The organism is Paenibacillus eucommiae, from assembly GCF_017874215.1.
Lineage (GTDB): Bacteria > Bacillota > Bacilli > Paenibacillales > NBRC-103111 > Paenibacillus_AI > Paenibacillus_AI eucommiae.
On sequence record NZ_JAGGLB010000041.1, the window covers coordinates 1 to 57,671 of the forward strand.

Consider the following 57,671-nt stretch of genomic DNA (forward strand, 5'->3'; position numbering starts at 1 on the left):
TCCTTTGTTTATAGCTCTGCAATGTGTTAGTCCTAACAACATTGTAACCTATGTGTGAACAAATTGGAGCTGTCTTACGTTCATCATAACTCTCTCAGCTTCAATCGCACGAACATCAAGCTCAAACGGACAATCAACAAGGGTTTTCTCATGATTGGAGGAGATTATCTAGCGGGCAAAAGCGCTATGGATGAAGAGCAGTTATACTTTACCGATGTTTACACGAAAATAGGATTAATTTTCTGGCTAATATGCAAAAAAAGCTGCACAGGGAACAAACTCCTGCAACAGCTTTTTCAGATAAATGACTATTTGATTTCAAAAGGATCGGCATCCTGGTGCAGCTTCACGCTCATTACTGTACCCAAAGATATCATGTTGATTAACAGTGAAGTTCCTCCATAGCTTATGAAAGGCAGTGTAATGCCCGTAAGCGGCATGAGACCGATAAGCATCCCGACATTTTCAAAAACCTGAAATACGAACATAGAAACGACTCCGACCACAATGTAGGATCCACTGATATGAACACTTTGAATCGAAATCTGAATCATGCGGTAGATCAGAATAAAATAAATCAGCAGCAGCACTGCTGCGCCGCGGAATCCAAACTCTTCACCAACAACAACGAATATCGAGTCTGAGTAAGCAAAAGGAATAAAGTTTCTGTGAACAAGGCTCCCTTTTAAAAAGCCCTCCCCGGCTAGACCTCCGGAACCGATAGCCCGCATGGAATTTTCCACCTGAAACTTATGATCCTTGGAGGCTTCATCAGGAAATAAAAAAGTATCCAGCCTATTTGCCCAGTGACCTACGCCAAGGTCCTTGAGAAAAGCATAAATAGGTTCATGGTTGTGCAGATAAAGCTGTAGAAGCAAATATCCTCCGCCTACAACAAGCACAAGACCTAATAGGAAATGACTGTACTTGATGTTGCCGATCCAGATCATACCCACAAGAATACCCAAGAAGATAACGGCATTCCCCAAATCGGGTTGGATGACCACTAGAACAAAAGGAATGAGTACGATGAAAACAGCCGGAATTAAATCTGTACCGAGCTGCAGGGTATCTCCCCTTCGTCTGATGAACCATGCCGTCAAGGCAATAATAAGAATATATTTAACCAATTCGGCCGGTTGGAAGCTGAACCCTGCTGGCAGCGGAAACCAGCCTTTGGCACCATTTGTAGCTTCTGCGAACAAATAGACAGCCACTAATAACACAATTCCCAGTCCATACAAATAAATAGCTATCTTGATCCAGACCCGGAAGTCAATCATACTAATTACAATAAAAGCCACAAACCCTACTAAGTAGGTGAGTAAGTTTTTGGAGATACTTATCGAGATTTTCGGGTGATCGATGGAAGCACTATGCACCAGCATAGTACTCATGCCCATAAACAAAACCAAAATGACAACAATGGGGATGTCAATCTTTTTCAGTTTAGTAAACAAGGCCTATCATCCTATTCCGATAAACTTTTTAATCTTTTTCAGAAATCCAGGCTTGCTCTCCAGCGGCATCAGCGGTACCGTCTCCCCCAAAACACGTCTAGCAATGTTCCGGTACGCTATGGCTGCCCGTGAGGTTGGGTTCATAACCGTTGGTTCTCCCGAGTTAGCCGCCTTGATTACATACTCGTCATCAGGCACTATACCCAGCAGATCGATAGCCAGAACAGAGCAGATTTCATCGATATCGAGCATCTCGCCCTTCTTCATCATGTTGGCACGGATCCGGTTAATGATCAGCTTGGGCGAAGAAATCTTTTCATTCTCCAATAGTCCGATAATCCGGTCAGCATCACGAACTGCTGCATTCTCAGGTGTGGTCACGACAATTGCTTTATCCGCCCCCGCTACTGCATTTTTGAAGCCTTGCTCGATACCCGCCGGACAATCAATAATGACAAACTCGAATTCTTTTTTTAGCTCCAGAATAATCGTCCTGACGCTCTCCGGGGAAACTGCATGCTTGTCCTTAGTCTGGGCGGCCGGCAGTAAATAAAGCTCTTCAAAGCGCTTGTCTTTAATAAGTGCTTGTGCCAATCGGCAGCGGCCCTCAACTACGTCGACGAGATCATAGATGATCCGATTCTCCAGCCCCATAACAACATCAAGGTTGCGAAGCCCGATATCTGTATCTACCATACAGACCTTCTTGCCCTGCAGTGCCAGAGCCGTGCCCAAATTGGCCGAGGTTGTTGTCTTACCGACTCCGCCTTTGCCCGAAGTAACTACGATTGCCTCACCCATTGCCCTTCAACTCCCACAATCTATTTTAGCTATATTCAAATCGAGCCCGTGTCAAGCTTGAGGCGGGTCCGGCCATAGTCGATGCAATTGATTCAGCTTATCAATCTCCATCTTGCCATCTTTTACGTAAGCATACTCCATGAATGCCTCTTCAATGCCCCATTCGTCAGGCGAACGGCTGATTAAGCTTGCTATCCGCAGCTGTGTAGGGCGCATATGAGAGGCTGCGATAACAGCGGATTCATCTCCGTCCATTCCAGCATGAGCCATTCCGCGCAGAGATCCCATTATGTAGACATTCCCTGTACAAGTAATCGTGCCTCCCGGATTGACATCTCCGATAAATAGCAGGTTACCGTCATGGTGAAGCGTCTGTCCGGAACGTACCATCCCTTTTACTAGCTTAATAGCCCGGTCTGCCTGTGCAGACGGTTTTTCAATCGGATCGCATTCAATGGATTGAATCAATAAATTTCCCTTATGGCGAATTATGGAGCGGACTTCTTCTTTTTGCTCCTCCGTAACCTCACGCTTCCCCAGCTTAACGTATACATGAATGATCGGTCCGGTCAAAATTTGCTCGTGCGTCTTTTCCAGCTTGTGCTGCAGTTCCTGAAGCAATGCGTTCCATTCGCACACATCATCAAGGAGGAAGACGAGACCGTCCTTGACACCTTTTATTGTCACATGATGCTTCGTAGTAGCCGACATATTCACTTTTCGACCTCCCAACCTATACATTTCGGTCCGTATCGCGCCTTTTCCTGCTTGCATTCGCGAATATTAATCCTCCGAACCGGCCTGCATAGGGTCTATTCTTTCCAGAAGCTTACGCAGAGGAACGTAGACCAGAAGAGCAAAGAGCAGATTAAGCAAGACGCTGGGCAGCATGTAATAAAAGAAAGCGAATTGCAGGTCGGTCTCCATAATGCTGAATAGCCGGTTCAGCCCATAATTAATGAATTCGAAGAGCAACTGCCCCAAACCGATAATCAACAAATTATAAAAAACAAGATTCGGCTGTCTGCGCTGGACAAGGCCCGCCAAGTAACCGACAAGCCCCATTGCAAATGAGTAAATACCGAGCATGTTTCCGTAATAGATGAAATCGTGAAGAAGACCGAATATAAGACCGTATATTAAAGCCGTATGACGATGAACAAAAAGTCCGATAAATATAATTAATACCAGTGTAAAATGAGGAGCAATAAATAGATGTGTGGTTTGCCAGCTTGCAGGCAAAATCCAGCTAATAATCGTTCCTTCCAATATGAAGACGAAAAACAACATCACCCATAGCAAGTGTCTTATCAAGTGGATCACCCCACCTCTGGAACTTCAACAACAAACACTTCACGAATATGGCGAAACGAAGCACGCGGCTCTACCAGAACCTTATGCGTGATACCAAACTCACCCGGGCCTATAGAAACGATTTTTCCAACTTCGATACCATCAGGAAAAACGAGCCCAAGCCCCGAGGTAATCACCATATCTCCAACCTGCATAGGGTCAGCTTGATCCACTCTATTCATTACCAAATAACCGGTATTCGTGTCAAAGCTTTCGATCATGCCAAAGGACTGGCTTTCTCTCCCTTTAACGGTGACGGCGATAGCCTTGGAATTACTGTCTGTGTCATTAATATTGTTGAGCAGTTGTACATTGGAATAAAACTCGTATACCGCATTCACTCTGCCTACAAGACCGTCGATCGTCATGACTGCCATATCCTGTTTGATTCCATCCCGCGCTCCCAAATTGATCGAGAGTGTATTATTATACGGATCGGGACTTACCGTTACAACTTCAGCTATATGATACGTATATTTGTTAGCCTGCTTCTGCCGCTCCGTGAAATTCAGCGCATCTTTGAGGTATTTATTTTGTGCCTCCAGCTTATTAAGCATCTGGGTATCACGCGCATATAAAGATACCGTCAGCTTAAGCGTCTTATTCTCCTCATAAATGACACTAAGCTGGCGAATGTCGTCAAAGAAACCCGCTATTGAAGCGGCGGGCTTGTAAAACAGTCCTTGCACCCAGGAAACAGTGTCTTTGACGAACTTTTCGGGCAAGGTCATTTGACCTCTATTGCCTAACGTTAGTCCCATCAGAATAAAAAAGCAAACTAGCCCTGACAGTAAAATAATCAGCCTTTTATTTCCCATGAATTTGAACACATTGAACACCTTCTACTTTTCACTTATCGCTTATATTTCGAGGTTGGTCCAGATCTGGTCTTAAATAAATGAATATTCTCGAGGGCCCGTCCAGTTCCAATCGCTACGCAGTCTAGCGGATTCTCTGCCACCATAACCGGCATGCCCGTCTCACTCATCAGCAGACGGTCCAGATTACGCAGTAAGCCGCCTCCGCCTGTCAATACGATACCACGATCCATAATGTCCGCCGCAAGCTCTGGAGGGCATTTCTCCAACGTTACCTTCACTGCATCCACAATAGCATTTACCGTATCCGTCAAGGCGTCGGTAATTTCGTCCGAGCTGACGCTTAACGTTTTGGGTAGGCCGGTCACAAGATCCCTCCCGCGGATTTCAAGCTTCTCAGGTTGTTCTAAAGAAAGAGCCGAGCCAATTTCCATCTTCAGTGCCTCGGAAGTCCGTTCACCGATCATCAAATTATAGGTTCGTTTGATATACTGCATAATGGCCTCGTCCATTTCGTCTCCGGCAATCCGGATAGAACGGCTGGTCACGATGCCTCCGAGTGAAATAACGGCTACCTCGGTTGTACCTCCCCCAATATCAACTACCATACTGCCTGTTGGCTCCCATACAGGAAGATCCGCGCCGATTGCCGCCGCAAAGGGCTCCTCAATCGTGTAAGCCTCTCTTGCGCCAGCTTGTTTGGTGGCATCCTCGACAGCACGCTTCTCAACAGCAGTAATACCGGAAGGAACGCATACCATCACATTGGGATGACGTGGAAGCATCCAGCGGTCCTTTTGCGCTTGTTTCAGAAAGTATCGAATCATAATAGAGGTTGTCTCAAAGTCGGCAATAACACCATCCTTCATCGGACGGATAGCCCGAATGTTCCCCGGGGTCCGGCCGATCATTCTTTTGGCTGCTTCGCCCACGGCTTCTATCGTTTTTGTATCGGTACGCAAGGCTACCACGGAAGGCTCCCTGACGATAATTCCTCTGCCCTTTAAATAAACAAGCGTATTCGCTGTACCCAAATCAATTCCCAAATCTTTTGTAAAGCCTCCGAACATAGCTGTGTTACTCCTTTCCCGCTGTTTCTAGTCTCATTATTGTGTACGCACAGATGTACATCTGCTTATTATATTACATATAGCCTTGTTCCTTCAAACTAACGAATAACTGGTCACCAATAATGATGTGATCAAGCACCTCAATTCCGATGATAGAACCAGCTTCAACAAGCCTTTGGGTCAGTTGGATATCCTCCGGACTCGGAGTGGGATCTCCGCTTGGGTGATTGTGTACGCACACAATGGAGGCGCTGCTTCGTTTAATTGCCGCCCGGAAAACTTCCCTCGGATGCACGATCGATGCGTTCAGACTGCCCATGGACAGTGTCTCCTGTCCTACCACATGATTTTTCGTATTCAAGAACAAACAGACGAAGTGCTCCTTCTGCAAATAGCGAAGCTCCTCACGCATCAAATCCGCAACGTTCTCAGGAGAACGAATCGTGACGGTCTCTTCAAGCTTGGTACGGGAAAGCCTTCTGCCCAGCTCAATGCCCGCTTGAATTTGCAAAGCTTTAGCATTCCCAATTCCCTTAATCTGGGTCAGTTGATCCTTGCTCATATCAACCAGACTCCGTAAGCCTCCACACTCGCTAAGCATTCTTTGCGCCAATCGCACAGCAGATTCCGAATAAGTTCCTGTTCTTAACAGAATAGCCAGCAGCTCTGCATTGTTCAATGCTTGTGCACCGTGCTCCATCATTCTTTCTCTAGGCTTGTCCTCATTCGGAATCTCGCGCAAGGTTAAACCGGTTGAATCCATGAATTCCCCTCTTCCAATTAGTAGATTTTGATCCTTTTTCTTCCGAGGTTTATTATAACATTTATTTGGACAAAAGGAGACTATTGAGATTACTCAATAGTCCCCTGCTTGGTGCCCTATTCTTTTGCGGGAATCGCTGGCGTGTTCATAATCCATTGATCCACCCTTATATGATCAAAAGATTCTCCCAGTTCTGAAATCCTTCTTAGCACACTGCTAATCGTATGCTGTTCAAAATAAGCTTCCATCTGCCGCTCAGCATCACCGAAAAAACTATCCATTACTTTCTCCATGTTCGAAGCAACCACGCACGGTTTGGAGATATCTCCCGAACACCAGTTAGGCTTTAATGATCCCTGCGAGGTAAGACGATAAATTTCGGCTAATGTCACCTTATCCGGATCACAATCCAGAATAAAGCCGCCTCCAATACCTTCCTTCGTTCGAACATATCCTCCTTTACGTAAAAAACCCATCACTTTGCGAATTCGTGCAGAGTGAGTGGATACGTTGCAAGCAATTTGCTCGCTGGTTGCCATATGATCGGATAGATGAGCCAGCAGCACCAAGCTGTGGACGGCTATGGTAAATTCACTGTTCATGGCTTCGCCTCCCGGCTTAAATTGTGATGAGCTTTAACGACTCTCTATTATAGTTAATTGTAACCGTTCCATGCAAGTACGTCAAACAAGCAGAATCCTGTACTCAGCTGCAAAAAGCATGCTCAGAGAACATGAATGTTAAAGGATTTAAGCTGATCACTAAGCAGTGAAAGCGGCAGTCCTACCACATTAAAATAGTCCCCTTCGATGCCCTCTACAATCGTCGCGCCTAGTCCCTGAATAGCATAGGAGCCAGCTTTGTCACTGGGCTCACCCGTAGCTATGTACCTGGCGATTTGCTCGCTTGACAATGGCTTCATTTTAACCCGGGTAACCCGATGTGATACTATGTGCTCCCCCGTTGCCGAATCCACACAAGCAACTCCGCTAAACACTTCATGGGTATTTCCCTGGAGTGCTGACAGCATGCGGAAGGAATCCTCTTCATCCACTGGCTTGCCTAGCACTTGTCCATCGAAAACAACAATCGTATCCGAGCCAATCACTACAGCAGACGGTTCCGAATGACTTCTTTGGGCATACACAGCGTTTGCTTTACGCAGAGAAAGCATCTCCACAATTTGTGCAGGTGACAATAGATCTTCAACGGTTTCATCCGCTTCGCTTACTCTAATTTCGAATGGCCAGCCAAGCGAGCGGATCAGCTCCTGTCTGCGCGGCGAAGAAGACGCCAGAATCAATAATTTGTGACTTGCTTGTGCCATATGTATCTGCTCCTTAGTTTTACAGCCTGCGGTAAATGAGAAAAGCACCTACCAGGCCTAAAATGCTGCATAAATTTAATTTAACCAGTAAATGAAACTCATATTTCACTACTTCCAAATCGGCCTTGGGCTCCCAGCTGATCTGCGCCGACTTGGTTAAAAAAGATAAGGCCGACACCGGCTCCAGCAGTTGACCAACAATAATCCCCGCAATAAGCCCGATCACTAAACAGACAATAAGTGTGAGATTGTTTTTACCCATTTTCGCCCTTCTCTCCTTCCGTCCTACCTGCTATTATACGTGCTTACCCTGTTTTTTTTCAATCCAGGACATATAATTTTTGGGTGATTGTTCCTACTTACAAACACAGCCTGTCCCTGTAGAATAAGATTGGGAGGGACTACACTTATGATAAAGCACAGCAAAACCCTTATCCTTGTCTTGGCTTTTCTGCTCTTGTTTCCTTATCAAGCCTTCGCTTACAAGATCGTTATTGACCCGGGACATGGAGGTAAAGACCCTGGAGCCATTGGTGTGAATGGCTTGCAGGAGAAGGTTGTCAATCTAGACATCGCACTAAAACTGCGTGAATTGCTGCAGCAAAAAGGCTACGAGGTTGTTATGACAAGGGAGAATGACCGCTACCTGACCCTTGCAGAGAGAGTCGTACTGTCTGATGCCGCCAATGCTGATCTGTTCGTTTCGGTTCATGCTAACTCATTCAAATCGTATAATAGAGGTACTATGGTCCTGTATTATGATAACGATTATCCGCAAGCCGATTATCCGGCCAGTGATAGGATGAAAGAACTAAGCGCATACAGCAAAAAGCTTGCACAGCAAGTACAAAGTTCGTTCGTGAATACTGTAGGTACAATTGACCTTGGACTTACAAAGAGCGCAGTATACGTAACAAGAATGGGAAGTGTACCAAGTATCTTGATAGAAACAGCTTTTCTCAGTAATAAAGAGGACGCTGCCATGCTCGCCGATGATGCTGTAAGAAAGAAAATGGCTGTCGGTATTGCGGAAGGGATCGCAGCATTTCAACCGCCTGTTTTTGTAGATACTGTTGGTCACTGGGCAAGGGATTCAATCCTTAAGGTAAAGGATAAAGGTCTGGTAGAAGGCGTTAACAATCGTTATGAGCCTGATCGGTCACTAACCCGGGCAGAATTTCTGACACTGATGGACCGCATGTTCAATTTCACTACATTATCTCATGCATGCTCATCCAAAACAGTAACAGAAGATACTTATGGCTGTAAATCTTCCCCTACAAGTGGGTTAAATACAGGTTTTACTGATTTGCCGACAACTCATTGGGCATATCCGACTTTCGCTAAAGCCCTCGAGCTCACACTCATCGAAGGTTATGAAGATGGCACCATTCATCCAGATGCCCCCATTACACGAGCTGAGGTTGCCGTATTGTTTCAAAGACTGCTCCAAGCAGAGAGCGCTGTTGCAAATGTAAATGTTCCAGCAGGTGAAACGCAAGCAAGCATGCAAAATCAAGCCTCACCGAGCTTTTTTAAAGACGTCCCTGCCGATCTATGGTCTGCCAAAGCTATTTATGAGTTAGCTGGCAAAGGGATTATAAACGGAATGACCGCTGCTGAATTCATGCCGCACCGTTCGATCTCAAGAGCGGAAATGGCTGCGATGATGGACCGGTATATATCAAAACCTTAAACAATAACGAAGAAACTATCCGATCTTTTTGCGGGTAGTTTCTTTCGTTTTTCAGATGCTTCGCTTATGTAATACTAATTTCTGAAAGCAATTCCTTTTGAGTAAGAATGTAACGCATCATGGACGATTGCGCCTGCCAGAGCATTGCCGCTGATGGATTCTTCTTATACTCCTCCATTGATTGAACCGCACTATTAAGTGCAGTATTCATTTGCTCGATCAAAGGCTTCACCTCTGCCACCACGGTTTCTTTCAAAGCTGCAGCCATTGTGGTCAATGCTTGATGAGTGGACCTTACACCTTGTATTGAAGAATCGCTTAATGGTGTTTGCGCCGTCTCTGACAAATGAACAACCGTCAATCCGCTCAGTATTTGAACCAGTTTATCTCCTTGAGCTAAATAAGCGCTCAGCTCCTCAGGCTTGGAGCCATTCCACCGTACATTCGAGACAGCTCCGATATCCACACTCTTGACGTATACCTCCACTTGCTGCTTCAGCGGAACGCTCAAGGACAGCGCGTCCTCTTTGTTCAGCGCAAACCCTACAAAAACAGTAATTTTATCGTTTTGCTGGGACGCTGAGGCGTATCCCTTTTTCTTCAGCTCTTCCTGTGCTGCATGTGCACTTTCCGTTGTACTGAAGATGCCATTTTGCAGGAAAAAATAGCTTTTTGCCGGTATACTAAGCGGCGTCGACTGCGTTGTATCAGCAGGCACAGCAGGGGGTTTGTCTGTTTCAGCAGTGCCTGAAGCTCCTTGCGCAGGCGTGACAGCAGTGGAAGGAACAGGGGCAGCCGTCTGTACGACTGCAACGATCGGATCCGTTGGCAAGTTGCCTCCATTTCCTGAAAACATGGAAAGCACAAAGTAGCCAAAAGCCAGTCCTGTAAATACAGCAGCTGCAATGGAGGTTGAGAGCTTAATCCAAGGGGTAGCGGTTGTCTTCACATATTTGGGACCCGGCTGCGTCTCCTGGTGATTGCCTGTCCAAGCTGACCACAGCTCAGGATTAAGCTCTGAGTTGTGTCCGTGATCAAGCGGATGAAGCCTGGGATCAACTCTAGGGTCTACTCTAGGGTCAATTCTATGATCGTGATCAAGACCAGGTGCGGGTGTGGTAGCGGGATCAAGCCTGGGATCTATCTCTGGCCCTTCTCTGAATAGCTCCCTTTTTTGGGGCCCTACAGGGGCGCTTCTTTCCCCCTCAATGACAGAGTTCCGGATGATTCGCTCTACCCGTTCGCTTTCGGTTTCAGTTGGCATGCTCCAGCTGCTGAAATTCGTAGAAAAAGCATTCAGCGGCTGATTGGGCGGTTTAACCTGGGTCGACTGGGTTTGCTGGGTCGCCTCAGTCGCCTGAGTTGCTTGAGTTGCTTGAGTTGCTTGAGTTCCAGGTGTTCTATGCGTCCCATTTGTCCCAGTCATCACATGAATCCTAGGTGTCGCTTGCGTCGCCTGAATGGGCCTACTAGCCTCCGCCGGCAATGTTTCTTCTATAACTTCAAATTCACTCTGAAATAAAGAAATAACCTTATCGTTATCCTTGTCCTTGATCGGAACGTCTGACGTACGACTGTCGTCTTTATTGCGATTGTGGTCAAACCGATAGGTGATTCTCGCTTTGTTCATATCATAGTCTCCTTGTCCGAATCTTATATTACTAGACTATGACCCAGCAGCAGAAAGTATGAGCAAATTTATCGTAAAGGAAAGTTCTCTTCAGACCTGACTCTATTGGAGTTTTAAAAAAATGACTGCTAGTATACTGTCGTTCTGCAGCTGACCAGCCCAATTAAGAAAAACGACTTGCAGCGTCCCTGGAGGAAGTTCGATCAAATCTTCACATGCGGACACTGTCACTTTTTCCTCCCCTACTCTCTGCTCTCAGCTACAATCGCCCACGAACACACAGTTCAAACCGATTGCTAGCAAGGTTTTTTCTTGTGAGTGGAGGAGATTTCCTTGCGGGCAAAGATGCTGGGGGGGTGAAAAGCAGAGCGCCTGGGTATCTGCTACTTTAGCGATGTTTTTCATCATTAAAAGCACCAGGTTGCCTCACAATCTTACTTTAACAATGAAAAACATCGTTAAAATCCCTTTTTGCCACCCTGAGAGGCCATCTGTCCAATTTTAGCGATGAAAAACATCATTAACGTGACGATTGACCCTGGAAACCCTTCATTTAACGATGAAAAACATCGTTAAGTCAAGCACACGCTCAATTTCCGGGTTGGCAACTGCTACGTGGCTGCGTCCTTCAACACTTAAATCACTTAAATCACTTAAATCACTTAAATCACTTAAGTCACTCAAATCACTCAAACTTTCACATCCGTAAATAAAAAAACAATAACCCTCAGAATAAACTGAAGGTTATTGTTTCTATGTGTTCACATCTGGCTCTCTGCTCCGCAGTGCTTTGGCCAGGCCATCTGCAGCTTTCCAGATATCGCCTGCCCCCATGGTTAGAACCAAATCGCCCCGCTGTACATGCTCGATTAAATATTGGAGCACCGCTTCTCTGCTCGGAATATGCATAGCGCTCGCATTGCTGTTCTTCTTGATCAGCTCCACGAGTTTATCCGAATCAACGCCTTCGATTTTCTTCTCCCCTGCAGGAGAATAAATGTCAGTGATGATGACTTGATCTGCTTCCTCAAAGCAGCGGCTGAACTGCTCGAACAAGTAGTAGGTTCGGGTATAGCGCTGCGGCTGAAACACAGCCACGATCCGCTTACCTGTTGCTTTGGCCGCGCTGATGGTGGCGCTGATTTCAGTAGGATGGTGGGCATAGTCGTCAATCACAAGAATATCGTCTACCTCGCCAAGCACTTGGAACCTTCTTTTAGCTCCTCTGAACTCTTGAATGGCTGCAGCAATCTTCTCAAAGCTGAGACCCGCTTCCAAGCAAGTAATCACTGTAGCCAAAGCATTGTATACATTATGCTTGCCTGGAACCGACAATTGAATCACACCTAGATCAGCACCCTGATATCGCACAGAGAAAGCAGCCTTGCGATCTCCCAAATGAATGTTGAAAGCCGTATAATCAGCATCGTTTTCGATTCCGTACGTAATGACCTCGCTCTTGATTTGCGGGATCAACACGCCAAGATCGGCATCATCCAGGCAGACAATGGCTTTGCCGCCCTCCCTCACTTGACTGAGAAACTGTGCATACGCGAGCTTGAGGTTCTCAAAATCACCGTTGTAGTTTTCCAAATGATCGGCTTCGATATTGGTCACTAGAGCCAAGGTCGGGTGATATTGAAGGAACGTACCGTCACTCTCATCCGCCTCGGCAACAACAAACTCCCCTTTGCCCGCTTTGGCATTACTGCCAACATTCATAATTTCCCCACCGATGATAAAGGTAGGATCCAGCCCGGTTAGCTCCATTACCGTGGCTATCATGGATGAGGTAGTCGTTTTGCCATGCGCTCCGGCAATCGCAATTCCTTTTCGCTCGTTCATAAGCCGGGCAAGCATCTGCGAACGATGTATGATCGGGATTTGAAGCTCTTCTGCTCTTTGAATTTCCACATTGTCCTTGGCCAAAGCAGTCGAATAAACGACTAAATCGGCTCCGCTCACATTTTCAGCCTGGTGGCCAAGAAATACTTTAGCACCTTTGGCCTGCAGCTTCTCGGTCAGCTCCTGCTGAGCCAAATCGGAACCAGAGATCCGGTATCCCATCTCCAGCATAACTTTGGCAATGGCACTCATGCCGTATCCGCCAATGCCGATAAAATGCACATGTTGCGTTCTATTCACGCCGTTCTCACCATCCTTTTTCAGAATCGGTTTGATAGTAAATCCAAGAACGAACATCGGAGATTAAATATAGCGTGCCGGATACGACCGCCAGATCATCCTGCTCGGTTCTGCTTTTCAAGGCTTCGAGCGCTAATTTCCAGTTTGGCTCGAGGATGATTTCAATTTGCAGGTTCAACTCGCTCATCAGCTCTTGAGCAAGCTCGGCTAACCGGGAAGCGTCCCCTTTTTTATGAAAATCCGGCTCCGTAAGTATAAGAGTATCCACCAATGGTAGTATATGCCTGAGATAGCCTGTATGATTCTTGGTTGAGAGCATTCCTACCATGAAATGGAGCCTATTATAGCTATAAATATCCGTCAAAGCGGCAGCAAGCGTCTCAGCCCCTTCCGGATTATGGGCACCATCGAGCAGAATGCGCGGATTTTGGGAAACCATCTCCAGCCTTCCGGGCCAGCGGGTCTCACTTAATCCCTTATAGAGATGATCATCATCCAGAATCAAAGCATAATATTGGCGAAGTACTTCCAGTGTCATGACAGCTACAGCAGCATTTTTCACTTGATGCTGGCCGTTCAAAGAAACAGGGACCTCCTTGAGCTGGCGGAACGGTCCATCAAAATGAAATGTTTGACGATCCATCTCACTAGAAACGGTCTCCAGACGGAACTGCTTGCCAAGCGTATAAAGCGTAGCTTTCTTAGCCTGGGCGGCCTGCTCCAGAACAGCGAGCAACTCAGGCTGTTCAACTGCCGTTACGACAGGAACGCCCGATTTGATAATGCCCGCTTTCTCGGCAGCAACCTGCTCCAACGTATTTCCCAGAATATCCATATGGTCGTGTCCGACATTCGTAATCACGGAAATAATCGGCGTGACAATATTGGTTGAGTCCAGCCTTCCGCCAAGACCTGTTTCCCACACAACAAAATCAGGGAATGCAACTCTGGCGAAATAAAGGATCGCGAGTGCCGTGGACACCTCAAACATGGTCGGAGAACCAAGCTCTGACTCTGCGATCTCATCAACAATCGGCTTGAGCTGATTCGTCAGTTTGACTAATGCTTCCTCTTCAATATCTTCGCCATTCAAAGAAATCCGGTTCGTGTACCGTTCCAGAAAAGGCGATGTGAAGGTGCCAACATCATAACCGCACTGATGAATAACACGGCTTAAATAAGCGCATGTAGAACCCTTGCCATTTGTACCTGCAACATGAATAAACTTTAATCTGCGTTCCGGATGCTCAAGCTTTTCCATCAATAGCTCCATCCGTTTAAGCCCCGGCTTAATGCCAACGGGTACCAGCTTCACGATCCAATCGACCGCTTCCCTTCCCGTCTGGAAAGGGTATGTTTGAGCAGTTGCTTCATTCATAGTCTCATCCTCTTCTGCCACATAAATACTATCCCTTTAATTCCACCAGCCGTGCGTTGACTTTGTCCCGCTTATCGATATAGTCGGCTAGCTTAAGCTTTTCCTCTTCTATCACTTTCACAGGCGCTTTGGCAACGAAGCCTTCATTAGCGAGTTTACGCTCAATCCGCTCGACCTCAGCATGCAGTGAAAGCAGTTCTTTATCCAGACGTCCTAATTCCTGTGCAATATCTATAAGACCAGCCAATGGCAAAAATAGCTCAGCACCAGTAACTAATGCCGTCATCGCCTTCTCAGGCGCAGCCAGGCTTGCGTCAATTTCAAGCTGCGAGGCATTGCAGAAGCGGCGGAGATATTCCTGGTTCCTGGTTAGTATCTCCAGCGCATCATCACTTGACGGTTTTACCAGAAGCTCAATCTTCTTGCTCATCGGTACATTGACTTCAGAGCGAATATTACGGACAGCACGGATGATGTCCATCAGCAGCTCCATTTCACGAACAGCTTGCGGCGCTTCGAAAGAAGCATTCTCCTTCGGCCATGCAGCAAGTGTGATGGTCTCGCCCTCATGAGGCAGATGCTGCCAGATTTCTTCACTAATAAACGGCATAAACGGATGAATCAGACGCTGTGTTTGATCCAGGACATAAGCCAGTACCCCTTGCGTTTTCTTTTTGGCCGCGGCATCTGTGCCATTAAGACTCAGCTTACTGAACTCGATGTACCAGTCGCAAAGATCGTCCCAGATGAAATTGTAGAGCAGCCGCCCTGTTTCACCAAACTCATACTGATCAATCAGGCGGGTAACTTCATGTACTGTTTCGTTCAGACGGTGCAGAATCCAATGGTTTGCCGTTCCCAGATCACCGGTCAGATCAATATCAGCAGTCGTAACCCCTTCTAAATTCATCAACGCAAAGCGTGAAGCATTCCATATTTTATTGGCAAAATTACGCGCCTGCTCTACCCGCTCCCAGCGAAAGCGCAGATCCTGCCCGGGAGTACTGCTAGTAGACAGCATGTAACGCATAGCATCCGCACCATATTTCTCGATGACTTCAAAAGGATCTACGCCATTGCCGAGTGATTTAGACATTTTGCGCCCTTCGGAATCGCGTACCAGCCCATGAATAAGAGCATCCTGAAAAGGAACCTGCTGCGTAAATTCAAGCCCGCTGAAAATCATCCGGGAAACCCAGAAAGGAATAATATCATAACCTGTGACCAGCACATTCGTTGGATAAAAACGCTGCAAATCTTCCGTCTGCTCCGGCCAGCCAAGTGTTGAGAAAGGCCAAAGGGCCGAGCTGAACCAGGTGTCGAGTACATCCTCATCCTGACGAATGTCGGCGCTGCCGCAATGCTTGCAGACAGCCGTGTCCTCGCGGGCAACCGTTATTCCATCGCAATCTGCGCAATACCAGGCCGGAATCCGGTGTCCCCACCACAGCTGGCGGGATATACACCAATCCCTAATATTTTCCATCCAATGCAAATAAATTTTCTCGAAACGATCCGGAATAAAACGGACCCCTTCTTCCGACTTCTGGGCGGCTACTGCTTTCTCGGCCAAAGGCTGCATGCTGACAAACCATTGTGTTGACAAATAAGGTTCAATTACAGCACCACTGCGTTCACTGTGACCGACCTGATGCAAATGGTCCTCAATTTTCTCCAGCACGCCTTGTTCTTTAAGATCAGCTACAATTTGCTTGCGGCAAGCGAAACGATCCATGCCCTGATAAGGACCCGCATTGGCATTCATTGTGCCTGATTCGTCCATCACCAGCACCTGCGGCAGATCATGGCGTTTGCCTACTTCAAAGTCATTCGGATCATGCGCCGGCGTTATTTTGACCGCTCCGCTTCCAAACTCTTTTTCCACATATTCATCGGCAATAATAGGAATTTCCCGGCCGATAATAGGCAGCACCAGCATTTGCCCAATAAGATGCTTATACCGCTCATCCTCTGGATGTACAGCTACCGCAGTATCTCCAAGCATCGTCTCAGGGCGCGTTGTAGCTACTACGATGGAGCTTGATCCATCCTTGGTTGTATATTTCAAATGATATAAATGCCCTTGTACTTCTTTATGCTCAACTTCGATATCCGACAGCGCTGTACGGGCCGCAGGATCCCAGTTAATAATGTAATTGCCGCGGTAAATAAGCCCCTTCTCATACAGACTGACGAATACCTCTCTAACTGCTTGGGACAGTCCTTCATCCAGTGTAAAACGTTCGCGCGAATAGTCGAGTGAAAAGCCCATTTTAGCCCACTGCGCATGAATCGAATCCGCGTAATGCTCCTTCCATTCCCAAACCTTCTCCAGAAAAAGCTCTCTTCCCAGATCGTAGCGGCTGACTCCATCCTCGCGCAGCTTCTGCTCAACCTTGGTTTGTGTCGCGATTCCGGCATGGTCAGAGCCTGGCAGCCAGAGCGTATCAAAGCCCTGCATCCGTTTGGTACGGATCAGAATATCCTGCAGGGTGCAATCGAGCGCGTGGCCAATATGCAGCAGTCCTGTCACGTTAGGAGGGGGGATCATAATCGTATAAGTTTCCGCCTCCGGGCGCGAGCCTGCTTTGAAAAATTCATTTTTGATCCAAAAATCATACCATTTCTGTTCCGCTTCCTTTGGATCGTAGGTTGTCGGCATTTGACTTTGTAGTGAGGTTTCATTAGCTTCGGTCATATGGCTTGCCTCCTTGATTAAAAAAACATAAAAAGCCCATCGCCCGCAAAGGACGAAAGGCTCGGCTTCCGTGGTACCACCTTCATTTCATGCTCACGCCAGATGACATATGCATGACTCTCAAACAGATAACGGCTGCTACCGGCAAACGCTAAAGAAACGCTTCTAATAAAAGCAAGCCTTACTATCACGTTCACAACTCCAGGGCGACTTGGATCGGTTGCTACCTATGAAACCTTTCAGCGAAGCAGTTCCACTCTCTGAAGGGCTAACCGTCTACTACTCCCTATCAACGTTTCCAATTATGATACATATGGATTTACATCATATAATAACGAACATTTGAGGTAGAGTCAATATTTTAGAAGCCAATTAGGAATCCTTTCTACTATTATGGGCAAAATCCACGAGAAGTATACATAAAAAAGATAGAAATGATGGGGCCAATAACATGAGAAAAACTGACTTGTGGGGTCCTTTGAGATGCGTGTTAGTGACGTTGGTGCATGTATGAGGGAATGGCTGTGGGATCCAGCCGCTGTTAAAGATTTGTTCCCTTGAATATGGTATAGATGAGTGGTAGGAACAAATCTTTAAAGGCGGATGCTACCGCTTTTCCTCCCACAGCCATTCCTATCTTTAGCTATAATCGCATGAATCAAACGAAACAAACGAACACGAAGCTCAAACGGGCAGCCATCAAGAGTTTTTCTCTTGATTAAGGAAATTGTCTAGCGGGCGCAGGCGCAGCCCAAGTGCAGTCGCTGCTCTGGAAATGAAGAGCGCGCGTTGCCGAGTAGGAATTGCTACAATAGATGTTGCTTCCTGAGGAAAGGGGATAGTAGCGATAGGGAATCCTGCACTCCCTTTTCTGATCCCCTAGATGAATGAACAGACATATACTCCATCACTGTAAGTCTGCACCATGTGACTGATTTCTTTGCCTTGCAGCGTCCTTTGAGGTGCGTATTCAACACTTGTATGCGTTACGGAGGGAATGGGTGTGGGCTGCAGCGCTCTTAAAGATTTGTTTCCTTGAATTGATATGTTTCCTTGAATGAAATGGATCAGGGAGTGGAACAACTCTTTACATGCAGACGCTACGCTCTTCCACCGATACCACTCTTCTCTCAGCTACAGAGTACCGAACAGGCTGCGCTCAAACGAACTGCCAGCATAGATCCCCCTCTTGCTAGAGAAAACTTCCTTGAGGTAGCCATGCTTGGGATGAAGAACTTCTACTTTAACGATGTTTTTCATCGCTAAAAGCCCTGGGCGCGGCAGTCCTCTCAACCTTACTTTAACGATGAAAAACATCGTTAAAATCCCTTATCACCACCCGGAGAGGGCGTCGGTCCTCTTTTAACGATGATAATCATCATTAACTTGACGGATTGGCCAGGAACATTTACTTTAACGATGAAAAACATCGTTAAGTGTTGCACACGGCTCAATTCGAGGGAGGCGGGCTGCTACTTGTCTGCTGCTACCGCTCCTCCTCAGACCCTGACGGAGCCATCCAAGCAGCTTACGGACATGAGATGCGCTATTTGTGACAATTAATGTCCTTTGGGGATCGCTACGGACATCAGATCCCTTATTCGACATAGATGGGCGCTTTTGGGCTCCTTTTGATTCAAATAGTATACCTGAGGTCCGTAAGCTTCCCTAAATAGGGGGATTTGCCACAAATAACGTCTCTCAGGTCCGTAACGATTAGCCTTCCCACTTTCCCACTACTTTGTCCCATACCCATACTACTGGCTCTTCCAAAACTTTTATAAAGGTACCCCTGTTTCATCCTTCAGTGCTGTAAGCACTTAAACTTTCTTGTCAGTCAATAAAAGCCCAGGGCCGATAGTTAATCAGCCCTGAGCCCCAACCCCTGCAGCTTGCATCCAAATTACTTGGAAAGATAAATAATTTGTCCAGCGGTAATCTCTTGATCACTGAGCCGGTTAATAAGCTGCAGCTCCCGCGTATTGACTTGATAGCGTTTGGCGATAGTCTCCAGCGTCTCTTCCTTTTGTACAATGCACATCCGGACCTTACGGAATTCCTGGGTTTCCCCTTCTGATTGGAGAAACAACTTCTTCCACTCCACAGCGTCGGACTTGGACTCTTCGGCGGCAGAAGCCGCAGATGCCGCTTCATCCTTGCGCTTGTCGGCATGCAGGACTGAATTTGCTTTGGATAGCAGCGTTTTAAGGCCATAGCTTTTCATTTCTACAGCTTCATCCGCTTTTTTGCCAAAAGCCAGCTTCATTTCCTTCTTTTCATCTTGCACCAACGGGGCTGCTTCTTCGTCAGCAAAGACTGCCAGGGCTTGATTCTCAGAGAACTCAGAAGAAGGTTCAGTGCCAGGATCATTCACCGCCTTGGTCAGCAGCACCGTCGGAAGCTCAACTACCTCCACCAGCTTTTCATTCTCCGCGGCAGCGGGAATTTCTGCTGAAGGCTCCGCCCGCGTGTTTTCCGCTTCATGCACGAAAAGCATCTCTTCTTCGTTCCAATCATCATTGTCCGAAGAAATCATTTCGACACCTTGCAAAGATAGCACGCCTGTGACATTGAGACTCCTTGGTGTGAGCAGGTCGATATCGAAATTCTCAATCTCCACTGCCACCTCCTCCAACCTCCCAATGCGATTTAGAGGAAGTGTAATCTCTACAGGGATCAAATGCTCCAAGGTGCGAATATCCTCACCCGAATCTGTCGTATAACTGCCGGTCAGGAGCAAATTTCCTTTGAGAATAGCTTGTTCATTTTCTGTCAGCACTTGAATGTGAGGAATCAGCTCTACCTCATTAAGCTCTTGTATTGCGGAAACCTCTTCTTGCACATGTACACGTTCATAAATATCGAATCTTAAACCGGATTGCTGATCGGCCACTGATGAAGTCCTCCCTTCAGTAAGTTCCTGGCGTATGATTGGACGCCTGAAATCTCCCATTTACTTGTTTGTCTCTAAAGTATATGGGTGAAGAGGGCCTGGCATGACTAGATTTTCAGTAAATCCGCAGCTTGGATAAAAGCAAAACAAAATCCTCCGGTAAGGGAGCGCTTACGGAAATAGATTCTTGTGAAACAGGATGATGAAAAAGCAGAGTTTTTCCATGCAGCGCTTGGCGCCCTGTCCATGTATTCGCAGCACCATAAAGGGAATCTCCCCACAATGGATGCCCTAAATGACTCAGGTGAACACGTATCTGATGAGTCCGCCCTGTTTCCAGCCGCAGCTCCAACAAAGAAGCTTCCCTGCTTTTATCCAGAACCGTATAGTGAGTCACAGCGGCATCTCCTCCGGGAGTTACCCGCCGTTTGCCTGAATGGTGACGATCCCGTCCGATTGGCTCTCGAATGACCCCGGCTGCCGATGCAAGCATCCCCTCTGCGACCCCTGTGTATATGCGTTCAATTCTTTTTTCACGCATAGCTTCATCGAGCAGCAGATGTGCCCATTCATTTTTGGCATAGAGTACCGCACCCGTTGTGTCCCGGTCAAGCCTGTGGATATGCCTTACAGAGCATGCCTGCCCCGTAGATTCGTAGTAAAAGGCAACCGCTGCTGCAAGAGTTCCCTGCTGACCAGCCTCAGATGGATGAACAGACATACCGGCAGGCTTGTTGATGACCAAGCAAAAATCATCCTCAAAAAGCACATCCAGCTCAGCATACTCAGGTACATAAGGACTCTTTTCGCTTTGAAAGAGGCGAAGCATCGGCCTGCCTCCCTGCAGCTTCACGCCTCCGCCTCTAGCCAATTTATGATAAAGCTTCTGCGGGACTGGCACATGCAGTGCAAGCTTCTCGCAGCTATCTGCATCCGCAGGACTCCAGCCTGGAATAGGACTACTCAGCTCCATCCACTCGCCCTTTCGCTTCCAGCTGATCATCTTGCTTCACTCTTTCGAAAAAGGATCAGTAATACAGCAAGCACAACAAGAAAGCCAAATATAACGGCAAGCAAATCCAAAGGAAAGCCGAACAAATAATAGGACTGCAGCTTAGCTATCATAACGATTTCAAAGCTTCGCGGTGAGCCTCAACGGTTGCAGCTATATCTTCATCAGAGTGGGCTGTGGAAATAAACATGCCCTCAAATTGGGAAGGAGCAACGGAGACACCAAGATCGAGCATACGTCCAAAGTAGTGGTTGAATTTAGCCATGTCCGCTGTTTTGGCAGTTTCATAGTTGATAACCTGCTGGTCTGTAAAAAATGGGCACAGCATGGAGCCAACTCGATTGATGGTGCTTGCGATTCCAGCTTCAGCGGCATTTTGCTTCAGACCCTGTTCCAGCTTTGCAGCTTTACGCTCCAGCTCTTCATATACACCTGGTTTGCCCAGAAGCTTGAGCGTTGTAAGCCCTGCTGCCATAGCCAAAGGATTGCCTGACAACGTACCCGCTTGATAAATCGGTCCCGCTGGAGCCATTTGCAGCATAATCTCTCTGCGGCCGCCGTAAGCCCCAACAGGCAAACCTCCGCCAATAACCTTACCTAAACAGGTCAGATCGGGTGTGATTCCATAAAGTCCTTGAGCGCAATGCTTGTGAACACGGAATCCGGTCATAACTTCGTCAAAAATCAGCAGGCTTCCATATTGCGCAGTCACATCACGAAGCCCTTGGAGAAATCCTGGCAAAGGCGGAACAACGCCCATATTACCGCAGACCGGTTCGACAATAATCGCTGCAATATCCTCACCAAATTTTTCGAATACAAGCTGGACTGCTTCTAAATCATTGTAAGGCACCGTAATTGTATTAGCCGCTACTCCTTCAGGGACTCCCGGACTATCCGGTAAGCCTAGTGTAGCTACACCAGAGCCTGCTTTAATGAGCAGCGCATCGGCATGTCCGTGATAGCTGCCCTCAAACTTGAGGATTTTGTTGCGTTTGGTAAATCCACGTGCCAGACGAAGCGCACTCATCGTAGCCTCTGTTCCTGAATTGACCATACGGACCATCTCCAGAGAAGGAACTCTCTCTACAACTAATTTGGCCATCTCAGTCTCCACTTCGGTAGGTGCACCAAAACTGGTTCCTTTAACAGCCGTGTCCATGATCGCTTGCAGCACTTCAGGATGTGTATGCCCCAAGATTAACGGTCCCCATGAGCCTACGTAATCGATGAAGGAATTCCCGTCAATATCCCAGACACGGGAACCACTGCCCCGCTCCATAAATAAAGGAGTAATGCCTACAGATTTAAATGCTCTTACCGGGCTGTTAACTCCACCAGGGATATACACTTTCGCTTCGCCGAAGGCTGAAGCCGACTTTGTGTCGATTCTTATCGGATTTTTCATGAAAAAGTACACCTGCCTCATCAAAGATATGTTAAAATAAGTGGGAAATCCAACCTGAACAAAGAGGGATGTTATGATAGAGTTCATCAAAAAGGTACCCTTGTTCGCCCAATTAAGCGAATTGCAGCTTCAGGCTATAGCGCAAATTTGCTCCAGAAAGCCATTTAAAAGCAGCACATTGCTGTTCTCGGAAAAAGAGCTCGGCTCTGATTTTTATATGGTTTCAAGCGGCTCTGTGAAAATCTATACAACAAGCGGAAATGGCGAGGAGAAAATACTTTCTATTTTCAAGCCGGGCGAAAGCTTCGGTGAATTGTCGCTGATAGACGGCAAGCCCCGCTCCGCATCCGCCAAAACCTTGGAGGACAGCACGCTCGTCATGATTTCAGGAACAGCATTTCTCGAGCTGCTGCGCAATCACTTTGACATTACACTTGGCATTATGCAGGAGCTGAGCCATCGTCTGCGTGATACGAATCAGCATGTGCATGATTTGACCTTTCTCGATGCCCGGACCCGTGTCATCAAAAGCCTGATTAAGCTAGCTAATAAGCAAGGCGTAAGAAACGGAAATACGATAACCATCAAGCTGATGCTCAATTTTGATGAAATTTCACAAATGGCCGGCGTGCAGAAAGCAACCTTGATGCAGGTGATCCGCGATTTGGAGGAGAAACAGATTTTGGCCATTTCGCCTTCCGAATTCAAGCTCGATTTAGCTAAGCTCCGTTAGATTAGCTTTGTTTGATTAGCCCGCTAGATAAGATCTGTTAGATAAGTTCCACTAGCTTCAGTTTGCAGTCTTGTCAGAGGAAGGCTCCGCAGCACGTTCCTGCACATATTTGAACATGTGCTGCGCCGCTTCATTCCCTTGACGAATACAGTCAGGAAGTCCTACGCCATGAAAGCCCGAGCCCGTTACGAATAACCCGGGAATTTCCTCATCCAGTTTTTTGCGAAACTCAGCAACGAGCTCCAGATGTCCTACAGGGTACTGTGGCATTGAATTAGGCATCCGCGTGATTTCATGAAATAGAGGCTCGGCATGAATCCCCAGCAATTCGCTGATATCCCCACGAACCTTGCTCAACAGCGTTTCATCGTCCCAGCCCATCCACGCTTCCTCACCCGATCGGCCCACATAGCAGCGCAGGAGCACCTTGCCCTCAGGCGCCGTATGCAGCCACTTGGCCGAAGTCCATGTGCAAGCTGTTATCGTCCTGCCTTCACTGCGCGGCACAACGAAGCCGGATGCATCCAAAGGAAAAGGGATATCTTTCCGGTCAAAAGCCATAATCACGTTTGCAACCGATACATAGCGGATCTTGCTAAGCTCATTGGCGGCAGGAAAGCGGCTAAGCAGCGCAGGCACCTGGTAAGCTGGTGAAGTTAATATAACCCCATCCACAAGCTCTCTTCTTCCGTTATCAAAAAGTACCTCGACCTGGTCGTTCTTTCGTTCAATCGAGACCACACTTTCCCCTGTCCGCATATCAACCTCCTGCAAAGCAAGCAAAAGTGCCTTGACAAGTGTTTGCAAACCTTTGCGATAGGTCAAAAACACCGAATTTCTAGCAATCGGCGGTAAATCTGCCGCTTCTGCCTGTGTGGCCTTGCGGTTCGCCATCATGCCCAGAATAAGGCTGCGCTTCTTGCGTTCCATTTCCCGAAATTGCGGAAAGGTTGCGCGAACACTCAGCGCATAAGTATCACCGGCATAAATACCGGCCAATAAAGGCTCAGCAATTCGCTCCAGCACTTCCTTACCCAGACGGCGCTCAAGGAAATGACCCAATGATTCATCTGCCGTATTGGCTCCCTTGGGGAGCAGCATATCCATAGCAGCGCGAACCTTGCCAAGCGGTGAAATTAGGCCAGTCCTCATAAAGGGAGTCATCTCAGTCGGAATTCCGAGCACGAGTCCAGGCGGCATGCGGTGCAGCTTGCCCTGACGGAGAATGTACGTCTTCTTCGCCTGCGGATTCGTGCCTGTGAGCTCCGGCCCCAGCCCAAGCTCAAGCGAAAGGTCGATTATCGGGCGCTTTCTCGATAGGAAGGAATCGGGCCCTCTCTCAATCACAAAGCCATCCCGTTCAAGCGTGTTAATTTTACCTCCGAATGAAGTGCCCTTCTCTACCAGAGTCAGCTGAGCTTCCACTCCCTCTGCCTTTAAACGCTTCTGTAAATAATAAGCAGAGCTAAGTCCTGTGATGCCTCCGCCGATCACCATGATACTTAGCTTAGAGGCCATAGGACCGCTTCCCCTCGCCCTGCGCTTTCTCAAAAACGACATCGCTGAGAGTTTCCAAGTAAAGAGGGTCCGTATTAAGTGATTCTGTTCGTTCAAGGTGGATGCCAAGTTCCTTGGCCAGAGATTGACATTCTATGTCAATGTCATATAAGACTTCCAGATGATCAGAAACGAAGCCTATCGGACATAAAAGAACTTTAACTACCTTTTCTTCGATGCTAATCGTGCGTAAGACATCAAGGATGTCAGGTCCAAGCCAAGGCGTAGCAGTCTGTCCCGCACTTTGCCATCCGAACTGCCAATTCGTAATGCCGACACTCTCAGCAATTGCTGCAGCCGTCGCAAGCAGCTGGTCAGGGTAAGGATCTTTCATTTCGAGAATTTTCTCAGGTAAGCTGTGTGCAGTAAAAATAACCCGAACTTCATCTGCTTTCGCTCCTTCGAACAAGCGAAGTGCAGACTCCACACGTGAGGATAATGCCTGAAGCAGCTTAGGATGGAGATGATAACTCATCACAAATTGAATGTTCAACCCAAGCTCTTCCGCTTTCTCCTTCGCTCGCTTTACATAACCGCCGACGCTCATGGTGGAGAAATGCGGTGCCAGAACGACCCCAACAGCTTCAGTAATTCCATCCTCAACCATTTGGGCAACCCCATCCTCAACGAAGGGCTTGGCATGCTTAAGTCCGTGATAGCAGACAAACTCAATTTCCGGATGCTCCCGGTTTAACGTTTCCTGTAAGCCCTGAAGCTGCTTGTTCGTGTTTTCACGAAGAGGAAAAAAACCGCCTACGATGGCTTCGTAACGGCTTTTCAATGCTTCGAGCTGCTCAGCCGATGGCGGATTGCCACGGCGAATATGCGTGTAGTAGGCTTCAATCTGATCGAGACTTTCCGGTGTGCCATAAGACATAACCAGAACGCCAATGCGGGCTTTTGTCATCTCAAACACCACTCTTCCTTGATTGTTCGGACAATACGGAGCGCGAGTACTCATGAATGTAGGCTGTGAGATCCTTCAGCTTCTCCAAGGAGGCCTCTGGGAACAGTCCATGTCCAAGATTGAAAATATATCCGGAATGCTGGATTCCCTGATCAATAACCTCTTTGGCTTGACGCTCGATAACACTTTGAGGAGCCATCAGAACGTAGGGGTCCAGGTTACCTTGAACGGCGAACCGGTCACCGAGCCTCCTTCTCCCTTCCTGAATCGGGATTCTCCAATCCAGACCTATAACATCGGCCTGCAAACCTTTCAAATAAGGAAGGAGTTCGCCGGAGCTGACTCCAGGGAAGTATATTTTAGGCTCCTTAAGCTCCGTCAGCTCTTCGAAAATCCGGGTAATCGTCGGGAGCACGTAGGTTTCAAAATCTCTTGGAGAAAGGGCGCCAACCCAGCTGTCGAACAATTGTACAGCTTTTGCCCCGGCAGCAATATGCGATTTCAAATAAGTGATAACCATATCTCCCAGCTTATCCATAAGAGCAAACCATACCTTGGGCTCGCTATACATCATCTGTTTCGTAAGAATATAGCTCTTGGAAGGCTTGCCTTCTATTAAATAGCTGGCAATTGTAAACGGTGCTCCCGCAAAAGAAATTAAAGGAACCTTCAATTGTTTATGTAAAATCTGAATCGTTTGGATAATATGCGAAAGATCTTTGTCCACATCTATTGGACGAAGCCGCTGAACATCCTGCTCGCTGCGGATCGGTGTGTGGATTACAGGACCAATATTTTTGACAATATCAAAATCGATTCCGAGCGATGCTACAGGATTCATAATATCCGAGTACAAAATCGCCGCGTCAACACCCAGCTTATTAACAGGCATCATCGTGATTTCAGCAGCAAGCTCCGGCTGCTTGCAGATCTCGAGAAGCGAGTATTTCTCTTTGATTTTACGGTAATCCGGATCATAGCGTCCTGCTTGCCGCATATACCATACCGGTAAACAATCGACTTGTTCCCGGCGGCAAGCTTTAATAAAAGTATCGTTGTATGTCATGAGGCACCTTCCTTATCGTTCCATTCCTGTCGGCAGGTCTTTTTTTCATTATGCCCTAATTATACCCTGCTCACAACAGATGGGAGCTTGGGGATTACGACAAAAGTATGACAAAGAACCATCCGCGCCTACTTTATAGGATGAATGGTTCTGGCAGCCTGTTTATTCAGCTCGCAGCCAGCCTGCAATATCTTTGGCAAAGTAGGTCAGAATAATGTCTGCTCCCGCCCTTTTAAAACCAAGCATCGTTTCCATCACTATAGCCTGCTCATTGACCCAGCCCTGAATAGCCGCTGCTTTTACCATGGAATATTCAGCACTCACATTATAGGCTACAACCGGCAGGTCAAAATTTTCCTTCAGCATTCGAATGATATCCATATAGGCGAGTGCGGGCTTGACCATTAGGAAATCCGCTCCCTCGAGAACATCATTCTCGGCTTCACGCATTGCTTCCCGGGCATTAGCAGGATCCATTTGATAGGTTTTGCGGTCTCCGAACTGTGGGGAGGAATGAACCGCATCGCGGAAAGGTCCATAATAAGCCGACGAATATTTGACCGAATACGCCATAACCGGCACTTGCTCATACCCTGCTTCGTCCAAACCCGAACGGATCGCGTGTACATAGCCGTCCATCATATTAGAAGGGGCAATAATATCAGCACCTGCTTTGGCTTGAGAGATCGCTGTTTGAACCAAAAGCTCAAGGGAAGCATCATTGGCAACGTCTGCTTGTCCGGTTACAGGATGGTGGTGGATGACACCGCAGTGTCCTGTATCGGTAAATTGGCACAGACAGGTATCGGCAATGACAAGCAGGTTCGGATTCCACTGCTTAATAAGCCGGGTGGCTTGCTGCACAATTCCATCTTCAGCAAAGGCTGAAGTGCCTTCCGCATCCTTATGCTCAGGCACGCCGAACAGCAAAATAGCCTGTAGGCCTAGTCCTGTAATTTCTTTTATCTCTTCTTCAAGCCGGTCAAGAGAAAAATGGTAGACTCCTGGCATCGATTCAATTTCATGCTTAATATTGTGACCGAACGTAACAAAAATCGGCTGTACCAAATCATGAACGGACAAGCTGTTTTCCCTCACTAAATTGCGGATAGCTGCAGTTCCGCGCAAGCGGCGGTTGCGTACGACAGGAAAACTCATACAAATCCCCTCCTTAGATTTTCTGTAGTAAAGCGATTAAGAGCATTAAGAGCGATTAGGAATGTTTAAAAACGATTAAGAACAATTAAGATCTTGGTCAGGAAACCGGAAAACTCCCATCTCCCGCATTTCCCGACAAGCTTTCAGCTAAAGAAGCAATAGTCGCTTCCTTGGCCATATAAGTAATAGGCAAACCTAATGATTGCAGGGTGTGTGCGGTTCTGGGACCGATGCAGGCTATTTCCACGCCTTTCAGCAGACTGACCGGATCTTCGACCCCAAGACGGGTAAGCGCATCGATCAGGTTGGTGACGGTCGAGGAGCTGGTAAAAGTTACGATATGAATCCCCCCGCTAAGCAGCAGTTCTACGACTTCCGTCCCGTCCTCAATTTCCAGCACATTTTCATATACATCCACTTTCGTTACGATAAGACCAAGCTCAGTAAGTCTTCTAGGCAAGTAATCACGGGCGATATCAGCAGTTGGCAGTAGAACCCGCTCCCCCAGCTTAAGCTCTGGCTCAATAGCGTCCAGCAAATCTTCAGCCTGAAATTTAGCTGGAATTATGTCTGAAATCAAGCCACGATCAAGAAGCGCCTCAGCGGTTTTGGGGCCAACAGCGACAATACGTGCTTTCATCAATCTGCGAATATCCAGCCCGAGCTCTCTTAATCTGCGAAAGAAAAACTCCACACCATTTACACTGGTGAAAATAACCCAATCATAACCCTCAAGCTCCCCCATTGCCTTATCCAAGGAACGGAGTGTTTCAGCCTCACTTGGAGTTTGCAGCCGGATGACCGGGAATTCCACGGGCTCTCCACCCATCTCGTCGATCAACTCCACGAGCTCACTAGCTTGGCTTCTAGCCCTAGTAACAAGCACCCTTCGTCCGAAAAGCGGCTTCTTCTCGATCCAGGCGAGCTTCTCCCGAAGCTTTACCACCTCACCGACGATGATCACGGCAGGTGATTGAAAGTTCGCTTGCTTCACCTTCTCTGAAATATTCTCCAGCGTTCCGGTGATCGTAGCCTGCTCCGTCCATGTCCCCCAGCGCACTAACGCTACAGGCATCTGCGGAGATTTGCCGCAGCGGATCAGTTCCCGGCTAATTTGCTCCAGATTGGCTACGCCCATCAGAAACACCATCGTACCGATGGCTTTCGCCAAATGTTCCCAATCCAGCTTGGAATACGTTTTATTCGGATACTCATGACCGGTCACAATAGCTACCGATGATGTAAAATCGCGGTGTGTAACCGGGATACCTGCATAGGCAGGTACGGCGATGGCGGATGTGATCCCAGGAATAATCTCATAGGTAACGCCATGCTCGGCAAGCAGCTCGGCTTCCTCGCCAACCCGGCCGAATATGCTCGGGTCGCCTCCCTTGAGCCGCGTTACAATCTTGCCCTGAATCGCCAAATCAACCAGCAACTGGTTGATTTCTTCTTGCCTCAGCATATGTTTATCCGGCAGCTTGCCTACAAAAACAAGCTCAGCTCCCGGTTGTCGATATTTTAAAAGCCGCGGACTCGCTAAGCGGTCATAGACGATAACATCGGCTTTGCCGATAGCTTCCATTCCACGTATCGTTATAAGCTTTGGATCCCCCGGGCCAGCTCCAACGAGGAATACCTTCCCTTGCTTCGCTTGGTTTTCCTGTTTCACTTGTTTCTCTTGTTTTTCTTGATCCACTTAAAAGCTCACTCCCTAACCGCAGCCAATATTCGATCTGCGCCACGGGCGATCAATTGGTCTGCTACGAGCAATCCCAGCGCCTCTGGATCCGTACCGGACGCTGACTCCTTGAGTACCTCTTGGCCGTCCGGCGAGCCAACCATGCCGGTCAAGGTCAGCAGCGGCCGTCCGCCGCTGCTCTCGGCGCTTACGCTTGCGAATGCGCCGAGAGGCACCTGGCAGCCCCCCTGGAGCCTGCCAAGAAAGCTTCGCTCCGCTCGTACCGCGAGCGCAGTAGATGCATCCTGGAACCTGCTCAGCAGGTCCAGCATAAAGGCGTCGCCGCCCCGGCACTCGATGCACAGCGCTCCCTGGCCTACGGCCGGGAGGCAGATCTCGGGCGGCAAGTACGCACTGATGCGATCCTGCCAGCCCAGCCGGTGGAGACCGGCAGCGGCCAGCAGAATCGCATCGAAGTCTTCCGCTTCAAGCTTGCGCAGCCTTGAATCGATGTTGCCCCGGATCGACTCGATGCGCAGATCCGGGCGGTAGTGCTGCATCTGGCTGGCGCGGCGCAGCGAGCTGGTGCCTACGAGAGCGCCCTGCGGCAGCTCGTCCAGAGAGCGGTGCCCGCGCGTAATGATGCAGTCGCGCGCATCCTCGCGGATCGGCACCGCTCCAACAACAAGCCCTTCAGGTAGCTCGAAGGGCATGTCCTTCATACTATGGACGGCCATATCGATTTCCCCGTCCAGCAGACCCTGTTCGAGCTCTTTCACGAACAGTCCCTTGCCTCCGACCTTGGACAGCGTTACGTCAAGAATCCGATCGCCTTTGGTTATGATCTTCTTAATCTCGAAATTGCATCCAAGTCCATGTTCATCGCTAATGCGCTGCAACTGCTCGACTACTTGCTCCGTCTGGCCTAATGCGAGCGTACTTTGTCTCGTTCCAACTATGATCGTTTTCATTCTTTAGTTCCCCCTACCTGAACGTTCATAACTCAGCTGGCAAAAGCAGCAGCAATCCACCGCTCACCGCTTCTCACCCGCAAAGCCATCTAAGCAAACTATGTCGAATCCTGCTCGAAAGAATCGAGCTTCTCTTGCCTCCAAGCAGTAAAGGTTCCGTTGCGGATTTTTTCAAGCACGTCCCAGTCCAGCATTTGCTTAAATATCGTTTGCCTGCTCTGTCTATCCTTGACCGTATCTTGCACCTTCAAACGCATTTCACTCAAGAAATCCAAATATATCTCGTACTCCTGACCATAAGCAGACTCCAGCTCCGCAGCTATACGACGCGCAGTACCAGGACTGGCTCCTCCTGTAGACACCGAGAGAGTTAACTTTCCCCGACGGACTACAGAGGGAACAATAAAACTGCTTAACTCAGGCTGATCTACCACATTAACCCATATGCCTTCCTTACTGGCATCCTGAGCAATTTGCTTATTCACATGGGCAAGATCTGTCGCAGCGATAACAAGTGAAAACCCTTGTATATCCTCAGAATCATAAATTCTCCTATGCAAAACTAGCTCCCCGCTGCTTCCTTTTGCCTCTATTGCTGCAGTAAAGTCAGGACTGACAACGGTTATAGCTGCACCAGCAACCAACAGTGAACCTATCTTACGTTCAGCTACCAGGCCGCCGCCCACTATTAGACATTTCCTAGCTTTGAGATCAAGCATAAGTGGATAATAGAGCTTCATCAAAATCACATCCAAATCCATTGGTGAAAGCCTGAAACCAGATTGGAAACGACAAAATTGATCACTACAATTACAAAAGCCGCCAAATTCCACGCTGCCAGCTTTTTCCCCGCCACACGCTGAGAGTGATACTGTAATAAATAGAAAGCATAAGCAGCTAGCACAAAAAAAGAATTTACAACTTTAGGATCAAATAATAAATTAATATTTCCTTCCAGGGTTATCCAAACGATGCCGAGCGTCAAAGCCAGCAGCAGTAAGGGCGCTCCAATAATAACAGCCATATATGTATAACGCTCTATCTTCTCTAGTGATGGTAGACGCATCATAGTTTGGGAAAACTGTTTTTCCTTCAGCTTACGATGAAGAAATAAATACATCAAGGAGAAAATGGCCGCCACCGTAAATGCTGCATAGCTTCCTATTGCAAGTGTAATATGAATAAATAAAAGCTCATCGTTGATATCCCAGCCTTGTATAGTGGGCGCCACATTCGGATTGCCAAAAACGTTCAAAGCAAATACAGCAAAACCAATTAAATTGACAAGAAACAAAAATAGCTCAATCCGAAAAAAACGATGTACGACTAGCGAGATGCCAATGAGCAGCCACGTAAATAAAAATAGTACCTCGAATCTGGAAAAAGCCCAATCTGTTAAATGTCCATACATATTCATAGCTACATATACGGTTTGTAAAACCCATACAAATGAAAGCAGCCCCGTCCCCATCCGTTTCGCGCTCCGATTCGCTCTAGCAAAATCAGAGAAATAAAACAGTAGGCTCAGGGCATAAATATAAATCATTGCATCATATAACCAACCTTGAGTTACCATGGCACCTCTCCTAAACGGATTTCGGAGACTACGGACGCGCTAAAGCGTCTACTCGTTTCAGTGCGAACACAGGCAGCAGCTCATCGAGATTACGCGCCTGTTCCGAAGGCTGCTCCGAGGTCTTAGCTTCAGCTGCGAGCAGCTCGGCAGCATTTAGCTGCTGCTCAAGCACATCTTCAAGCGCAAACACTTTGGTAAAATGCTTCAAGGCTTCATCTCCGTGACGCTCTCCTGCCATTTCCTTAATGCGCAGAATCGGATCACGAAGCATTTGATTCACCATACTTTTTGTTAATTTACGAATGAGCACAATCTCCCGATCTTCTAATTCAGGAAGCTTCTTGAGCAAGCTTTCCATCGTTTCCTCGTGCATTTGATTCGCCTTGGTTTGAAGAGCCTGTATAACAGGACTTACCCCCAATGTCTTCGTCCATTGCTCAAACAGAGTCATTTCCACTTGGATCATCTCTTCTATTTTAGCTGCCTCTTTCCGTCTTTCCTGCAAATGATTAGCAACAATAGCTTCCAGATCATCAATATCATATAAAAAAACATTGGATAAATCACTAATTTGCGGATCCAAATCACGAGGCACCGCAATATCCATCATAAATAATGGACGTGATTTCCGTTTTTGCAAAATCGGCTGCAGCTGATCACGTGTCAGCACATACCCTGGTGCGCCTGTGGAGCTGATGACAATATCAGCCTCTTCTAGTCTTTCCAGCATCTGCTCCGAAGAACAGGGAATTCCGTTAAATTTCTTGGCCAGCTCAACAGCCCGCTCATACGTACGATTTACTACAATGACTTTACTTGCTCCATTTGCATACAGGTGCTTGACGGTTAGCTCGCTCATCTTGCCAGCGCCAATAATCATAACCGTTTTTCCGACATAAACCCCGAAAATCCGCTTGCCCAGCTCCACTGCAGCGTAGCTTACAGATACCGGATTTTCTCCAATACCCGTTTCCGAATGAGCTTTCTTAGCCAGCGTAATGGCTTGTTTGAACAAGGTATTGAAAAAAGTACCGGTTGCTTTCAAAGATTGTGACAATAAAAAAGCGTCCCTTATTTGCCCCAAAATTTGTGTTTCACCGATTACCATTGAATCCAATCCACTTGTCACACGGAATAAATGCTCGATTGCCTTCTCATGCTCATACATATATAAATGCTTCGAAAATTCTTCCTTCGGTATGCCAAACCAGCTTTGAATAAAGCCTGGAATATAGTGCTTGCATAAATTTTCACGATCTACTACAGCATATATTTCTGTCCGATTGCAGGTGCCGACAATGACACATTCCAATATGCTCTTCGTTTCCTTTAGCTTCGATAAAGCTAGCGGAAGGTCCTGTTCGGAGAATGTGAACCGCTCTCTGATTTCAACGGGAGCCGTGCGATAATTCAACCCAACAACTACTATGTGCATGAAGTACACCTGCCTTTCTGTAATTTCTTTTTTCATTATAGCACAGCAAAACAAGCAATCCGACATAATATTTGAATAATTTATGAATTGCTGTTTCAACCTTATGACTTAGTTTTCTCCTGCTTCTCCATGAATATACTTCTAACCACAAGCTTATTGCAGCAGTTTTTTGCGAATCATTTCATCAATTGCCTCGTCCTGTTTAATTAGCTTGTTATTCTGGGAAGAAATGATGCTGCTCCCTGAGGACATCAACGCTTCATAAACATCGTACAGATCCTGGAACTGTGCTGAGGCTTCCTGAAGTGCTTGCTTCTCTTCCGCACGCAGCGGCCGGTTGCCTCCAACCTGCAGCCTGAGCACATACTGCATCAGCTGATTCACGCTCAAGAGCGGCGCTAAGCGCTCTGTCCCTACTGCAAGCTGAAGCCTTTCATGCGTATACCCGGCAGAATAAAGAGACTGCTTGAGGCCATCCAGTCCTGCCGTATCCGCAGACTCACTGCTCTGATACAAATAACCGCCCAGCAGTTCCATCTGAAAAAGCGAAACCTGATATAAAAGATGGGTAGCATCGCCACTTCCAGTTTTCGTATGAAATAGCTCCAGCAATTGAGACAGCGGCCAAAACAATAATACAAGCACCAGCGCATATACAGCCAATTTCCCAGCCTGTCTTCTCTTCATCATCCAGCCCCCAGCCAATCAACTTGTCTAGCTGTATCATTGTATGGGGTCTGAAACAAACAAATAACCACGGATTTCTCCGTGGCTACTTCTAATATCCGGTTTACTCTTTATTTCACAAGCTCTGCTTGCTTAATTTCAGGAGTTTCCACTTGCATTTCACCAACACCACGAACTAACTTCTTAGCATATACTTTCTCCGGCTTCAGTACGGACACCATAAAATCGATGGCGAGTTGAGGATCTACCGTCTCACCGCAGGTATAACAATCAAGTGCGGCAAAACCTCTCTCAGGGTAAGTATGAATGGAGAGATGACTCTCTGACAAAAGCACTAAAACTGTTGCTCCTTGTGGATCGAATTGTTTCGCTTGAACTGATAACACGGTTGCTCCGCAAACTTCAGCAGCCTCTACCATTTGTGCCTGCAGCCATTCTGCGCTGTTCAGACGTTCAAAGTCTACACCCCAAGTATCTACAGCAACATGTCTTCCGAAAGTTGAGTATTCCATCTTTCGGTTCCCCCTTCCTAGGAATAAAATGTTTGAAAAAAAATTTCATCCGCTAGGACCTACGTCATTCACTTCCCGAGGGAATAATCTCTCGCAACATTAATGTCCTGAGTGAATCCTGGTTCCTATATTATTTGTCAACGACAATAAAAATAACATCTATTGACCAGAAAAGCAATACTTTTTTTTCAATTGGATAAATTTTTCTTCTAAACTGGGCATTTGCCTATGATAGAAGTCATATACATAGAGGCCTTACAGCTGCCTCGGGTTCAAAAGCCTGTTTGCGAGATATTTATTGAGATAAATATAACGAACAAAGGACAGGACAGGCAGTGTGATGTTCTAGGGCAAAAAAAAGAGCCTTAAAAAAAGACTCTAAATCATTCCATTTTGCAAGATTGCGATATCCAATTTATGCTTCAAGCGCGAATAGCCGCTGAGTAAGCTGCCCCAGACGTTCGTCAATTTGCTTAAGAATACCTTGGTCTTTCAGCAAATTACGCAGGTCCAAAAGACGGTTAATATGATGGTGAATACCCTCAATTTCCCGTTCTACTTCCTTGCGCTTGAACATTTGCTCCATTTGACCTAGCGTATCTTTATATTCATAGATGATGTTCTCATTTTGGCCTTTGGCTTCGACAATTTTAACTACCGCGCCGTGCTCATAGTAATAAACCATCGTGTAGGTGGTATAAATTCGATTGACGATTGCGCTTCCTTTGAATTCGGACACCGCTTTGCGCATAAGGTTTGCCAAACGGGTATTGCTTAATCGACAGGATCCCTTGCATTCGTATTTGCCTGATTTCTGCTCAAATGAAAGAACAATCTCCTGACCCTCATCTTGAAAAACAACCTCTTGATTCCCATTTTCAAGAACTTTAATTTGTAAGGTCACTTGTTGATCAACGAACATTTGAATAAATCTGAACATTTCGGCTTCCGTTAACTGCAGGCAGGTTTTGACATATTCAGTCGCTAACCTATGTGCCATAAAAATCCCTCGATTCTTTGTTTTCAAGCCATTGATACTACTCTGTTATTATTATACTACATCAAAGCTTAATATTCCTGCACACTTTTCATTGAAAATCAGGCAAAATTCAGAAAAATCCGCCGATAAGCCTTAATGCTTTAGCATTTCCCTATAAAAACTCCGTATCCCTGCTATTCATTCGAAATTATCGCTATCTTCAGCGCCAGCATCATCTGCAGCCGTATAGGAGATAGCCTCCTCCAGTATTTCCCAAAGCTCGTCCTTGCCCAATCCAATTTCGGAAGAAAACACTTGGAGGACATCGTCTTTTTTCATCCCCAGTGTCTCCCTGACGATCTTGGCATGCTTCGCCCATTTACTCTTCGGAATTTTATCTGCCTTCGTCGCTACCACGCAAAGAGGCACATCATGATGTTTAAGCCATTCATACATAGCTTGATCATCCTTACTTGGCGGATGTCTTAGATCCACGAGAAGCATAACGAGTTTGAGCACATCGCGTTCAAGCAAATAGCTTTCGACAAATTTGCCCCACTGCTCGCGTTTAGTTTTGGACACTTTGGCGTAGCCATATCCGGGAAGATCAACAAAGTATAAGTCCTCATTAATGCGATAGTAGTTCAGGGTTTGAGTTTTACCAGGCTGAGAGCTGGTTCTAGCCAAGTTCTTACGCGCAATCAAACGATTGATAAGCGACGATTTCCCCACATTAGAACGCCCTGCCAAAGCAATCTCTGGCAAGGCATCCTCTGGATACTGGCTAGGTCCAACAGCGCTGATAATAAATTCAGCTTGATTGACCTTCATAAGTTTAACACACTCTTTCTGCTTGTTTTATCCTACTTCTACCGGCTTTACAAGCGCATGCTGCAGCACTTCATCCATATGACTGACCGGAATAAAGGTCATTTCGTTACGAACACTTTCCGGAATTTCTTGAATATCCTTTTCGTTATCCTTGGGCAAAATAATGACCCGAATACCGGCACGGTGAGCAGCCAAGGCTTTCTCTTTTAGACCGCCGATAGGGAGCACTCTGCCGCGCAGTGTAATTTCTCCAGTCATAGCCACTCGCCTGGAAACAGGTATGTTCGTCAGTGCTGAAATTAAAGCCGTTCCCATTGTGATCCCTGCAGAAGGGCCATCTTTCGGAATAGCACCTTCCGGAATATGAATATGAATATCACATCTTTCATGGAAATCTGGAGCAATCCGCAGCTGATCGGCACGTGAGCGGGTATAGCTGAAAGCGGCTTGTGCCGATTCTTTCATGACATCGCCAAGCTTCCCTGTCAATGTAAGCTTGCCGGTTCCCGCCATAACGGTCACTTCTATAACAAGTGTATCCCCACCGACCTCCGTCCAGGCTAAACCTGTAACAGCCCCGATCTGATCCTTCTCCTCGGCCATGCTGTAGCGGAATTTCGATGGCCCCAGAAAGTCCTTTAAATTGTCAGGCCTAACGTGGACAGGCTGGCTCGGATCTGAGACGATTTGTTTGGCAGCTTTGCGGCACAAGCCGGCAATTTGCTGCTCCAAATTTCTAACTCCGGATTCCCGAGTATATTCGCGGATAATTTTCATCAGCGCTTCTTCCTCGACTATGAGCTGCTCTTCCTGCAAGCCATGATCCCGTCTTTGCTTGGACAGCAAATATTTAAGGGCGATCTGCAGCTTCTCAATTTCCGTGTAACCCGGAATATAGAGAACCTCCATGCGGTCTAATAATGGGCGCGGAATGTTATGCACCGCATTGGCTGTTGTGACAAACATGACACTTGATAAATCGTAAGGTACTTCAATAAAATGATCGCTAAAAGTGCTGTTTTGCTCCGGATCGAGAACCTCAAGCAAGGCGGAAGCCGGATCACCACGAAAATCCATAGCCATCTTGTCAATTTCATCCAGCAGGAACACCGGATTACTCGTACCTGCGTTCTTCATCCCCTGCATAATCCGCCCTGGCATCGCCCCCACATAAGTGCGCCGATGTCCTCGAATTTCTGCTTCATCACGAACCCCACCTAGGGAAATACGGATAAACTGCCGGTTCAGAGATCTCGCTATAGAGCGGGCAATAGAGGTTTTCCCTACCCCTGGTGGCCCTACCAGACAAAGAATAGGCCCTTTCAGCTTCTGTACCAGCTTCTGAACGGCTAAATATTCAAGCACACGCTCTTTAGGCTTCTCAAGACCATAATGATCCTCATTCAATATTTCTTCTGCTTTGTCTATATCAAGGTGATCCTCTGTTTTCTTCAACCAAGGCAGCCCGAGCAGCCAATCAATATAATTGCGGATCACCCCGCCCTCTGCAGATGTAGGAGGCATTTTTTCCAAGCGGTCGATCTCTTTCTCGATCTTCTCTCTAACCTTTTCCGGAACCTCGGCCTCCGTGAGCTGGCTGCGTAAATCATCCACCTCACCGGCACGGCCTTCCTTATCTCCCAGTTCTTTTTGGATCGCTTTCATCTGCTCGCGGAGGTAGTATTCTTTTTGTGTTTTCTCCATCTGCTTCTTGACCCGCTGACTAATCTTGCGCTCCAGCTCCAGCACTTCGCGCTCATTGTTAAGAATACTTAGCATTTTTTCCAGACGCTCACGGACATCCACAGTCTCAAGAATATCCTGTTTATCCTTTATTTTCAGGGGCAGGTGGCTGCAAATGACATCAGCCAGCCGCCCTGGCTCATCGATGTCGGATACAGCCGCGAGAGTTTCTGGCGTGACCTTCTTGGATAAATTAATGTAGTTCTCGAATTGGCTCAGCACTGTCCGCATTAAGGCGTCAATCTCGGAATCTGTAACCTCCTGTTCGGGGAGCTCCTTGACATTGACTTCATAATATTCTTCATTGTTCACGAATTCTATGATTTCGGCCCGGAGTACTCCTTCTACGAGAACCCGGATTGTGCCATTAGGCAGCTTAAGCATTTGCCTTACCTTTGCTATCGTCCCTATAAGGTAAATATCCTCTTTGGAGGGTTCTTCTATGTTCATTTCGGATTGGGAGCAGAGTAGAATCATACTATCATCGACCATGGCTCTTTCCAGAGCTTTGACCGATTTCTCCCGCCCCACATCCAAATGCAGCACCATACTTGGATAAACTAACAATCCCCTTAAAGGCAATAACGGCAGCCTGCGAATCTTCAGCTTATTTGGCCCCATCCTCCACACCTCCTAATTCAATCATGCTGATCTTTACATTTTAACAAAAGCGGAATCAAAACACCAATCGCCGCTCAAGTGAGCTGTCCCTAATTGGCATAATGAATCAAAATGATTCATTATGAATCCAAAGTGCTGGGAGATTTCGCGTGCAGGACCGGCATGGATGGGGATAACGTCCGTTCTTGATAAACCGGCAGCTGGATCACATTATCCTCAAGATCAATGTCTAGCGCAAATTTAAATACTTCTTCGATTGAATCCGCGGCAAAGACGGTCAAGTTTGGCAAATCAGCGAATATTTCCTGCCAGTTTTCCTTAGGAATGATCACTTTCGTAGCCCCAGCCTGGAAAGCAGCCTCCACCTTAGCGACCACACCACCAACAGGCTTCACTTTTCCGTGGATGCTCATCTCTCCTGTCATTGCGATATGGTTATCCACAGGAATTTTATGAATCGCCGAAGCAATCGCTGTTGCCATCGATATCCCTGCTGAAGGACCATCGATTGGAACGCCGCCTGGAAAGTTGATGTGCAAATCATAGTTTGAAGTTTGAATGCCAAGCTTGCGAAGCACAGTCAGCACATTTTCCACTGAGCTGCGAGCCATGCTTTTTCTACGCAATGTGCGTGAGCTGCCGCCCGTCTCTTCCTCATCAATTACGCCTGTTATGTTGAATGTTCCCTTGTCCTGCACCGATGAAGGAATCGCGATTACCTCAATTTCGAGCAGAGTCCCCTGGTTTGGCCCATAGACAGCCAGCCCATTGACGAAACCAATTTGCGGCTCGCGCGGAATTTTTTTCTCTGGCCGGGGTGGGATTTGCGAGCTGTTCACTACCCACTCGATATCCGCCGCGCTCACTTCCTGACGCTTATCCGTCATGGCCAATCCTGCTGCAAGCTGGATCACATTTACCGCTTCACGGCCATTAGTTGCATATTTTTTGATCACTTCAATCGCTTCCGGATTTTCCTTGAAACCAATTTTCCGCAACGCATTTTCAGCAACTAAACCAATTTCCTCAGGAAGCAGCGGCCGGAAGAATATCTCCAGACAGCGGGAACGGATCGCAGGAGGAAGCTCACTGGGCAGCCGGGTAGTCGCACCGACAAGACGGAAATCCGCTGGCAAGCCATTTTGAAAAATATCATGAATATAGCTGGGAATGTTCAAATCCTCCGAGCTGTAATAGGCACTTTCGAGAAACACCTTGCGATCCTCCAGAACCTTTAATAATTTATTCAATTGAATCGAATGCAGTTCACCAATTTCGTCAATAAACAAAATACCGCCATGAGCCTTAGTCACAGCACCTGCTTTGGGTTGGGGGATGCCTGCCACTCCCATTGCTCCTGCCCCTTGATAGATAGGGTCATGCACAGAGCCAATCAGAGGGTCTGCAATCCCTCTTTCATCAAAGCGGGCGGTATTCGCATCAATCTCAGTAAATTTCGCCTCTGAGCGAAAAGGTGATCCCGGATTCTTCTTCGCTTCCTCCAATACGACACGTGCTGCCGCGGTCTTCCCTACTCCTGGAGGACCGTAAATAATGACATGCTGCGGGTTGGAACCGCAAATAGCCGCCTTCAGCGCCTTTATCCCTTCTTTTTGCCCGACAATATCCTCAATGGAGGATGGTCTGGTTTTTTCGGATAATGGCTTAGTTAGCGAAATCGAGCGCAGTTTGCGCAGCTTTTCCAGTTCTTTTTTGGATTCTCTATCTACGGCCGAACGGTTTGTTTGTTGGTTACGCAGCAAATTCCAGAAATACAGGCCAATCACCACAGCAAAAAAAACTTGAATCAGCATCAAAATAATACTTAAGCTCATCTTCATACCTCCCGGTTTTGTATGTAAGGGAAAACAGTTACGCCGCGCCCTGCGGACGGACGCGTTTGCCCGGAAATATCAGAGTCAGACAATCCATGTTTACGTTCTGATAGTTCGGAAAAAAACACCATACTAGCCAGTATTCCCGCGTAAAAGAAGGTTAATCCTAATTTCACGAACTTTTACTGTAGTCCCCTCATTAGCTTCGATACTGGCACGAAACTAGCCCCTTTTTGAACGGTAGAAATAGAGGCCTTCAATACACTGGCCGTTATTTTCCCAGGAGGTCCGACATGCCCGATAGCAATGCACTGATCCTGCTTTTCGATAAGCTTGAGGAGCTTCGACATTTGCTTGCTAATATGCTCGGAAGTATAAATATCGTCGAAAAACAGCTCATTTTCAGCGTAAGGTACGCCCATTTCCTTGGCCAACTTGACGATAACGCTTTTGGGGGTAGTCCGGCTATCAAGGAACATCATTCCCCGCTCTTTGCACACCTTCATAACGATTCTCATCACCCGCTCATCGGCTGTCGCTTTAGAGCCCATATGGTTATTGATGCCAATAGCAAAGGGAACGTCATCCAGCGCAGCCTCAACTCTACTGCGTATCTCTTCATCCGAGAGGTCTGTAGTAATTGCCCCTGGGCCTAGCCAGCTCTTCTTTCCCTTCACAGGCTCCATGGGCATATGAACCAGTACTTCATGCCCTTTCTCGTGGGCCAATTGAGCATCTCTTTTGCTAGTAGGCATAAATGGCATTACAGCAATCGTAAGCGGAATGGCAAGGTCCAGCATTTCTGTTGTACCGTTCATGTTATTACCAAAGTCATCAATCACAACTGCTACCTGTTTTTTGGGTGCCGCAAAAGGCTCATTGGCTTTCACTACATGTCGAGGCAAGCTCTCTCCCATTCCCAAACTTGCAACTACCATAACAAGCGTCATAACCATTACTTTGCGAACATGCGTAAATATCATCATGGCAGTACCTTCTCTCGCTTTTCATTTAGTTATGCTTCCAATGTTTCACGTTTATGCAATTAGATAGAAAAAAGCCGTAAGAGTAGGCGAAAGGCTCTCAAACGGCTTTTTTATGAAACTTATTATTGAAATTTAGTGAAAGGTACAAGACCTAATGCTTGCGCCCGGGTATGAGACCGGTTTTTTCGTAAGCATCTACAATAATATCAATTTCTTTCTTCAATTCGTTCAACAGCTCCGCTTCAGGAACTTTACGAATCATTTCCCCATAACGGAAAAGCATACCTTCACCGCGGGCTCCCGCAATGCCGATATCTGCCTCTCTCGCTTCACCAGGTCCATTGACCGCACAACCAAGAACCGAAACTTTAATTGGTACTTTAATTTTGGAAATATACTCCTCAACCTCATTAGCGATTGAAAATAAATCAATATCCAGCCGGCCACAGGTTGGACAAGAAATGAGCGTGGCTGCGTTCGTAATCAGACCAAACGTTTTTAACAGCTCACGGGCAACCTTGATCTCCTCAACCGGATCGGTGCTAAGTGAAATTCGTACCGTCGAGCCGATCCCCATATTAAGCAAGGTCCCGATACCGGCTGCACTTTTTACTGAACCCGAGAACAATGTACCAGCTTCTGTAATACCCAGATGCAGCGGGTACCGGAAGGCTTGGGCAGCTTTGGAGTACGCGGCAATAGCCATTGGCACATCCGATGCTTTCAAAGAAACGATAATATCCCGAAAATCTAACTCTTCTAATATATTAATATGAAAAAGCGCACTCTCTACCATTGCTTCTGGTGTAGGATAACCATACTTCTCGAGCAAATGATTCTCCAGAGATCCTGCATTCACGCCGATTCGAATGGGAATTCCACGTTCCTTACAGGCCTTGACAACCGCTTCTACTTTCTCTCGCCTGCCAATATTCCCTGGATTAATCCGAACCTTATCAATTCCATTCTCAATAGCGGCCAACGCCAGCCTATGATCAAAATGAATATCGGCTACCAATGGGATATGAATCTGCTTCTTAATCTCTTTAATAGCTTCGGCAGCCTCTCGGTTGTTAACGGTGACGCGTACAATCTGGCAGCCAGCCTCCTCCAAACGCAGGATCTCAGCTACCGTTGCAGCCACATCAGCTGTTTTCGTAGTGCACATGCTTTGTATAATAACTTCATCGCTTCCGCCTATAGTCAGGTTACCAACTCTAACCGGTATTGTATCTTTTCTATGGTGCATCATTGCTTCTCTCCCCATCATACCAAACATCCTCCGCTCCGATTTCCTAAACGGAACGGCGGATTGGAGGCTGTATGAACAAATTAGATTTATGGGTTACGCACTTTCTTCTTTCTTCTTACTGTTTGGTTTATCATCACTGGTAACCAGAACAGGAGCTAGCTTATTCATGACAGCATCCTTATTCACCTTACAGGTCGTAACATCTGTACGGGAAGGAATTTCAAACATCACGTCAAGCATGATCGTTTCAATAATCGCCCTCAAGCCCCGTGCTCCAGTATTTCGCTTGATAGCTTCCTTCGCTATTGCATCCAGGGACTCCTGATCAAATTCAAGTGCTACATTATCCATTTCCAAGAGCTTCTGGTACTGTTTCACCAAAGCATTCTTAGGTTCTGTCAGGATACGTACCAACGCAGGCTCGTCAAGCGGCTCCAGAGTTGAGATCACAGGGAGACGACCAACAAATTCAGGAATCAAGCCGAATTTCAATAAATCCTCTGGCAGTACCATGGATAAATATTCACCTGGCTTCAAATCCGCTTTAAGACCGTCTGTACTGAAACCAATCACCTTTTTACCAATTCTGCGCTTAATAATTTGCTCAAGTCCGTCAAATGCCCCGCCGCACACGAATAAAATGTTAGTCGTGTCGATTTGGATAAACTCTTGATGCGGATGCTTGCGCCCTCCTTGCGGAGGTACCGATGCCACAGTTCCTTCGAGAATCTTCAGCAATGCCTGCTGTACACCCTCACCGGATACGTCACGAGTAATAGAAGGATTCTCTGATTTACGGGCCACTTTATCGATCTCATCGATATAAATAATACCGCGCTCAGCTTTCTCTACATCGTAATCGGCTGCTTGAATCAGCTTCAACAAAATATTTTCAACATCCTCACCTACGTAGCCTGCTTCCGTTAGGGAAGTAGCGTCGGCGATGGCAAAAGGTACATTAAGAATTTTGGCAAGTGTTTGAGCAAGAAGGGTCTTCCCGCTTCCTGTAGGTCCCAGAAGCACAATGTTGCTCTTCTGTAGTTCTACATCTTCAAGCTTGCTTTGTGAATTAATCCGCTTGTAGTGATTGTATACAGCTACAGCAAGGGATTTCTTCGCTTGATCCTGGCCAATGACATATTGATCCAAAATGGAGCGAATTTCCATTGGCTTCGGAACATCCTTCAGATCCAGGTCCTCTTCATGGCCCAGCTCTTCTTCAACGATCTCCGTACAAAGCTCTATACATTCATCGCAGATGTACACACCGGGACCAGCAACGAGCTTACGAACCTGATCCTGTGATTTTCCGCAAAAGGAACATTTGAGTTGACCTTTCTCATCGTTAAACTTAAACACTTAAATCACTCCTTTTATTTCAAGTCAGTTCGAGTGATAACCTCATCGATCAAACCATATGCTTTCGCTTCCTCAGCGCTCATAAAGTTATCGCGATCGGTGTCTCTTTCGATCTTCTCGAGCGGCTGGCCTGTACGCTCCACATAAATTTGATTCAGCTTATGCTTTGTTTTGATAATCCAATCCGCATGAATCTTGATGTCAGTCGCTTGGCCTCTGACACCGCCTAACGGCTGGTGAATCATGACTTCAGCATTGGGAAGCGCAAAGCGTTTGCCCTTGGCACCCGCGGTAAGCAGCAATGAACCCATACTGGCAGCCATTCCAACGCATATCGTTGAGACATCCGGTTTGATGAAATTCATGGTATCAAATATACCCATCCCCGCTGTGACAGAACCGCCCGGAGAATTAATGTATAGATGGATATCCTTCTCAGCATCCTGAGCAGATAGAAAGAGCAGCTGGGCAATGACCAAATTAGCCACATCGTCATCAATCGCGCTCCCAATGAAAATGATGCGGTCCTTGAGCAAACGCGAGTAGATATCGTAAGAACGTTCACCACGATTCTCCTGTTCAACTACCATGGGAATAAGACTCATTGTACCAACTCCTTTGTGTGGCTGCTGCCATAGTTTATACTCAACTTGCAGAGTATTATCTTCATATTATCATGTTTAAGATGTAAAGTCATTTTTTCGGCGCTCTTATGTATTAGTGGAAAAAACACCCCTAACGAGGTTAAGTCATGAAGAACGACCGCCATTAGAGGTGAAGGTGTTAAGAAAGGCGCGCTGATAACTACGCGCCTTAAGTCATGTTATGCGGATGCTGTGACATTCTTGCTATTCTCAAGCAGGAACTCCACAGTTTTCTTCAGAGCAAGGTCACCCTTCATACCTTCCAGGCTTCCATTAGATGCGAAGATGGAGCGCAGCTCTTCAGTGGATCTTTGGAAGTTTTCAGCTAATTTCTCAAGCTCTGCATCCAATTCTTCATCGGAAACCGTAATTTGCTCTGCAGTAGAAATAGCTTCCAGAACAAGGTTGTTGCGTACGCGCTTCTCAGCATCCTCACGCATTTGATCCTTCAGAGTAGCTTCGTTCTGACCGGAGAATTGGTAGTAGATGTCCAGTGTCATACCTTGTGTACGCAGACGTCTTTCGAATTCTTTGATCATTACGTCAAGCTCTGACTCTATCATCGGCGCTGGAATTTCAACATCTGCATTAGCAGTTGCCTTATCCACTACAGCCGTTTCTTTCGCTACTTGCGAATCTTTTTCCTTACGCTCTAGCAAACGTGCTTTGGTATCCTGCTTGTATTCTTCCAGGGTATCAAATTCGCTAACATCTTTGGCGAATTCATCGTCTAGCTCAGGTAGATTTTTGCGTTTGATTTCATGCAGCTTAACTTTGAATACTGCCGCTTTACCTTTAAGCTCTTCAACATGGTAGTCTTCAGGGAAACTAACTTCCACATCTTTCTCAGCATCCTTGGCAAGTCCAACAAGCTGTTCCTCAAAGCCTGGAATGAAGCTGCCTGAGCCAAGCTCAAGCGAATGATTCTCAGCCTTGCCGCCTTCAAATGCTACATCGTCCACATAGCCGTCGAAATCGATGATAACGACATCGCCATTCTCAGCTTCGCCTTCTTCAAGGACAACAAGCTCTGCATGGCGTTGTTGAAGCCGATTCAGCTCCTCGTTCACTTCTTCCTCAGTGACAGTCACTTCGTCCACTTCGATTTCCAAGCCTTTGTAATCGCCAAGCGTGACTTCAGGCTTCACTAGAACCTTAGCTTTGAACTTCAGAGTTTGTCCTTTACCAAATTGTTCAACATCTACTTCAGGACGGTCGATTGGATCAATACCGGCTTCTTCTATTGCTTCCACATAAACTTCCGGCAGCAAAATATCCAGCGCATCCTGATACAAGCTCTCCACGCCAAATTTAGCTTCAAAAATGGAACGCGGAACTTTTCCTTTACGGAATCCCGGAACGTTAACTTTTGCCGCTACTTTCTTAAATGCTTTATCAAGCGCTTCTGTAACGCGCTCCGTACCCACTTTTACTTCAAGAACGCCAACGTTCTTCTCTATTTTTTCCCAACTTGCTTTCATTTTATGCTTTCCCCTCCAAAAATGTACCCTAAGTTATTTTAGTATTCTGATAACCTGGCTTGTATCAAGCCTTCCGTCGATATAACCATCTTATTATAACATATAACATTTTCATTTCAAGACCGGAAACACGGCTTTGGTAAACTTATACAAAATGGCATGAGCTTGCTTCCACTGAAGCAGCATTTGGCTTGTGATCCCATACTTTTCCATGAGGTCTGCGCGGTCCGCTTTACCGAATATCAACTCCTGCAAAACTGCATGCAGAGCCGAAGCCCAAACATCTATGGAATCATCCTCCTGCTTGATCATTTCAGCATAAGTAGAAGTCCCATAAACATAAGCAAGGAATTGATTCCAGGTCTGTTCGGCAAAATAGGGAAAGTCTGGCTGATCCACTTCACTAATCTCTTCCACTCTTTTCATCATATCGCGGATGGCTGGAGGAAAATCCATAGAGCTGAGTGGAGTGTCTTCGATTTCCACGCTTATTTGCCCGTCATTTCTGGGAATGCTAATGAAGCCAGTCTGGCCTTTCTGCTTCAGAGTTTGGAGTGTTTTGAACTGGAGACCGGGATGCAGCTTCGTTGCAGCCAGCCAGTCACATAATTGCTCGTCCACCCCCTCTAACTCCACAAATGCCAGCTGCTCCAGAGCAATGAATTGCTGCTCGGTCGTCCCCTCCTTCAGCATCTGGATCAGTCTCTGCGGGTACGAGGCATCCGCCATCGTTTTCTCGGCTACAATCTGCCGGAGCAGCCCCTCTTCATCCTCAGCTTCATCGTCCTCTGGTTCCCGGTCAAGATCCATCCCGGATTCCAGTCCCATAGATGACGCTGGAGAAGCATACTCAGGAAAGGTCACCTGCAGCCATTGCTGCAGCGCCTCCCATTGTCCGAGTCTTCCTGCCTCCACATGCGGAAATTGCAACAGGAAGGCTAGCAGCTGCAGCGCTTCACCATACTGCTCCGTTTGCAGAAAGCGCGTAAGCTCTTGCTCGTAAAAGTCCACTGTTTTTGGAAAGAGGACCACATTGTCCATTGAATGTTGCGAAATGATTACCACCTCAAACTTTTCATCACCAATGCAGTCAGTTTAACGGATAAAATCAGGAATTGCAAAAAAAAAAGTCGAGAAGGGTTGACTTATGTAAAATCAATATGATAATATAACTCTTGCTTCACTACTTACAACAACACACACAAATAATACATGACAAACAATACATAACAAACAATATCTTTTGCGGGTGTAGTTCAATGGCAGAATGCCAGCTTCCCAAGCTTGAGGCGAGGGTTCGATTCCCTTCACCCGCTCCAGAGCCGTATTGTTCATAGCATGTCCCAGTAGCTCAGCTGGATAGAGCAACGCCCTTCTAAGGCGTGGGTCGGGAGTTCGAATCTCTCCTGGGACGTAATTAGGTTTATTTGAGTGAATTTTAATGAAGCCATAAAAAACCGAAATCCCTTATGACATTTGGGATTTCGGTTTTTTTGTTAAAAAAATCAAGTGAGAATACGTTTAAAACGATAAGAAATAAAACTTTTTTACACATTTTTTACACAAGAAATTTGATCTCCTTCTATCGTTCTTTTGATTGTGAGTATCGTAGGTAAGATTAATAAGAAGGCTATCGTAGAGGGGTTTTTTGATTTCATTAGGTGCGTTCATATTACTTATTATCTCCATCGCAAATACACCAGCAACAGATGCTGATAAAGCTATGACAACACCTGTAGAAACACCAGCCTCCATGAGCTCAAGTGAAGCCAATAAAAAGATTGGAAAAGCAATGTTGACGTAATTGCAAAATCTGAAAAAACGCCAACTGAAAAATTTGACGAAGTTTCCAAGTTGGCAAAGATCTATAAACCAGCTGACGATGAATTAAAGGAATTCGAATCATTTATTGTATACACTTATCGTGGCGAGTCTGTCACTAGCGACTCGGTTAAATCAAAAGAAGAACAAATGAAAAAGTCTTTAGCAAAATAGATCCAAAACAAAAAAAGCCCACGATCCGCAATGAACAGAAGGCTTTGCATTTGGCATGTTATAACCTTTCAATGAAATCCCCTACCGTTGCAGCCATTTTGACATGTCCAGCATCGTTGGGATGCGTACCATCTGATGGGGATCCGAAGTAATAGTTTTCTTTTTGCGATGCAACATAAGGTGAAAAACCCAATCCGTAGTACCAATCAAGCACAGGAATCGAATAATACTTACCGATAGCTACAACAGCGTCACAATAGTCCCTTAGCGTCTTACCTGCGGCGTTTGCAGTGTTGCCATCTACTATGCCGCTCCTTTGTATTGGTACGATCAAACCGATCGAAGCATAAGGATAGCGGTTTATTAACCATTCAATCGTTTTTTGGTATCTGGCATAAAACGATGTTCCCGTAGCAGGGTCGTCAGATATCGATCCCATTGCAATATTAAACCCATGATCATTAGTACCCGCCATAAGTGTGATAAGGTCGGGTGCGTACTGCGTAGGCGGCATATTTACAACCCTATTATCGTAAATGTTTCCTATGGTGTAGCCACTAACCGCATCATTCTGAACCTTTATATGTCGCTCCCTCGATAATAGGTAATGATACGGCTTAGCGGCATACTGGTTACCCGCGCCAACTCCATCGCCATATCCCGTCGAAATACTATCTCCCAACACCCACCATGTTTTTTCATACCATTTCGACCGATACCAGCCTTGAACTTCTTGGGTTGTTAGGAATTTTTGAGTGTAAGGCACATAGTCCGAGATCATATAATTTGTTTCCATCACCATCAGGACATTCGCTACTGCCGGACTAAGTATCTTTACGTGCAAGTAGCTGGCATTTGCTGGAGCCTTTGCTGACTTTGCAGATGCTCCGCTTATATACACATCGGATGCAGTGTAAAAGCTATGTTGTGTAGCTATCCCATCACACTTATTAAAAATATAATTGTAACCAGGCTTTACATTTATTTTATGGGTTTCGTACCCCCCACTTATGATGTTTCCGGTCGATGGATCATGATAAGATCCGGTTATCATCCTACTTTTATCAAAAAGATTGAATGTCTGCCTGACTATGGAGGAGGGAATAGAACCTCCAGCAATAATCGCTCCGTTATATGTTGGTTGGCCCCCGCTGTCTCCAAACCTTATCAATATATCCTGGTTAGGCAGTGGATTAGCCCCACCCCCTATAGCGTTTCCGCCATAAGTAGGATTGCCATCAGCTTCTCCAAATTTCAGCAACACCTCTTTATTTGGAAACTTATCCGGCTGTTTTACAATCATGTGAGCACCTCCTTTCTACGGCAGCGCTAATAAGTCAGTGCTTACTTGAGCTAACTCAGGACTGGTTAATGCACGGTTATATATTAATAATGCATTCGTTACATGTTGACCGCTCGAAAGTACCAATCCCTCGAATTTAGCATGGTTTTCCAGTACCATGGACTTATTCATGACTCCATTAAGATATAATGCCATGGTCTTCGTAACGCTGTCATAAGTTACCTGCATAACTGATCCAGGTCCACCTGGAGTCAGTGTCGAATCCGCAAACGCAGCACCATCCCTTATGATAGTAGTTGTAGTGGTGGCGTTATCCCTAATCTCTACCTTAGGATGAACCTTAGTAGCCCCTACGGAGCTAGAACAAATCCGGAAACGTCCCACAGTATTAGCAGGGGTAGGATCTATTTGAAGATCTTTATTATCTTTGGATGAGGTAAAAAAGTGGGTGGAGTAGTTAATAGCGTTAAGATATGCCTTAATGACCACAGTAAATGAGCTTCCAGGAGTGGTCATTCCCATGTTAGACAAATCTGTGCTGATGAGATAACCAGAACTGGTTATATCGTTACTTGTTCCAGCTTGTTTTATACCACCTGCAATATACCCCTCAGTTCCATCCGATTTAAAGTTAGTGAGAGTTAATGGCATGTTACCAACCGAATCTTGAGCAGATCCAGTATGCCCTTTTCCACCTCTGAAATCGTAGCTATGCAGCAATCCATTTGTTACAGTTGTCATTCCGGGTTGACCAGAATTTATGGTAAAACTCGCAGTCTGAACCGTGCTGCTATTGCCCGCTGTATCTTTGCCAAAATACTTGAGTGTTGCTGTCGTGCTGATCGCTATGGGGGCCGAATAAACCGAGCTGCTTGTCGTCGGCATACTGCCATCCGTGGTGTAATAGATTGTATCTGGCTCGTTGGCGTTGAGCGTGACTGATTGAGCGCTTGTAAACGTACCGCCGTTTGGTGCGGCGGTAATGATAGGCAGTGTTACGTCTGGAGCTGTAACAGTCGTGGCCTGTACGGTTGGATTTCCGCTCGAACGTTCTCCATCGGACCCAATCGCAACCACGCGAATGGTATAGGTTGTAATCGCGGAAAGTCCGGTCACAAGGTAATTATCAGCCGTAACCATATCGCTTGCTACCGTAAAATTCGTACCATTAGTTGAGTATGCAACCTCGTACCGTACGCCGTTGGAAGCCGTCCAGGATACCGGTATAGAGTTATACGTAGAAGTTCCTGCCACAAGGTTGGTAATCGGAATTGGCGGAATGACGCTGGGCACCTCTACCGTTATTGCCGTTACGGACGTGCCAGCAGATATGTTATTAGCGGCATCCTTGGCCTTGATGATAAATGTATACTGAGTTGAGTGTATAAGCCCTGTGACGTTGTAAGTCGTCCCAGTAACGCTACCTAAAAGTGTAGCCCCTTGGTAAACATCATATCCAACCGTATCCTCTGACACTGAGACAGTCCAGGTCAGGGTTAGTGTTGTTGTCGTGATGTTGGATGTTACCAGATTTTTCACATCTTCAGGGGCTTCCGTGTCAACTGGAGGAGGCGGAACTATTGTGCTGCCTAAGGAAAATTTACCGTAGGCTTGGAATGGAACGATCGTGTTGATGGTGACCGTTGTAAATGGAAGGAAGTTCTCACTGAACACTGCCCCGGCATATACAAGCCATTCTTGGCCATTTATTACAAACGTCAGGTCCTGATCCCCATCGTTACTGATTACAAACCCAGTCATGACCTTCGCAAACTTTTTGGTCATGGTGGAGTTCCCCCGAAAAGGTTCGTCCGCAACCATGATTGTGGTTTGCATGTTGTAGGCTCCACCCGATCCGATAACTGGCTCAAACCCACCATCTTCGCCCTTGTTGGGATTCCAATATTGTGGTATTGCCATTTTCCTTGCATCGCGGATCATTTCCTTATTGGGTATTGATTCTTCTCCGTAATTTGAATCCATCCTTATCCCTCCTCTCTAAGCTAAATCTGCTACGATTTCGATTGTAATAAACCTGTCAATGGGAAATGACTCAATACTGAAATAGAGATATGTTACCTCAAATTCCGCTTTCATTATGCACAACTCCATTACCTCTCCGCGTTCAAAAGCGAAGCACACTACGCCGTTTTTAGCTTCAATAATATCGGTTGCCCAATTTATCAGCAGTCGCCCATTTTTGGTCATGATGAATTTCACCTCAGCACCAGTCAAGTCAACCAAGGAACCAGATGGATTCCTGAGTACTTTGACGGCTCTGCGTGTGTCGTGCCGCCTGATTGTGAGAGCCAGCATTTCACCTCTTTTCTTTCAATGACTGGAAGCGTCCGGGTGACAAATTGAGAAATGGACTCGAGGCTCACAGTGTAAACATCGACTCTGTTTGTAGTTGCCTCGATCTCTATTGATTTGCGGGTTCCATTGCTACATGAGTTACTCAATTCAACTCCCCCTTAGTTTTCTGTTAGCTGACCAGACACCTTCCGAGCTCGCCGGCCAGTCTGCCTATCTCCTTATTTGGGGCAAGTCCCTAGATAGCCTTGGGTTTAGAGATTAGTTTATTTGCATCATCTTTAGTCATCTTTAGTTTTTCTCCTTCCATCTTATTCACGGGTGTAACTTTTGGCTTGTACTGTTGCAGGTTAATAGGAGGGAAGTGAAAATTAATGGTCCGATATTTTAAACGTGGGAAAACGTGGCAGTACTCAATAAGTCGTATGGTTAATGGAAAATCAGATCTTATTCGCAAGGGCGGGTTTACTACGAAGAAAGAAGCACAGGCCGTCGCGGCGGAAAATAAAAGCCAAACTCCGTAAAAATATTACTCCTCACCTGCTACTTGAACCAATAGATGATTACTAAGAGCAATGGTTGCCTACTTATAGAGCCAATATTGGCAAGAATACTAAGGTTAGATACCTAAACACACTTGATACCCTGCGAGACAAGCAGACCATGGGAATTTTTAAATCTTTCTTCGCTAATACCTCCAGCAACATCCACGATCTTGTTTTTTTCAGCCCTCATTCAATGTACGAAGTCTAAGTAACAATGCAGCCAATAAGGCACTCGAATTGCTACTTAAAAAAGTGAATATTAATTCGATTAGTGTCCACGGACTTCGCCATACCCATGCCAGCATTTTCTTTATAAAGGTGTTTCGATATACTATGTTAGTGAGCGACTTGGACACGCCGATATAGAGACGACTTTGTCCCATTATGCACACATAGAAAAGGAATTGAGGACGAAGGATGAAAATAACACCTTAAAGACTTTTGAGGACATAGCTATCTAAAAATAATTTTACACATTTTTTACACATCCTTTTACAAACCCCACATAAATCAACGGTTGAGCGGTATTCTAAAAGTGATTAGAAGCAATAAAAGCTAAAATATAATCTTAAGCATAATTCACACATATTTCACACAATGAAAACCACGAAACTCCAGAACTCACACCCTGGGACCTCTGCTATTTAGTTACGAATAAGGAGTTGTGTCATAAATGAGAACTGAACAAGTGCAGACACTCGAACGCAATGAAACGAAGCTGGTTGGATACACTGTAACGGCGTCGCTAAATCAAGATCTAGCGGCTACAATTGTCGGAAGATTACGTGAAGACCTCATTGGCAAGCGTCATGAAATTGCAAATCGTTTAGATGATGAGGGGATTTACTTAGTCCAAGTTTATCCGGACGGTGATTGGACGCCAGATGTTCCTTTTGTAAGTATTGTTGCGGTAGAAGTTAGCGATTTTGTCCATATTCCCGAAGGATTAGTCGGGCATACGATACCAGCCGGAAAATATGTGAAGATTACTCATATGGGACCAGAATCCCAAATAGGAGAAACCTATGATTCGATTCGAGATAATGGCATCAGTGGTTTCCGGCTTTTTGATTTCGAATACTGGTCTGATATTACTTCTCTTGAGCAAGAGGACTCCACAATCGATATTTATTTGCCTTGGAAGCTTAAGCCTTAGTGGACATAGGATCCTCTATTTTCCCAAAATGATGCCGTTTCTAAATCTTACGGACATGAGGTCTCTTATTTGCCTTGAATAAGGCTAAAACAGGAGAAAAGAAGCTCAATAAGAGCTCCTGTGTCCGTAATCATTTCAAATTATGTCATTTTGCCACAATTAGCATCCGTGATGTCCGTAAGCATTTTGCTGAACTTGCCAAGTTAAATGATTTAGATAAACATGCACCTCACTACAACCAGAACTATATTCACCCACTAATATTTTTTCATCGCCCCACTACCTTGCAAAACAATATAGCATGTGCTACTCTATAAAATATCAACGGTATCTTGCATAACCACATACTGAATCATACCGCTGTGGTTTGCTATCTTGTTTAACCATATAGCTGGAGAATACGACTTGATTTGAGGTGAATGATTTGGATAGTCAGAGTCAATTGTTAAAAGGAATACTGGAAGGCTGTATTTTGAGCATTATTGCAGAGGATGAGGTGTATGGGTATGAGCTTAGTCAGAAATTACATGAGGCCGGCCTGACTATGGTTCGTGAAGGCAGCATATATCCTGTTCTGCTAAGAATTCAAAAAGGCGGTTTAATAATAGGGCGGATGAAGCCTTCCTCCTCCGGTCCAGACCGCAAATATTATTCCCTGACAGAAAAAGGTCAAGAAGCACTCGCCGCATTTGAAGCTAGCTGGGATCAATTGGTTGAATCTATGGAACTATTAAGGAGGAAGCAAAATGAACGCCGTACAAATGGTTCGCCGAAATAATGAACTGCGGAAACAGCTTGACGCACCTAATCTGAAAGTTTACGAGGATGCTCTCGTCTACGTTCGCTTAAGTCGTCTGTCTGAATTTGAGACTGAATCGTTATTACTTGAAATGCTCGAACATGTATTGGAAGCACAGCAGAATGGCAAAAGTGCAGAGGATGTTTTCGGAAACGATCTGAAGAGTTACTGCGACGAGTTAATTGATAATATACCAGGCGAAAAAAAGCGTGTTTCAGTTGCCGATTATTTCAGCTATGGATTTCTGACTTTAGGCTGGATGTTTGTAGTGAACACTATATTTCATATCATCGGCATTTTTTATCCTCAATTTGCAGAATACGAGGTTAGTGTTATTCCATACCTTGCAGCTTTTGTGCTTACATTTTTCGCCATTATCGCCCTCTTGTTTGCTTTGAAAAAATCTGTCTACGACTCAAGACTCTGGTTTATTGCAGCCATTGTGCTATGGATTGCGGATATCGCCGTCTTTGTCCTGCTAAGCGTTTGGTTTAAGGAGGTTTGGACACTTACCATGAATGTCTGGATCAGCGGCGGAATCACGCTTGGAGCCTTTGTGGCCGTGTACTTGCTTAAGCAAATATCCAAATCAATGGATGGCCATGCTTGAGAAGTAAATCCCCCCAATAGCTTCTCAACAAACTTCACCGCAAAAAGTATTCAGCTTTTTGAACAGGCGAAAAAAACCGACATATTCCCGGTTTTTCGCCTGTTCTATCTTTTAGTTTTCCAGCTTCAGTTCTCAAATAGCTTCTCTTCCAGCGCTTTACCGAGTCTGATATGGAATTCAGGATCCGGATGGTTAATTCCGTTGGATAACAGACTATGAATATCGGTTCCTGCCTGCTCCATTTGCTCCCAGAAAGCATATACGTCAAGGCAGGGCACATCATTTGCCAAGGCAAATTCACGGATAGCATTTACATAGGATAGCAGGTGCCCTTCCTCTGCGAGCTTGATAAATTGTGGCACTGAAGGCCTGTGCACCTCTGCTATACGGTCATTATCCCGGCTCATCATCATGCACGGAGTCATTAGTAAAATTTCTGCTTCTGTTTCGCTCCGAATGCGGTGAACCAGATCTCCTACAGCCTGAATAAAGGGAGCAAGCCCCTCCCTGCCCCCATGCGCATCGTTGTGGCCGAAGAAGATGGTTACCAGATCAGGCTTGTACATCAATACATCCCGTTCCCAGCGGGTACGAGACGGAGCAGCACTATCACCAGACACTCCGGAATTGATCACATTGAACACCGTACCAGGATATCGCTGTTGGGCGCCTCGCTTGAAAACGTGATGGTACACATTCTCATATTCCACATATCCAGCCTGCATGCAGCCTTGTGTCACACTATCTCCCATAGCTACATAAGTGACAGCCCGTTCCGTAACGTTATCTGCTTTCTGCTGCAATCTTTCTAGCAAGCGTTCAAATGGCTTCATAGGATCACCTTCCACATGAGTGGTTTAATTGTTAATCAGCTCTTCTCTCTGACTATTCAAGTTATTTCACCAGTCGAGAACTACCCCAAGATAAGGCTCTTTCTTTTCTGTAATCAGCTGCCAGGCTTCCTCCGCCTGATCTACCGGGTAGCGGTGAGTAACAAGCGCCCCAGCCTGCAGCCAGCCCTCTTTGATGCCTGCAAGCGTCTCGTCCATCCGCTCTTTGGTCCAGCCAGATGGCGCATGCAGGGTCATTTCATTAGACCGCAGCTTCTGAATGTCTATGCTGCCCTCAGTGCCATAAAACCCGGCAGATACGAAATGAGCGCTGTGACGCAGCAGAGGAAACGCTTCCTCTAGAACGTCGAGTGAACCGACTGTATCAACAATGATGGCTATTCCTTCCGAACCTGCGAAATCACGAAGCGCTTCCGGAATGGCACGTACTTTCGTATTGACACCCTCCGCTTTTTCCGGTAAATAACGCAGCCGCTCATCGTGACGGCCAAGGACCATTACCTTAGCTCCACGCTTCAGCAGCGTCTGTGCCGTCCAATTGCCAACCATCCCGTCACCAATCACAACCGCCCGATCACCTTCACGAACCTCCGGACGCATGCCGCAGTTGTACCCGACCTGTGTAAGCACCAGACCGCTATAATCAACAGAATTCCCTTGATCAGGAAGCTTCCACACTTGGTTGGCGGACGTTACAGCAGGGCTTATGTGGCCTCCAAACGATTCGAACATGTTGGATATCCGGCTAATCGTAACAAATACACGGTCGCCGACCTCAAGGCCCGTCACCTCGGAGCCAATTTGTGTAATGACACCAACCTTTTGGTAACCAGCCACAATTGGGAACGGCCAAGGAGCTCCTGGTTCATACGGCGTATCTCCTGCAATTCGCTCCCCGCGCAAAAAAGACGACTCCGTTCCATTGCTAATCCAGGAAACCTCCACATCAACGACCACTTCATCCGGACGCGGCTCCGGAATGTCCACCTCTTGCACAGCAACCTTTAAACGATCCGTGAAAACGACCGCTTTTCCTTTCATCGCAATCTCTCCTCCGATTTATTGATTTGCTGAAGTTTTTATGAAAAATCCTTGCCAGGATAAAAGTGTACTTTGATTGCTGTTTGTGATTTCAACAAGTCAACGGCTTCTTGATAGTTCGTAAATGGGACATGATGAGTCTGGATGCACTCTGTATTCAATCCTTGATTCGCTACAGCATCAATCAACAGCTCCCTGTCACGCTCATTAAAGCGGCGGTATTTATAAGATTCCAGCTTCATGCCCTGAAACCATAAATGCTCATCATATTGCAGGGTACCTTTTAGCACGCCAAAAATAACGATATGCCTGTCGACGATACGCAGCAGATTTTGAACAGAAGGGGCTGCGCCTACACAATCGTATCCGAGGGTGAACCGGCGGCTCTCCACCTGATCAGTATGCATAGCCACACCAATACCAAGCTCGTTGACATACTTAATCCGCTCTTCATTTACATCGACCCCAACGACCTCAGAGGCTCCCCAGATCTTCGCTACCTGCATACCAAGCATACCCGCAGGTCCCATCCCGGAGACGACCATGGATTTACCGCGTATATCACCGAACTGCGAAAGGCCGATCATGACAC

At 46.4% G+C, this 57,671-nt stretch carries 54 protein-coding genes, 2 tRNA genes and 1 other annotated feature (1 of these 57 running past the window's edge); of the genes, 9 read left to right on the top strand and 47 right to left on the bottom strand.

Annotated features, from left to right (window positions below; translation table 11 throughout):
* Positions 1-308: 308 nt before the first annotated feature.
* From J2Z66_RS36345 to J2Z66_RS36390, 10 genes are all read right to left on the bottom strand, one after another.
* A complete protein-coding gene (locus tag J2Z66_RS36345) occupies positions 309-1,460 on the bottom strand; it encodes an FtsW/RodA/SpoVE family cell cycle protein (RefSeq protein WP_209977879.1) in 1,152 nt (383 codons plus the stop codon).
* A 6-nt stretch (positions 1,461-1,466) separates the two neighbouring features.
* Positions 1,467-2,261, bottom strand: coding sequence for a septum site-determining protein MinD (minD, locus tag J2Z66_RS36350; RefSeq protein WP_209977881.1), 795 nt, complete (start codon positions 2,259-2,261; stop codon positions 1,467-1,469).
* Between the two features lie 51 nt (positions 2,262-2,312).
* The gene (minC, locus tag J2Z66_RS36355; RefSeq protein WP_209977989.1) at positions 2,313-2,972 is read right to left on the bottom strand and encodes a septum site-determining protein MinC; all 660 of its coding nucleotides are present in this window, start codon (positions 2,970-2,972) and stop codon (positions 2,313-2,315) included.
* A 72-nt stretch (positions 2,973-3,044) separates the two neighbouring features.
* Entirely contained in the window at positions 3,045-3,575 is a 531-nt protein-coding gene (mreD, locus tag J2Z66_RS36360) for a rod shape-determining protein MreD (protein WP_209977883.1), read from the bottom strand.
* Positions 3,576-3,580: 5 nt separating this feature from the next.
* The gene (gene mreC / locus J2Z66_RS36365) at positions 3,581-4,444 is read right to left on the bottom strand and encodes a rod shape-determining protein MreC (protein ID WP_312894956.1); all 864 of its coding nucleotides are present in this window, start codon (positions 4,442-4,444) and stop codon (positions 3,581-3,583) included.
* Positions 4,445-4,467: 23 nt separating this feature from the next.
* Entirely contained in the window at positions 4,468-5,502 is a 1,035-nt protein-coding gene (locus J2Z66_RS36370; RefSeq protein ID WP_209977886.1) for a rod shape-determining protein, read from the bottom strand.
* A gap of 73 nt (positions 5,503-5,575) precedes the next feature.
* Positions 5,576-6,265, bottom strand: a complete 690-nt coding sequence (gene radC, locus J2Z66_RS36375) for a RadC family protein (RefSeq protein ID WP_209977887.1) — start codon at positions 6,263-6,265, stop codon at positions 5,576-5,578.
* A 116-nt stretch (positions 6,266-6,381) separates the two neighbouring features.
* Positions 6,382-6,867, bottom strand: a complete 486-nt coding sequence (locus J2Z66_RS36380) for an RrF2 family transcriptional regulator (protein ID WP_209977889.1) — start codon at positions 6,865-6,867, stop codon at positions 6,382-6,384.
* 122 nt (positions 6,868-6,989) lie between these two features.
* Positions 6,990-7,592 (bottom strand): Maf family protein, encoded by a 603-nt coding sequence (locus J2Z66_RS36385; RefSeq protein WP_209977891.1) that lies wholly within the window; start codon positions 7,590-7,592, stop codon positions 6,990-6,992.
* A 19-nt stretch (positions 7,593-7,611) separates the two neighbouring features.
* Positions 7,612-7,854, bottom strand: coding sequence for a DUF4321 domain-containing protein (locus J2Z66_RS36390; protein ID WP_209977895.1), 243 nt, complete (start codon positions 7,852-7,854; stop codon positions 7,612-7,614).
* Between the two features lie 147 nt (positions 7,855-8,001).
* Between J2Z66_RS36390 and J2Z66_RS36395 the strand changes: the two genes are divergently transcribed.
* A complete protein-coding gene (locus J2Z66_RS36395) occupies positions 8,002-9,288 on the top strand; it encodes an N-acetylmuramoyl-L-alanine amidase (RefSeq protein ID WP_209977897.1) in 1,287 nt (428 codons plus the stop codon).
* Positions 9,289-9,352: 64 nt separating this feature from the next.
* Here J2Z66_RS36395 and J2Z66_RS36400 read toward each other — a convergent pair whose 3' ends face one another.
* From J2Z66_RS36400 to hemL, 9 genes are all read right to left on the bottom strand, one after another.
* Positions 9,353-10,918, bottom strand: coding sequence for an SPOR domain-containing protein (locus J2Z66_RS36400; RefSeq protein ID WP_209977899.1), 1,566 nt, complete (start codon positions 10,916-10,918; stop codon positions 9,353-9,355).
* 549 nt (positions 10,919-11,467) lie between these two features.
* Positions 11,468-11,611 (bottom strand): hypothetical protein, encoded by a 144-nt coding sequence (locus J2Z66_RS36405; RefSeq protein ID WP_209977901.1) that lies wholly within the window; start codon positions 11,609-11,611, stop codon positions 11,468-11,470.
* A 60-nt stretch (positions 11,612-11,671) separates the two neighbouring features.
* Positions 11,672-13,063, bottom strand: coding sequence for a UDP-N-acetylmuramate--L-alanine ligase (gene murC / locus J2Z66_RS36410; protein WP_209977903.1), 1,392 nt, complete (start codon positions 13,061-13,063; stop codon positions 11,672-11,674).
* Positions 13,064-13,070: 7 nt separating this feature from the next.
* Positions 13,071-14,441 (bottom strand): bifunctional folylpolyglutamate synthase/dihydrofolate synthase, encoded by a 1,371-nt coding sequence (locus J2Z66_RS36415; RefSeq protein ID WP_209977904.1) that lies wholly within the window; start codon positions 14,439-14,441, stop codon positions 13,071-13,073.
* A gap of 28 nt (positions 14,442-14,469) precedes the next feature.
* Complete coding sequence (locus J2Z66_RS36420) at positions 14,470-17,139, bottom strand: valine--tRNA ligase (RefSeq protein WP_209977906.1); 2,670 nt, start codon at positions 17,137-17,139, stop codon at positions 14,470-14,472.
* 45 nt (positions 17,140-17,184) lie between these two features.
* Positions 17,185-17,441, bottom strand: a binding site (T-box leader).
* Between the two features lie 832 nt (positions 17,442-18,273).
* The gene (locus J2Z66_RS36425; RefSeq protein WP_209977908.1) at positions 18,274-18,456 is read right to left on the bottom strand and encodes a hypothetical protein; all 183 of its coding nucleotides are present in this window, start codon (positions 18,454-18,456) and stop codon (positions 18,274-18,276) included.
* Positions 18,457-19,042: 586 nt separating this feature from the next.
* A complete protein-coding gene (locus J2Z66_RS36430) occupies positions 19,043-20,032 on the bottom strand; it encodes a LysM peptidoglycan-binding domain-containing protein (protein ID WP_209977910.1) in 990 nt (329 codons plus the stop codon).
* 115 nt (positions 20,033-20,147) lie between these two features.
* Positions 20,148-21,035: an RluA family pseudouridine synthase gene (locus J2Z66_RS36435; RefSeq protein WP_209977912.1), complete on the bottom strand. Its 888-nt coding sequence runs from the start codon at positions 21,033-21,035 to the stop codon at positions 20,148-20,150.
* A 118-nt stretch (positions 21,036-21,153) separates the two neighbouring features.
* Positions 21,154-22,452 carry a glutamate-1-semialdehyde 2,1-aminomutase gene (gene hemL, locus J2Z66_RS36440; protein ID WP_209977914.1) on the bottom strand — a complete coding sequence of 433 codons (1,299 nt, stop codon included), beginning with the start codon at positions 22,450-22,452 and terminating at the stop codon, positions 21,154-21,156.
* 73 nt (positions 22,453-22,525) lie between these two features.
* Here hemL and J2Z66_RS36445 point away from each other — a divergent pair, with 73 nt between their 5' ends.
* Complete coding sequence (locus J2Z66_RS36445) at positions 22,526-23,185, top strand: Crp/Fnr family transcriptional regulator (protein ID WP_209977916.1); 660 nt, start codon at positions 22,526-22,528, stop codon at positions 23,183-23,185.
* A 57-nt stretch (positions 23,186-23,242) separates the two neighbouring features.
* On the opposite strand, the gene hemG is transcribed toward J2Z66_RS36445, so the two are convergent.
* The 21 genes from hemG to J2Z66_RS36550 all read right to left on the bottom strand — a co-directional run bounded on the left by hemG (position 23,243) and on the right by J2Z66_RS36550 (position 47,531).
* Complete coding sequence (gene hemG, locus J2Z66_RS36450) at positions 23,243-24,703, bottom strand: protoporphyrinogen oxidase (RefSeq protein WP_209977919.1); 1,461 nt, start codon at positions 24,701-24,703, stop codon at positions 23,243-23,245.
* Positions 24,693-25,649, bottom strand: a complete 957-nt coding sequence (hemH, locus tag J2Z66_RS36455; RefSeq protein WP_209977921.1) for a ferrochelatase — start codon at positions 25,647-25,649, stop codon at positions 24,693-24,695. Before hemH ends, hemG begins: the two co-directional genes overlap by 11 nt.
* Before the next feature lies 1 nt (position 25,650).
* The gene (gene hemE, locus J2Z66_RS36460; protein WP_209977924.1) at positions 25,651-26,715 is read right to left on the bottom strand and encodes a uroporphyrinogen decarboxylase; all 1,065 of its coding nucleotides are present in this window, start codon (positions 26,713-26,715) and stop codon (positions 25,651-25,653) included.
* Positions 26,716-26,877: 162 nt separating this feature from the next.
* Positions 26,878-27,873, bottom strand: coding sequence for a porphobilinogen synthase (gene hemB / locus J2Z66_RS36465; protein ID WP_209977926.1), 996 nt, complete (start codon positions 27,871-27,873; stop codon positions 26,878-26,880).
* A 97-nt stretch (positions 27,874-27,970) separates the two neighbouring features.
* Complete coding sequence (gene cobA / locus J2Z66_RS36470; protein ID WP_312894960.1) at positions 27,971-29,572, bottom strand: uroporphyrinogen-III C-methyltransferase; 1,602 nt, start codon at positions 29,570-29,572, stop codon at positions 27,971-27,973.
* A gap of 8 nt (positions 29,573-29,580) precedes the next feature.
* On the bottom strand, positions 29,581-30,525 hold the full coding sequence (gene hemC, locus J2Z66_RS36475; protein WP_209977929.1) for a hydroxymethylbilane synthase: 945 nt from the start codon (positions 30,523-30,525) through the stop codon (positions 29,581-29,583).
* Positions 30,526-30,623: 98 nt separating this feature from the next.
* Positions 30,624-31,265, bottom strand: a complete 642-nt coding sequence (locus J2Z66_RS36480; protein WP_209977932.1) for a precorrin-2 dehydrogenase/sirohydrochlorin ferrochelatase family protein — start codon at positions 31,263-31,265, stop codon at positions 30,624-30,626.
* Positions 31,266-31,270: 5 nt separating this feature from the next.
* Positions 31,271-32,101 carry a cytochrome c biogenesis protein CcsA gene (ccsA, locus tag J2Z66_RS36485; protein WP_209977934.1) on the bottom strand — a complete coding sequence of 277 codons (831 nt, stop codon included), beginning with the start codon at positions 32,099-32,101 and terminating at the stop codon, positions 31,271-31,273.
* A 28-nt stretch (positions 32,102-32,129) separates the two neighbouring features.
* A complete protein-coding gene (gene hemA, locus J2Z66_RS36490; RefSeq protein ID WP_209977935.1) occupies positions 32,130-33,536 on the bottom strand; it encodes a glutamyl-tRNA reductase in 1,407 nt (468 codons plus the stop codon).
* A 153-nt stretch (positions 33,537-33,689) separates the two neighbouring features.
* Complete coding sequence (locus tag J2Z66_RS36495) at positions 33,690-34,226, bottom strand: S-adenosylmethionine decarboxylase (protein ID WP_245376116.1); 537 nt, start codon at positions 34,224-34,226, stop codon at positions 33,690-33,692.
* A 107-nt stretch (positions 34,227-34,333) separates the two neighbouring features.
* Entirely contained in the window at positions 34,334-34,735 is a 402-nt protein-coding gene (speD, locus tag J2Z66_RS36500) for an adenosylmethionine decarboxylase (protein ID WP_209977937.1), read from the bottom strand.
* A gap of 415 nt (positions 34,736-35,150) precedes the next feature.
* A complete protein-coding gene (locus J2Z66_RS36505) occupies positions 35,151-35,735 on the bottom strand; it encodes a non-ribosomal peptide synthetase module (protein WP_209977939.1) in 585 nt (194 codons plus the stop codon).
* A gap of 177 nt (positions 35,736-35,912) precedes the next feature.
* Positions 35,913-36,545: a ribosome biogenesis GTP-binding protein YihA/YsxC gene (gene yihA, locus J2Z66_RS36510; protein ID WP_209977942.1), complete on the bottom strand. Its 633-nt coding sequence runs from the start codon at positions 36,543-36,545 to the stop codon at positions 35,913-35,915.
* A gap of 27 nt (positions 36,546-36,572) precedes the next feature.
* Positions 36,573-38,909 carry an endopeptidase La gene (gene lon / locus J2Z66_RS36515; RefSeq protein ID WP_209977944.1) on the bottom strand — a complete coding sequence of 779 codons (2,337 nt, stop codon included), beginning with the start codon at positions 38,907-38,909 and terminating at the stop codon, positions 36,573-36,575.
* A 119-nt stretch (positions 38,910-39,028) separates the two neighbouring features.
* Positions 39,029-40,744: an ATP-dependent protease LonB gene (gene lonB, locus J2Z66_RS36520; RefSeq protein WP_209977946.1), complete on the bottom strand. Its 1,716-nt coding sequence runs from the start codon at positions 40,742-40,744 to the stop codon at positions 39,029-39,031.
* A gap of 182 nt (positions 40,745-40,926) precedes the next feature.
* The gene (locus J2Z66_RS36525; protein ID WP_245376117.1) at positions 40,927-41,730 is read right to left on the bottom strand and encodes a divergent polysaccharide deacetylase family protein; all 804 of its coding nucleotides are present in this window, start codon (positions 41,728-41,730) and stop codon (positions 40,927-40,929) included.
* A 151-nt stretch (positions 41,731-41,881) separates the two neighbouring features.
* Positions 41,882-42,979, bottom strand: a complete 1,098-nt coding sequence (gene ispG, locus J2Z66_RS36530; RefSeq protein ID WP_209977994.1) for a flavodoxin-dependent (E)-4-hydroxy-3-methylbut-2-enyl-diphosphate synthase — start codon at positions 42,977-42,979, stop codon at positions 41,882-41,884.
* 96 nt (positions 42,980-43,075) lie between these two features.
* Positions 43,076-44,341 (bottom strand): ATP-dependent protease ATP-binding subunit ClpX, encoded by a 1,266-nt coding sequence (gene clpX, locus J2Z66_RS36535; RefSeq protein WP_209977948.1) that lies wholly within the window; start codon positions 44,339-44,341, stop codon positions 43,076-43,078.
* Positions 44,342-44,355: 14 nt separating this feature from the next.
* A complete protein-coding gene (gene clpP, locus J2Z66_RS36540; protein ID WP_209977950.1) occupies positions 44,356-44,946 on the bottom strand; it encodes an ATP-dependent Clp endopeptidase proteolytic subunit ClpP in 591 nt (196 codons plus the stop codon).
* A gap of 218 nt (positions 44,947-45,164) precedes the next feature.
* Positions 45,165-46,466, bottom strand: coding sequence for a trigger factor (gene tig, locus J2Z66_RS36545; protein WP_209977952.1), 1,302 nt, complete (start codon positions 46,464-46,466; stop codon positions 45,165-45,167).
* Positions 46,467-46,577: 111 nt separating this feature from the next.
* Entirely contained in the window at positions 46,578-47,531 is a 954-nt protein-coding gene (locus tag J2Z66_RS36550) for a hypothetical protein (RefSeq protein WP_209977954.1), read from the bottom strand.
* Positions 47,532-47,711: 180 nt separating this feature from the next.
* Here J2Z66_RS36550 and J2Z66_RS36555 point away from each other — a divergent pair.
* From J2Z66_RS36555 to J2Z66_RS36565, 3 genes are all read left to right on the top strand, one after another.
* Positions 47,712-47,785 (top strand) — tRNA-Gly (locus tag J2Z66_RS36555).
* Between the two features lie 21 nt (positions 47,786-47,806).
* Positions 47,807-47,880 (top strand) — tRNA-Arg (locus J2Z66_RS36560).
* Between the two features lie 234 nt (positions 47,881-48,114).
* The gene (locus J2Z66_RS36565) at positions 48,115-48,270 is read left to right on the top strand and encodes a hypothetical protein (RefSeq protein ID WP_209977956.1); all 156 of its coding nucleotides are present in this window, start codon (positions 48,115-48,117) and stop codon (positions 48,268-48,270) included.
* 249 nt (positions 48,271-48,519) lie between these two features.
* On the opposite strand, the gene J2Z66_RS36570 is transcribed toward J2Z66_RS36565, so the two are convergent.
* The 4 genes from J2Z66_RS36570 to J2Z66_RS36585 are packed head-to-tail and all read right to left on the bottom strand — an operon-like array spanning position 48,520 to position 52,226.
* The gene (locus tag J2Z66_RS36570; RefSeq protein ID WP_209977958.1) at positions 48,520-49,764 is read right to left on the bottom strand and encodes an SGNH/GDSL hydrolase family protein; all 1,245 of its coding nucleotides are present in this window, start codon (positions 49,762-49,764) and stop codon (positions 48,520-48,522) included.
* A gap of 15 nt (positions 49,765-49,779) precedes the next feature.
* Positions 49,780-51,747: a chitobiase/beta-hexosaminidase C-terminal domain-containing protein gene (locus J2Z66_RS36575; RefSeq protein ID WP_209977960.1), complete on the bottom strand. Its 1,968-nt coding sequence runs from the start codon at positions 51,745-51,747 to the stop codon at positions 49,780-49,782.
* Positions 51,748-51,762: 15 nt separating this feature from the next.
* Complete coding sequence (locus tag J2Z66_RS36580; RefSeq protein WP_209977962.1) at positions 51,763-51,972, bottom strand: hypothetical protein; 210 nt, start codon at positions 51,970-51,972, stop codon at positions 51,763-51,765.
* 23 nt (positions 51,973-51,995) lie between these two features.
* Complete coding sequence (locus J2Z66_RS36585) at positions 51,996-52,226, bottom strand: hypothetical protein (RefSeq protein WP_209977964.1); 231 nt, start codon at positions 52,224-52,226, stop codon at positions 51,996-51,998.
* A 225-nt stretch (positions 52,227-52,451) separates the two neighbouring features.
* Between J2Z66_RS36585 and J2Z66_RS43170 the strand changes: the two genes are divergently transcribed.
* From J2Z66_RS43170 to J2Z66_RS36605, 4 genes are all read left to right on the top strand, one after another.
* Positions 52,452-52,601, top strand: coding sequence for an Arm DNA-binding domain-containing protein (locus tag J2Z66_RS43170; RefSeq protein WP_245376118.1), 150 nt, complete (start codon positions 52,452-52,454; stop codon positions 52,599-52,601).
* Between the two features lie 694 nt (positions 52,602-53,295).
* The gene (locus tag J2Z66_RS36595; RefSeq protein WP_209977965.1) at positions 53,296-53,778 is read left to right on the top strand and encodes a GyrI-like domain-containing protein; all 483 of its coding nucleotides are present in this window, start codon (positions 53,296-53,298) and stop codon (positions 53,776-53,778) included.
* A gap of 424 nt (positions 53,779-54,202) precedes the next feature.
* On the top strand, positions 54,203-54,556 hold the full coding sequence (locus tag J2Z66_RS36600) for a PadR family transcriptional regulator (protein ID WP_209977967.1): 354 nt from the start codon (positions 54,203-54,205) through the stop codon (positions 54,554-54,556).
* Positions 54,525-55,187 (top strand): DUF1129 domain-containing protein, encoded by a 663-nt coding sequence (locus J2Z66_RS36605; protein WP_209977968.1) that lies wholly within the window; start codon positions 54,525-54,527, stop codon positions 55,185-55,187. Before J2Z66_RS36600 ends, J2Z66_RS36605 begins: the two co-directional genes overlap by 32 nt.
* Positions 55,188-55,312: 125 nt before the next feature.
* On the opposite strand, the gene J2Z66_RS36610 is transcribed toward J2Z66_RS36605, so the two are convergent.
* The 3 genes from J2Z66_RS36610 to J2Z66_RS36620 all read right to left on the bottom strand — a co-directional run.
* Positions 55,313-56,020, bottom strand: coding sequence for an SGNH/GDSL hydrolase family protein (locus J2Z66_RS36610; protein WP_209977970.1), 708 nt, complete (start codon positions 56,018-56,020; stop codon positions 55,313-55,315).
* A 66-nt stretch (positions 56,021-56,086) separates the two neighbouring features.
* Entirely contained in the window at positions 56,087-57,079 is a 993-nt protein-coding gene (locus J2Z66_RS36615; RefSeq protein ID WP_209977972.1) for a zinc-dependent alcohol dehydrogenase, read from the bottom strand.
* 38 nt (positions 57,080-57,117) lie between these two features.
* Positions 57,118-57,671, bottom strand: partial view of a zinc-dependent alcohol dehydrogenase gene (locus J2Z66_RS36620; protein ID WP_209977974.1) — the 3' portion only. 403 nt of this gene lie beyond the right edge of the window; 554 of the gene's 957 nt are visible here — the last part of the coding sequence; its start codon lies beyond the right edge, outside the window — the gene reads right to left on this strand; the stop codon is at positions 57,118-57,120.

Bases quoted from the DNA above. Each gene is read 5' to 3' on its own strand.
- J2Z66_RS36395 (WP_209977897.1), top strand. From the start codon at position 8,002: ATGATAAAGCACAGCAAAACCCTTATCCTTGTCTTGGCTTTTCTGCTC.
- lonB (WP_209977946.1), bottom strand. From the start codon at position 40,744: ATGAGCTTAAGTATTATTTTGATGCTGATTCAAGTTTTTTTTGCTGTG.
- J2Z66_RS36615 (WP_209977972.1), bottom strand. From the start codon at position 57,079: ATGAAAGGAAAAGCGGTCGTTTTCACGGATCGTTTAAAGGTTGCTGTG.
- J2Z66_RS36495 (WP_245376116.1), bottom strand. From the start codon at position 34,226: ATGATGAAGAGAAGACAGGCTGGGAAATTGGCTGTATATGCGCTGGTG.
- J2Z66_RS36610 (WP_209977970.1), bottom strand. From the start codon at position 56,020: ATGAAGCCATTTGAACGCTTGCTAGAAAGATTGCAGCAGAAAGCAGAT.
- hemE (WP_209977924.1), bottom strand. From the start codon at position 26,715: ATGACATACAACGATACTTTTATTAAAGCTTGCCGCCGGGAACAAGTC.
- J2Z66_RS36400 (WP_209977899.1), bottom strand. From the start codon at position 10,918: ATGAACAAAGCGAGAATCACCTATCGGTTTGACCACAATCGCAATAAA.
- J2Z66_RS36575 (WP_209977960.1), bottom strand. From the start codon at position 51,747: ATGGATTCAAATTACGGAGAAGAATCAATACCCAATAAGGAAATGATC.
- lon (WP_209977944.1), bottom strand. From the start codon at position 38,909: ATGGGGCCAAATAAGCTGAAGATTCGCAGGCTGCCGTTATTGCCTTTA.
- yihA (WP_209977942.1), bottom strand. From the start codon at position 36,545: ATGAAGGTCAATCAAGCTGAATTTATTATCAGCGCTGTTGGACCTAGC.
- hemG (WP_209977919.1), bottom strand. From the start codon at position 24,703: ATGGCCTCTAAGCTAAGTATCATGGTGATCGGCGGAGGCATCACAGGA.
- minD (WP_209977881.1), bottom strand. From the start codon at position 2,261: ATGGGTGAGGCAATCGTAGTTACTTCGGGCAAAGGCGGAGTCGGTAAG.
- hemC (WP_209977929.1), bottom strand. From the start codon at position 30,525: ATGAAAACGATCATAGTTGGAACGAGACAAAGTACGCTCGCATTAGGC.
- J2Z66_RS36415 (WP_209977904.1), bottom strand. From the start codon at position 14,441: ATGAATGAAGCAACTGCTCAAACATACCCTTTCCAGACGGGAAGGGAA.
- J2Z66_RS36425 (WP_209977908.1), bottom strand. From the start codon at position 18,456: ATGTTTTTCATCGTTAAAGTAAGGTTGAGAGGACTGCCGCGCCCAGGG.
- J2Z66_RS36420 (WP_209977906.1), bottom strand. From the start codon at position 17,139: ATGACCGAAGCTAATGAAACCTCACTACAAAGTCAAATGCCGACAACC.
- J2Z66_RS36595 (WP_209977965.1), top strand. From the start codon at position 53,296: ATGAGAACTGAACAAGTGCAGACACTCGAACGCAATGAAACGAAGCTG.
- J2Z66_RS36505 (WP_209977939.1), bottom strand. From the start codon at position 35,735: ATGGCACATAGGTTAGCGACTGAATATGTCAAAACCTGCCTGCAGTTA.
- J2Z66_RS36525 (WP_245376117.1), bottom strand. From the start codon at position 41,730: ATGATGATATTTACGCATGTTCGCAAAGTAATGGTTATGACGCTTGTT.
- J2Z66_RS36580 (WP_209977962.1), bottom strand. From the start codon at position 51,972: ATGACCAAAAATGGGCGACTGCTGATAAATTGGGCAACCGATATTATT.
- J2Z66_RS36605 (WP_209977968.1), top strand. From the start codon at position 54,525: ATGAACGCCGTACAAATGGTTCGCCGAAATAATGAACTGCGGAAACAG.
- J2Z66_RS43170 (WP_245376118.1), top strand. From the start codon at position 52,452: ATGGTCCGATATTTTAAACGTGGGAAAACGTGGCAGTACTCAATAAGT.
- J2Z66_RS36370 (WP_209977886.1), bottom strand. From the start codon at position 5,502: ATGTTCGGAGGCTTTACAAAAGATTTGGGAATTGATTTGGGTACAGCG.
- J2Z66_RS36570 (WP_209977958.1), bottom strand. From the start codon at position 49,764: ATGATTGTAAAACAGCCGGATAAGTTTCCAAATAAAGAGGTGTTGCTG.
- hemL (WP_209977914.1), bottom strand. From the start codon at position 22,452: ATGAAAAATCCGATAAGAATCGACACAAAGTCGGCTTCAGCCTTCGGC.
- J2Z66_RS36385 (WP_209977891.1), bottom strand. From the start codon at position 7,592: ATGGCACAAGCAAGTCACAAATTATTGATTCTGGCGTCTTCTTCGCCG.
- hemA (WP_209977935.1), bottom strand. From the start codon at position 33,536: ATGCACATAGTAGTTGTTGGGTTGAATTATCGCACGGCTCCCGTTGAA.
- tig (WP_209977952.1), bottom strand. From the start codon at position 46,466: ATGAAAGCAAGTTGGGAAAAAATAGAGAAGAACGTTGGCGTTCTTGAA.
- ispG (WP_209977994.1), bottom strand. From the start codon at position 42,979: ATGCACCATAGAAAAGATACAATACCGGTTAGAGTTGGTAACCTGACT.
- J2Z66_RS36435 (WP_209977912.1), bottom strand. From the start codon at position 21,035: ATGATCAGCTGGAAGCGAAAGGGCGAGTGGATGGAGCTGAGTAGTCCT.
- minC (WP_209977989.1), bottom strand. From the start codon at position 2,972: ATGTCGGCTACTACGAAGCATCATGTGACAATAAAAGGTGTCAAGGAC.
- radC (WP_209977887.1), bottom strand. From the start codon at position 6,265: ATGGATTCAACCGGTTTAACCTTGCGCGAGATTCCGAATGAGGACAAG.
- J2Z66_RS36380 (WP_209977889.1), bottom strand. From the start codon at position 6,867: ATGAACAGTGAATTTACCATAGCCGTCCACAGCTTGGTGCTGCTGGCT.
- ccsA (WP_209977934.1), bottom strand. From the start codon at position 32,101: ATGGTAACTCAAGGTTGGTTATATGATGCAATGATTTATATTTATGCC.
- clpP (WP_209977950.1), bottom strand. From the start codon at position 44,946: ATGAGTCTTATTCCCATGGTAGTTGAACAGGAGAATCGTGGTGAACGT.
- speD (WP_209977937.1), bottom strand. From the start codon at position 34,735: ATGGAATACTCAACTTTCGGAAGACATGTTGCTGTAGATACTTGGGGT.
- J2Z66_RS36390 (WP_209977895.1), bottom strand. From the start codon at position 7,854: ATGGGTAAAAACAATCTCACACTTATTGTCTGTTTAGTGATCGGGCTT.
- hemH (WP_209977921.1), bottom strand. From the start codon at position 25,649: ATGACAAAAGCCCGCATTGGCGTTCTGGTTATGTCTTATGGCACACCG.
- J2Z66_RS36480 (WP_209977932.1), bottom strand. From the start codon at position 31,265: ATGAAGCTCTATTATCCACTTATGCTTGATCTCAAAGCTAGGAAATGT.
- hemB (WP_209977926.1), bottom strand. From the start codon at position 27,873: ATGAGTTTTCCTGTCGTACGCAACCGCCGCTTGCGCGGAACTGCAGCT.
- J2Z66_RS36445 (WP_209977916.1), top strand. From the start codon at position 22,526: ATGATAGAGTTCATCAAAAAGGTACCCTTGTTCGCCCAATTAAGCGAA.